Here is a 57671-nt window from a genome sequence, read left to right as displayed (position 1 = left end):
AAGCCGCTGGGCATCATGTCCACCAGCTCCTACCGCGCCGAAGCCGGCACCATCCAAGGCCGCCTGGACATCGCCAAGTACATCACCATGCCCAAGGGCGAGTTGGCCGGCCGCGTGCTGCTGGTCGATGACCTGGCGGATTCCGGCGTGACGCTGAAGGCGGTGGTCGAGCGCTTGCGCGGCATGCCGGCGATCAGCGAGCTGCGCTCCGCGGTGATCTGGACCAAGGGTGTGTCCAGCTACACGCCCGACTACTACGTCGAAATGCTGGAAACCAGCCCCTGGATCCACCAGCCCTTCGAAGAGTATGACGATATGCGCCCCGATGCGCTGGCCAAGAAATTTGTTGTCTGAGCCCTCGCTGCAGGCCATGCAAAAAGCCGGCGACGCTGACCTGATGCAGGTCGGCGTCGGCCGGCTTTTCTCTTTTTTCTCTACCTTCTTTTTCGCGGCATCCGCACTGTCGGATGCGCGCGTCGCACCTGATCTCGAATTTGAATTGGGTGCGCGCAAGAAAAAAGCCGGTATCTTTCGATACCGGCTTTTCATGGATTTGGTGCCCAGGAGAGGACTCGGTCACATGGCCGCGACCCCGCTTCGCTCCTTTGGAGCGAAGCCTTCTCGTCCTCACGCAAAGTCCGCCGGACTTTGCTTTCTGGGCGCGAGAATGACAAAGGCCGATATCTTGCGATATCGGCCTTTGATGGATTTGGTGCCCAGGAGAGGACTCGAACCTCCACGGAGTTACCCGCTAGTACCTGAAACTAGTGCGTCTACCAATTCCGCCACCTGGGCAAGGTTCAAAGCTGAGCTCGATTCCAAGTATCTTTCGATCTGTATCGAGTAAGCCCTGTCGTTTCAGGAAAGCAAGGATTCTATCATCAAAAACTTTAAGAACTCAAGTAGCGCGAATGCGAAAGCAGCCGCGCCTGCCGAAACCCCCGGATTGCTGAGCGAGGTCGAGGGCACGCTGCAAGGCCATCGCGATGGCCACGGTTTCTTGCTGCCCGATGTCGGCACGCAAGACATCTACCTTTCGCAGCAGGAAATGCATGCCGTCATGCACGGCGATCGCCTGCGCGTGCGAATCACGCGTTATGACAAGCGCGGCCGGCCCGAGGGTCGGGTGCTGGAGATCCTTGAGCGCAAGAAGAAGCCCATCATCGGCCGTTTGCTGCTTGAGTCGGGCATCTGGCTGGTGGCGCCCGAGGACAAGCGCATGGGGCAGGACATCCTGATTCCCAAGGCCGGTATTGCCAATGCCGTGGCGGGTCAGGTGGTGGCGGTCGAGTTGATCGAGCCGCCTTCGCTCTATGCCCAGCCGGTGGGTCGTGTTGTTGAAGTGTTGGGTGAGATTGACGATCCCGGCATGGAGATCGAGATCGCCGTGCGCAAGTACGACGTGCCGCATCGCTTCAGCGCCGCCACGCTGGCGCAGGCGGCCAAGCTGCCCGAGAAGCTGCGCGCCGTCGATCTGAAAGGCCGCATCGATCTGCGCGATGTGGCCCTGGTCACCATCGACGGCGAAGACGCGCGCGATTTCGACGATGCCGTCTACTGCGAGCCGCACAAGCAGGGGCGCGGCAAGACGGCCTTCAGCGGCTGGCGTCTGTTGGTGGCCATTGCCGACGTCAGCCATTACGTGAAACCCGGCGACCCGCTCGATGGCGACGCTTACGAGCGTGCCACCTCGGTCTACTTCCCGCGCCGCGTGATCCCCATGCTGCCGGAGAAGCTGTCCAACGGCCTGTGCTCCTTGAACCCCTACGAAGACCGCCTGTCCATGGTTTGCGACATGCTGGTCAACGAAAGTGGCGAAGTCTCGGCCTACCAGTTCTACCCGGCCGTGATCCGCTCCCATGCGCGCTTCACTTACAACGAGGTGGCGGCGATTCTTGGCAACACCCATGGCCCCGAGGCTGCCAAGCGCCGCGATCTGGTGCCGCATCTGCTCAATCTGCATGAGGTCTACCGCGCCTTGCTGGGCGAGCGCCACCGCCGCGGCGCCATCGATTTCGACACGGTGGAAACGCAGATCGTCTGCGACGACAACGGCCGCATCGAGAAAATCATCCCGCGCACCCGCAATGAAGCGCACAAGTTGATCGAGGAAGCCATGCTGGCCGCCAATGTCTGCGCGGCTGATTTCATCGAGCATTCCAAGCACGGCTCGCTGTTCCGCGTGCATGAGGGCCCCACGCCCGAGAAGCGCGTCGCGCTGCAGGCCTATCTGCGCGCCCTGGGCCTGGGTCTTTCGATCGGCGACAACCCCAAGCCCAGCGAGTACCAGGCCATTGCCGCGGCCACCAAGGACCGGGTCGATGCGACCCAGATCCACGCCATGCTGCTGCGCTCCATGCAGCAGGCGCAGTACACGGCCGCGAACGCTGGACACTTCGGTCTCAGCTACCAGGCCTACACCCACTTCACCAGCCCCATCCGGCGTTACCCCGACCTGCTGGTGCATCGCGTCATCAAGGCCATCCTGTCGGACAAGAAGTACCAGCTCGACGCCGGCAAGATGGATGTGCCCATGCCCGCCAAGCGCCCGGGTCGCGCGGCGCCCATCGATCCGGCCAAGGCCGCGACCGAGCTGGAACGCTGGGAGGTGGTGGGCGCGCATTGCAGCGCCAACGAGCGCCGCGCCGACGAGGCCTCGCGCGATGTCGAGGCCTGGCTCAAGTGCCGCTATATGCGCGAGCACCTGGGCGAGGAGTTTGCCGGCACCGTCAGCGCGGTCACCAGCTTTGGCCTGTTCGTGCAGCTCGACGCCTTGTTCGTCGAGGGCCTGATCCACATCACCGAACTCGGTGGCGAGTACTTCAAGTTCGACGAGGTGCGTCAGGAGCTGCGTGGCGAACGCACCGGCATTCGTTACGCGACCGGTGCCAAGGTGCAGGTGCAGGTTGGCCGCGTCGATCTCGATGCACGCAAGATTGATTTCCGGCTGGTGCAGGAGAGCGGCGAGGCCAAGCTGCTGGCCCGTGCGGCTCGCGACAAGGCTGGGCAGGGTGCGCGCGCCGCGGCCCTGGCCTTGCCGGTCACTGCCGAAGAAGAACTGGAGCAATTGCTGAGCCGCGACCGGGAAGTCAAGGCCGTGGCCAAGGCGGCACGTCGCGGCACGGCGGGCCGCAGCCGCAGCGGCGGTGCCAGCAGCCCCGCGGCGCAAGCGCCGCACCCCGTGGAGTTGGCGCGTCAGGTGGCACGCAAGAACCAGGCGTCCAAGGCCAGCAAGTCAGGCAAATCGGCCAAGGCCGGCAAGTCTGCGGCCGCGTCCGCCAAGACGGGTGGCAAGCGACGCTAAGGCTACGGCCTGAGTTGCGGCCTGAGTGCGGGTTCTGACCCGGGCTCAGACCCGGGCTCAGGCCTGCGCTTGCGCATGGAGCGCATGCATGCGCTCCACCAGATCGGCGGCTCGCAAGGGGCCGCCGATTTGCGTTTCAGCCGCCAGGCCATGCCAGTGGCAGGCGGCGTCGGCCACGCTTGCGGGCTGCAGCGTGGGCGTTTGCGCCCACAGCCCGCCCAGCCATCCGGCCAGCACATCGCCGCTGCCCGGTGTGGCGAGGGCCGCATTGCCGCTGGAGTTGATGGCGATTTGCGGTGTGAGGGGCGTGAGGTGTGAGAGGGGTGTGTGGTCCTGGCTCGGTGATGCGATCACGCTGCCGGAGCCTTTCAGCAGCACTGTGCAGTGCAGCTGATCTGCCAGCTTGCGCGCGCTCTGGAGCCTGTCTGCCTGGACCTCGTTCACCGTGCAGCCCAGCAGGCGCGCGGCCTCCAGTGGGTGGGGTGTCAGCACCGTCGCCAGGCCCAGACCCATGCGAGCCGAGAGCAGGGCGCGCAGTCGGGGCTCGCGGGCCACGGCATTGAGTCCATCGGCATCGAGCACCAGGCGCTCGGCATGGCCCAGCACCTCGGCGATAACGCTGCCGACGACCTCGCCGCCCCCGCAACCGCAGACCACGGTGCGCCCATGCCAGGTGCCTCCCTTGCCATCGGATAACGGGGAATTCCAGCGCATCAGCTCGGGGCGCTGCGGGTCCACTTCGGCGTCGACCGTTGAGTCCAGCAGCCAGGCGTAGACCCGGCCGGCGCCCGCGGCCAAGGCGGCGCGGGCGGCCAGGCGTGCGGCGCCGCGCATGCCCGGTGCACCGCCGATCACGAGCACATCCCCTTGGCTGCCCTTGTGCTGCAGGTGTCGATCGCCACCCTGGCCGCGCAGCCAGGGCTGAAGGCTGTCGCGCGCGATCAGCTGGGCCAGCGCGGCGCTGCCGCCGAGGTCCACGCCCAGATCGTCAAACCAGATCCGGCCGCACAAAGCGCGGCCCTGGCCGGTGAACAGGCCGGGCTTCAAGGTCAGCAGGCTCAGGCAATGCTGGGCCTGCACGACGGAGGCAGGGCTGGTGCTGCCGTCGCCCGGGGCGGGCATGCCGGTGTCGGCCATCAGTCCGCTGGGCAGGTCCACGGCCAGCAGGGCACAGCCGGACCCGCGAGCGGGCAGGGCGTTCAAGCCGCGAATCGCCTCCGCCAGCGCGCCGCCGGGTGCGCGCTGCAGGCCCAGCCCCAGCAAGGCGTCGACGGCCAGGCTGCACTTCTCAGGCGCTTGCCAGCCGGCCTGGATCGATACGCCGGCGGCTTGGGCGGCGTTCAGGGCTGCTTGCGCATCGGCAGGCCGCTGGCTGCCGGCGCGGCTGGGGTCCATCAGCCGCACCTGAACAGGCAGGCCGTGCTGATGCAGCAGACGTGCGGCCACCAGGCCGTCGCCGCCGTTGTTGCCGGGCCCGCAGGCGAACAGCACCGGCCCGTCGTCGCGCCGCGGCAAGGCCAGGATCAGGCGCGCCAGCGCCAGGCCGGCCCGCTCCATCAAGGGTGGCGAGGGCGAATGGGCCAGGGCAGCGGCCTCGATGGCGCGGCTTTGTGCCGCGCTGTGCAGGGGCAGCGTGTGGGTGGGGTGTTGGAGGTCGAGCAGCACGGCCTCAGCTTGTCAGGCGGAGCGCGTGATGTCCAGTCCGCGGATATCGGGCAGCTCACTGCCTTGCACTTCATTGGCCGTTTTGCCGCTGATTTGATGCGCCAGCACGGCGGCCGCGCCGCAGGCCAGGGTCCAGCCTGAATGCGCGAGCGATTGCTGGCCCAGATTGAGCCAGATGCCGGGCTGGCCGCTGGCGCCCAGCACCGGTAGGCCGTCATCAAGAACCAGATGGCTGCCTTGCCACTTCTGCACCTGGCCGGCCTGCATGGCGCCAGGGAACCAGTCGTTCAGGGTCTCGTGCAGGGGTGCCAGGGTGCTGGCCTTCAATTCAAGCGCATGTGGCCGCGGCAGGCTGGAGACACGCACGCGCTGGCCGATGCGGGCGATGCCGATCTGGCGTTGCCAGTCCAGCAGGCCGGCCGCCGGGCCCAGATGCGGGTGGGCCTCCAGCACGCGCAGCGGCGCAGTGATCGACAGGGTGTGCAGCTCGCGCCAGCGAGGCTTCAATCCCAGGGCCTTGAGCAGGGGCGCGGCACCGGTGCCGGCGCAGACCAGCACCGCGTCGAAGCGCTCTTCCTGCGGGCCCAGCGGCGCGGGCTGGGTGTCGCCGGCCTCCTGGGGCTCGCTGCGGCGCGGGCTGCTGCCCAGTTGCTCGTCGGTCGGGGTGTACTCATGCACCAGGCGGGCGGGCGCGCCTGCCTCCAGGCTGCGCACCGTGGTGTGGAAGCGAAAGCGCGCGCCCAGGCGCTGCGCTTCGCTGCGCAGCAGGTGGCAGAACTGGCGCGTGTTGCCCACCTCGCCCGTGCCCAGCTGCACGCCTCCATGCAGGGCGATCTCGGGGTTGAGGCCGGGCTCCAGGGCCAGGCATTGCGCGGCATCGAGCAGGCGGTGCGGCAGCTCCAGGCGCTGCAGGCGTTCCAGCCCGGCCTGGATGGCCTTCTGATCCTTGTCCTGGCGCAGCAGCACGAGCTGGCCCTCGGCGCGCTCGTGATCCAGCTGCAGATGGCGGCGCAGTGCTTGCAGGCGCTCAAAGCTGAAGCGGGCGAGTTGCAGCAGGCGGTCTTGCGCCTCTTGCGTGGCGGGCTTGCGCTGCTGGCGCCAGCGCTGCCATTGCCAGCCCAGGGGGCCAGCGCCGGGGCGCGGGAAGGCGGGGGCCAGCCAGGGCAGCATCAGAGCCGGCGCGATATGGCCGCCGGTGGCAAAGCTGCCTTCTGCGGCCACGCTGCCGCGGCGCTCGAAGACGGTGACCTGGTGGCCGGCCGCGGCCAGCTCGTAGGCGCTGCAGACGCCGGCCACGCCGGCGCCGATGATGGCGATGCGCATCTCAGTGCTCCTCGCCGGAGGTGTGCGCGCGCAGGGCCTGCTCGATGTGCAGGCTCAGGCTCAGGACCTGGTCGTCCTGCAGGGCCGGTGCCCACACCATCAGGCCGACCGGCAACTGGCCCGCCGCATGGCAGGGCAGGGACAGGGCACAGCCATCGAGCAGATTGACCACCGAGGGGTTGCGCAGCAGCAGGGCATTGGTGGCGAAGAAGGCCTCGTCGCTCAGCAGCAAAGGTTGCAGCAGGGGGGCGACCACCGGCACGGTGGGGCTGAGCACGGCGTCGAAGCCTTGCAGCTGCGATTCCATCGCCGCGATCCAGCGGCGGCGGGCGTGGATCAGGTCGATGTAGTCGGCGGCGCTGATGGCTTCGCCGCGGCGGATGCGCGTGGCGACACGGGGGTCGTAGGCGCTGTCGCCGTGGGCGTTCATCAGGGGGCGGTGCCAGGCCCAGCTCTCCGCCGCGGCAAAGCCGCCTTGGGCTTGCAACTGGGGCAGGTCCTGCAAGGCGGGCAGCTGGATCTCTTCGATCTGTGCGCCTTGTTGGCGCAGCAGGCGCAGGCTCGCTTCGAAAGCGGTGCTGACCGCGTCGTCCATCCCGTCGAGGAAATGGTTCTTCACCACGGCAAAGCGGCAGGCCTTCAGCGGCCGTGCTTGCAGGTGCACGGTGCGAGCGGCCAGCACCTCGTGCAGCAGCACGGCGTCGCGTACCGAGCGGGTGATGGCGCAGGCGGTGTCCAGGGTGGTGGACAGGGGGATGCAGCCTTCGGTCGGCGTCAGCCGGGCGGTGTTCTTGAAGCCGACCAGGCCTTGCAGGGCGGCCGGGATGCGGATCGAGCCACCGGTGTCCGAGCCCAGGGCGGCCCAGGCGGCGCCTGTGGCCACCGAGACCGCGCCGCCGGAGGTGGAGCCTCCGGGGATGCGCTCGTGGCGATCGAGGGCTTGGGTGACGGGGTTGGCGGGCGTTCCGTGATGCGGGTTGATACCCACGCCCGAGAACGCGAACTCGCTCATGGTGTTGCGCCCCAGCAGGGCGGCGCCGGCCTGGCGCAGTCGGGCCACCGCGGGGCTGTCGCTGCTTGCGGGCGGATGGCCCTGCAGCAGGCGCGAACCGGCGCTGCTGGTGGCGCCGGCCACATCGAACAAGTCCTTGATGCTGATGGCCAGGCCGCCCAGGCGCGGGCGGGGGGCGCCGGCGCGGGCCGCGGCATCGCTGGCCTCGGCGGCGGCTTGCGCGGCGGGCGCCATGCGATCGAGGGAGTCGCCGATGTAGGCGTGACGGCAGGCGTCGGAATGGGCGGCGTGCTGGCTGGACTGCAGGGCATCCAGAGCGTGAAGGCGGCCTTCATGCAGGGCAGCCAAGGCACTGCTCAGGTCGTTGGGCATAGGTCGTGTATACTCTTTGGGTTTTGCCGGACGCCCTAGGCAATTTTTGCCCGGGGTTTGTGCTGGTGAATCAATCGCAAACCGGCCACTGAGAGGTGTTGCTGCTGCAAGTTGTTGCAAGAGGCCAGGCCCCGTTTGGATATGGGGCAGAGGTCACGAAGCAGAGCAATTCGGGCCGGATTTTAGACACAACCTTCGGAGTTAAAAACATGTCCGTTACGATGCGCGAAATGCTGGAAGCCGGCGTCCACTTTGGTCACCAAACCCGCTTCTGGCACCCCAAGATGGCCCCGTATATCTACGGCCACCGCAACAAGATTCACATCATCAACCTCGAAAAGACGCTGCCTGCGTTCGAAGAGGCTCTGAAGTTCATCCGCCAGTTGTCGGCCAAGCGCGGCACCATCATGATGATCGGCACCAAGCGCCAAGCCCGTGAAGTGGTGGCCCTGGAAGCCCAGCGCGCCGGCGTGCCTTACGTTGACCAACGCTGGTTGGGCGGCATGATGACCAACTTTAAGACGGTCAAGGCCTCGCTGAAGAATCTGAAGGACATGCAAGCCCAGGTCGAAGCCGGCACCCAGCCCGCCATCAAGAAGGAAGCCCTGCTGTTCCAACGCGATCTGGCCAAGCTGGAAAAGAACATCGGCGGCATCCAGGACATGAACGGTCTGCCCGACGCCATCTTCGTGATCGACGTGGGCTTCCACAAGATCGCCGTGGCCGAAGCCAAGAAGCTGGGCATCCCCGTGATCGGCGTGGTTGACACCAACCACTCGCCCGAAGGCATCGACTACGTCATCCCCGGCAACGACGACTCCGCCAAGGCTGTGGCACTGTACGCTCGCGCCGTCGCTGACGCCGTGATCGAAGGCCGTGCCAACGCCGGCAACGAAGTCGTGCAAGCCGCTGCCCCGGCCGGCGACGAGTTCGTGGAAGTCGCCGAAGGCGCTTGAGTTTCAAGCGGCCAGGCTGACGCCGAATCAAGGGGCTGTGTTCAGCCCCTTTTTTTCAAAGCAAATTGGTTGAAGTGTCTGCCCGCGTGAAACCGGGCAGGTTCATTGAGTAACGGAGAAACAAATGGCTGCAATTACCGCAAGCATGGTCGCTGAGCTGCGCGCCCGCACCGATGCCCCGATGATGGAATGCAAGAAGGCGCTGACCGAAGCCGAAGGCGATCTGGGTCGTGCCGAAGAAATCCTGCGCGTCAAGCTGGGCAACAAGGCGGGCAAGGCCGCTTCGCGCGTGACCGCTGAAGGTGTGGTCGCCTCGGCCGTGGTCGGCGGCGTGGGCGCCCTGCTGGAAGTGAACTGCGAAACCGACTTCGTGTCGAAGAACGATGCCTTCCTGGCCTTCGTGAATGCCGTCGCTGGCCTGATTGCCACCGAAGGCCCGGCCGATGTGGCCGCCCTGTCGGCGCTGCCGCTGTCACAAGAAGGCTTCGGCCCGACCGTGGAAGACGTGCGCAAGGGTCTGATCGGCAAGATCGGCGAGAACATGTCGATCCGTCGCTTCCAGCGCTATGCATCGGGTACCAAGCTGGCTTCCTACCTGCACGGCACCCGCATCGGCGTGATGGTCGAGTTCGACGGCGACGAAGTGGCCGCCAAGGACGTCGCCATGCACGTGGCCGCCATGAAGCCGGCTGCGCTGTCGGCTGCCGAAGTGTCGGCTGAGCTGGTCGAGAAGGAGCGCAAGATCGCTGCCGAGAAGGCTGCCGAGTCCGGCAAGCCGGCCGACATCGTCGCCAAGATGGTGGACGGCGCCGTGCAGAAGTTCCTGAAGGAAGTCTCGCTGCTGGACCAAGTCTTCGTGAAGGCCGCTGACGGCAAGCAAACCGTCGCCGCCATGCTGAAGGACAAGGCCACCACGGTGAAGAGCTTCACCCTGTACGTGGTGGGCGAAGGCATCGAGAAGAAGGTGGACGACTTCGCCGCCGAAGTGGCCGCGCAAGTGGCCGCCGCCAAGGGCCAGTAAGCCCTGAAGCAAACAAAGGGCGCCTCTGGCGCCCTTTACACTTGTGCCCGTTGAAGTCGGCGGCCCCATCCTTGGGCTGCAAGCCTGCCTACCCGGCGGGCTGCAGACGCGGCACAAGCCCGACATCCCATTCAGCAACAGCAGCCATCAAGAGGTCCTCATGCCCGCGCTCAAACGCATCCTGCTCAAACTTTCCGGTGAAGCCCTGATGGGCGACGACGCTTTCGGCATCAACCGCGCGACCATCGTGCGCATGGTGCAGGAGATCCGCGAGGTCACCGAGCTCGGCGTGGAGGTGGCGGTGGTCATCGGTGGCGGCAATATCTTCCGCGGTGTCGCGGGCGGCTCGGTCGGCATGGACCGCGCCACGGCCGATTACATGGGCATGCTGGCCACGGTGATGAACTCCCTGGCCCTGGCCGACACCATGCGCCAGGAAGGCATCGTCGCTCGCGTGATGTCGGCCATCGGCATCGAGCAGGTGGTGGAGCCCTATGTGCGCCCCAAGGCTCTGCAGTATCTGGAAGAAGGCAAGGTCGTGGTGTTCGCGGCCGGCACGGGCAACCCCTTCTTCACCACCGACACGGCCGCAGCGCTGCGTGGTGCCGAGATCGGCGCAGAGATCGTGCTCAAGGCCACCAAGGTCGATGGTGTCTACACCGCCGATCCCAAGAAGGACCCGAGTGCGACCCGCTACTCGCGCATCAGCTTTGACGAGGCCATCACCAAGAATCTGCAGGTGCTGGACGCCACCGCTTTCGCGCTGTGCCGCGACCAGAAGCTGCCGATCCGCGTGTTCAGCATCCTCAAGGCCGGCGCGCTCAAGCGCGTGGTGATGGGCGAAGACGAAGGCACGCTGGTGCACGTTTGAGAAACAAAGGTTTTCAAGGTCAAGAATCATGAGCATTGCAGACATCAAGCAGAACGCTGAAGCCAAGATGGCCAAGTCGGTCGAGGCGCTGAAGAACGAGTTGCACAAGATCCGCACCGGCCGCGCCCACCCCGGCATCCTCGATCAGGTCAGTGTCGACTACTACGGCTCCATGGTGCCCGTCACCCAGGTGGCCAATGTGACCTTGCTCGATGCCCGCACCATCAGCGTGCAGCCCTGGGAAAAAGGCATGGGCGCCAAGATCGAGAAGGCGATTCGTGAGTCCGATCTGGGCCTGAACCCGGCTTCGCAAGGCGAGCTGATCCGCGTGCCGATGCCGCCGCTCAACGAAGAGCGCCGCCGCGACCTGACCAAGGTGGTGCGCAACGAAGGCGAAGACGCCAAGATCGCCGTGCGCAATCTGCGCCGCGATGCCAATGAGCAAGCCAAGAAGCTGACCAAGGACAAGCTGATCAGCGAAGACGATGAGCGCCGCAGCCTGGACGATGTGCAGAAGCTGACCGATCGCACCATCGCCGAGATCGACAAGCTGGTCGCGGCCAAAGAAGCCGAAATCCTGGCGGTCTGAGCGAGCTCGCGACAGTGACGACCGAGAAGAAGGCGGTGCCCCGCCATGTGGCCATCGTGATGGATGGCAACGGCCGCTGGGCGAAGAAGCGCTTTCTGCCGCGCTTCTTCGGCCACAAGCAGGGCGTCGATGCCCTGGTCAAGATCGTGCAGGCCTGCATCGATCGCGAGATCGAGTACCTGACGGTGTTTGCCTTCTCCTCGGAGAACTGGAAGCGCCCCAGCGATGAAGTCTCGGGCCTGATGGGTCTGGTGCTGGCAGCCGTGTCGCGCTACCTGGCGCGCATGGGGGCCATGGGGGTGCGCATCCGCATCGTCGGTGACCGCGAGGCGGTGTCCGACAAGCTGCGCAATGCTTGGAACGAGGCCGAGAGCAGCACGGCGCACAACAGCAAGCTGACCCTGTCCGTGGCCTTCAACTACGGCGGCCGCTGGGATGTGGTGCAGGCCTGCAAGGCAGCGATGCAGGCGGGCGTGCCGCCGGCCGAGCTGACCGAAGCGCGCCTGTCCGAGTTCATGGCCATGAACTACGCGCCCGACCCCGACCTCTTCATCCGCACCGGCGGTGAAGTGCGCATCAGCAATTTCCTGCTCTGGCAGGTCGCGTACACCGAGTTTGTGTTCTCCGACTGCCTGTGGCCCGAGTTCGGTGAGGCGCAGCTGGACGCGGCCATCGAGTCCTTCCGTGAACGCGATCGCCGCTTTGGCGGCGTCAAAGAGGCGCCGGCACTGGCTGGCGTTTGAACCCCATGCTCAAAGCCCGCATCATCACGGCCTTGGCCTTGCTGGCCGTTTTGTTGCCCGCTCTGTTCGCGGCCTCGCCCTGGCCTTTCGCCCTGCTGACCCTGCTGATGATCGGCGCGGCCGGTTGGGAGTGGTGCCGGCTCAATGCTGGCGGTGGCCTGCCGGCTCTGGCCTTCGGTGCGGCCTTGGCCGCGGCCTGCGCGGGCACGCTCTGGTTCTTCGGTCTGGCGCCGCGCCCGGCCTGGTGCTGGTGGCTGGCGGGCTTGATCTGGGTGCTGGGCGGGGCCTATGCCTTGCGCGGCGGCCCGGCAGCCTGGCCGCAGGCCTCCAAGGCCCTGCGCCTGCTGCTCGGCGCCCTGGCGCTGTGGGCGGCCTGGGGCGCCATGCTGGAGGCCAAGGCCACCGGCATCAACTTCCTGCTCTCCATCTTCTGCCTGGTCTGGATGGCCGACATCGCCGCCTACTTCGGTGGTCGGACCTTCGGCCGGCGCAAGCTGGCCGTGACCATCAGCCCCGGCAAAAGCTGGGAGGGCGTCTGGACCGGCATGGCCGGCGTGCTCGCCCTGGGCCTGTTCTGGACCTTTGTCATCGACCGCCAGTTCGCGGTCGATTCCGCCAGCCTCTACCAGCGCCTGCTGCAAGGGCAGGGCCTGGCCATCGGCCTGCTGGCTCTGGTTTTCCTGGCCAGCATGAGCGTGGTCGGTGACCTGTTCGAATCCCTGATCAAACGTGCGGTCGGCGCCAAGGACAGCAGCCAGTTGCTGCCGGGCCATGGCGGTGTGCTCGATCGCGTCGATGCCTTGCTGCCGGTCTTCCCGCTGGCCCTGGCGCTGAGTTCCCTGAGTTCCTCCCTGCCATGAGTCTTCATACCCGTCCGCAGCGCATCTGCGTGCTCGGCTCCACCGGTTCCATCGGCGTCAACACCCTGGATGTGCTGGGTCGCCATCCCGAGCGTTACGAAGTCTTCGCGCTGAGCGCCATGAGCCGGGTGGATGCCTTGCTGGCCCAGTGCCTGCAGTGGCAGCCGCGTTTTGCCGTCTTGCCCGATGCGAGCCTGGCCGCGCAGCTGCGCAGCCAATTGCGCGAGCAGGGCAGCCGCACCGAGGTGCTGGACGGCGTGGACAGCTTGTCCGCCGTGGCGGCCCATCCCGAGGTGGACATGGTCATGGCCGCCATCGTCGGCGCGGCCGGCCTGGCGCCCTGCCTGGCGGCAGCAAAAGCGGGCAAGCGCCTGCTGCTGGCCAACAAGGAGGCCATCGTCGTCGGTGGCGCCTTGTTCATGCAGGCGGTGGAGCAGGGCGGTGCCACCTTGCTGCCTATCGACAGCGAACACTCGGCGATCTTCCAATGCCTGCCCGAGGACCGCAGCACCTGGGCGCAGCGCATCGATCACATCGTGCTCACCGCCTCGGGCGGCCCCTTCCGCCAGCGCGACCCGGCCACCTTGCACGAGGTGACCCCGGCCCAGGCTGTGGCCCACCCGAATTGGGTGATGGGTCGCAAGATCTCGGTCGATTCGGCCACCATGATGAACAAGGCGCTCGAGGTGATCGAGGCGCGCTGGCTGTTCGCGCTCAAACCCGAGCAGATCAAGGTGCTGATCCATCCGCAGAGCATCATCCATTCGATGGTGGTGTGCCGCGACAACTCGGTGCTGGCCCAGTTGGGCACGCCCGATATGCGCGTGCCCATCGCCTACGGCCTGTCCTTCCCCGAGCGCATCGAGGCCGGCGCCAGCCGGCTCGATCTGCTGACCCAGCCCGCGCTGAGCTTTGAAGAGGCGGACGAGCGCCGCTTCCCCGGCCTGTATCTCTCCTGGCAGGCGCTGCGCGCGGCCGAGGGATCGACGGCCGTGCTCAATGCCGCCAATGAAGAGGCCGTCGCGGCCTTCCTTGACGGCCGCCTGCGCTTCGATCACATCCACCGCGTCAATGCCCAGAGCCTGGAGCAGACCCTGCCGCAGGCCGGTGAGTGCAGCAGCGTGGAAGGCTTGTTGGGTCTGGATCAGCGTGCGCGCCGCCAGGCCCTGGCCCTGATTGCGGAGCTGGGCGCGTGAGCACCGTGCTGGCCTTCATCCTGACCCTGGCGGTGCTGGTGGTCGTGCATGAATACGGGCATTACCGCGTGGCTCGCGCCTGTGGCGTCAAGGTCTTGCGCTTTTCGGTGGGGTTTGGCCGCGTGCTCTGGCGCCATCAGCGCACGCCCGATTCGACCGAGTTCACCCTCTGCGCCTTGCCGCTCGGCGGCTATGTGCGCATGCTTGATGAGCGGGAAGGCCCGGTGCCGGCCGGTCTGCGCGAGCAGGCCTTCAACAATCGGCCGCTGCGCCAGCGCGTGGCCGTGGTGGCGGCTGGCCCGCTGGCCAATTTGTTGCTGGCCGCCTTGCTGTTCGCCGGCGTCAACTGGGTCGGTCAAGAGGAGCCCAAGCCCATTCTGGGCGCGCCCTTGACGGGTTCCATGGCCGAGCGTGCGGGCTTGCGCGCCGGTGACTGGGTGCAGGCCGTGTCCGCCGATGGCCAGCAATGGCGCGAGCTGCAGTCCCTGGCCGAGCTGCGCTGGCAGCTGACCCAGGCCGTGGAGCAGGGCCGCAAACTGCATCTGGAGCTCAGCGATGCCCAGGGCCATGGCCGCCGCAGCGTGGTGCTGGACACCGACAGCCTCGGTGCCCATGAGATCGACGCCCAGGTGGTCAGCAAGCTGGGCCTGGGCCCGGCCTTCAGCGAGCCGGTGCTGGGTCGCCTGACGCCTGGTGGCGCGGGCGAGGCGGCTGGGCTCAAGGAGGGCGATCTGGTACGCCGTGTCGATGGCGTGGCAGTGGCCGATGCCGCCAGCCTGCGCGAGCTGATCCGTCAGGCGGGCCAGAGTGAGCCGGCGCGCAGCATGCAGTGGCAGGTGGAGCGTCACGGCCAGATGGTTGAGCTGGAGGTGCGGCCCAAGGTGATGGTCGATGCCGGCCGCAAGATCGGCCGCATCGAAGCGATGGTGGGCGCAGCGCCTGCCATGGTGCTGGTGCGTTACGGCCTGTGGGATGGCCTGCTTCGGGGCGTCGAACGCACCTGGGATGTTTCGGCCATGACCGTCAAGATGTTCGGCCGTATGCTGGTCGGAGAGGCTTCGCTGAAGAACCTCAGTGGCCCGCTGACGATTGCGGACTACGCAGGTCAGTCAGCGCGGTCGGGTCTGCCGCAGTACCTGGGCTTTCTGGCCTTGGTCAGCGTCAGTTTGGGTGTGCTGAACCTGCTGCCGCTGCCGATGCTCGATGGTGGACACCTGATGTATTATCTTTTCGAGGGTTTGAGCGGCCGCCCCGTCTCGGAGTGGTGGCAAACGCAACTGCAGCGCGCGGGCGCGCTGATCCTGATGCTGATGATGGCTTTGGCCCTTTCCAACGACGTGGCCCGCTTGACGGGCCTGCATTGACTCTACTTGCATGTCCTCATTCTTTAGAACGGGAGCGCCCCTGCGCCCCTCCATCCTGACCTTGGCCATTGCGGCCACACTGCAGTCAGGCGCCGCCTGGGCGGTGGATCCCTTTGTTCTCAAGGACATCCGTGTTGAGGGTCTGAAGCGTACCGACCCCGGTACCGTCTTTGCGTCCCTGCCCTTCCGTGTCGGCGACAGCTACAACGACGACAAGGGCGCTGCCGCCTTGCGCGCCCTGTTTGCCACCGGCCTGTTCAAGGACGTGCGCATCAATATCGATGGCAACGATGTGGTCATCACCATCGAAGAGCGCCCCATCATCGCCAATGTGAGCTTTGTGGGCCTCAAGGAGTTCGACACCGAGGCGCTGAGCAAGTCGCTGAAGGATGTGGGCATCGGCGAGGGCAAGCCCTTCGACCGCGCTCTGGCCGACCGCGCCGAGCAGGAACTCAAGCGCCAGTACCTGACGCGCAGCCTCTACGGTGCCGAAGTCACCACCACCATCACGCCGCTGGAGCGCAACCGCGTCAACGTCAGCTTCAACGTGACCGAGGGCGAGCCGGCCAAGATCGCCGAAGTGCGCATCCTGGGCAGCAAGGTGTTCTCGGAAAGCACCTTGCTGGGCCTGCTGGAGCAGACCAGCAGTGGTTGGCTGACCTGGTACACCAAGACCGACCGCTACTCGCGCACCAAGCTCAATGCTGACCTGGAGACCCTGCGCTCCTACTACATGAATCGCGGCTATCTGGAGTTTGCCGTCACCTCGACCCAGGTGACCATCTCGCCAGACAAGCAGAGCATCAGCATCGCCATCACGGTCAATGAAGGCCAGCCCTATACCGTCACCGGCGTCAAGCTGGAAGGCGAGTTCCTGGGTCGTGAAGACGATTTCCGCCGTTTGGTGCTGCTGCGCCCCGGTCAGCCCTACCAGGGCGAGGCCGTGGCCCAGACCACGCGTGCGTTCACCGATCTGTACGGCAGCTTCGGCTACGCCTTTGCTCGCGTCGACAGCCGCCCCGAGATCGATCGCGCCACTGGCCAGGTGGTCGTGACCTTTGTGGCCGAGCCGGCTCGCCGCGTCTATGTGCGCCGCGTGCTGATCGCCGGCAACAACCGCACCCGCGATGAAGTGATCCGCCGCGAGTTCCGTCAGTTCGAATCGGCCTGGTACGACGGTCGCCGCATCAAGGCTTCGCGCGACCGCGTGGAGCGCCTCGGTTACTTCAAGGAAGTGACCATCGACACCAATGAGGTGGCGGGCGCACAGGACCAGGTCGATGTGATCCTGACCGTGGAAGAGCGCCCGACCGGCAACATCCAGGTTGGTGCCGGCTATTCCAGCCAGCAAAAGCTGTCCTTCAGCGGTGCCATCAAGCAGGAGAACGTCTTCGGCTCGGGCAATTACCTGGGCGTGGAAGTCAACACCTCCTCGGTCGGCCGCGCCCTGGTGGTGTCGACCGTGGACCCGTACTTCACCGTCGATGGCGTCTCGCGCGCGCTCGATGTGTTCTACCGCACGCAGAAGCCGATCAACACCCTGGGTGAGCAGTTCGAGCTGGTCACGCACGGCGGCTCGATCCGTTTCGGCGTGCCTTTCTCCGAGCAGGACACCGTGTTCTTCGGTGCCGGCTACGAGCGCACCAAGCTGACCACCAACCAGGGCCTGCCCCTGAGTTACTTGCTCTACGGGCGCGCTTTCGGCAACAACAGCCTGTCCTTGCCGCTGACCATCGGCTGGCAGCGTGACAGCCGTGATAGCATCATCTCGCCCATGATCGGCAAGTACCAGCGCATCAACCTGGAAATGAGCCCGGCCGGCGATGCCCGCTATGTGCGCGCCAACCTGCAGTACCAGCACTACATCCCCATCACCAACAAGATCACCTTGGGCTTGAACAGCGAGCTGGGTTGGGGCGCCGGTATCGGCGGCAAGCCGTACCCGATCTTCAAGAACTTCTACGCCGGTGGCCTGGGTTCGGTGCGGGTGTTCGAGGCCGGCTCGCTCGGTCCGGTGGATGTGACCGGCTCCTACTCGGGTGGCAATCGTCGCATCAACTTCAATGCTGAGTTGTACCTGCCTGTGCCGGGCAGCGGCAATGACAAGACCTTCCGTCTGTTTGGCTTCGTTGACGCCGGCAACGTCTGGGCCGAGCATGAAAAGATCAATCTCGATACCCTCAAGAACGGCACCTCCATGTTGCGTGCCTCGGCAGGTTTCGGTTTGAGCTGGGTGTCTCCGATGGGCCCGCTGCGCCTGAGCTATGGCGTGCCTTTGCGTAAACATCCAACGGATAGAATCGAGAAATTCCAATTCCAGATCGGGACTGCATTCTGATGAAGAGCAAGCTTTTTAAGGCGGTGGCTGTGGCTGCCATGATGTCTGTGTCGACGCTGGGCGTGCAGGCGCAGGAATTGAAGATTGGCTACGTCAACAGCGATCGCGTGCTGCGTGAGGCCAATGTCGGCAAGGCTGCGACCCAGAAGCTCGAGATCGAATTCGGCAAGCGCGAAAAAGAGCTGAAGGACATCGAGACCAAGCTGCGCAGCTCGGCCGAGAAGCTGGAAAAAGACGCGCCGACCCTGTCGGAAGCCGAACGCAACCGCCGCCAGCGCGACCTGATGGAACTGGACCGCGACCTGCAGCGCAAGCGCCGCGAGTGGCAGGAAGACCTGACCCAGCGCAAGAACGAAGAGCTGCAAGCCGTCGTCGACCGCGCCAACAAGGTCATCAAGCAGATCTTCGATGCTGAAAAGTACGACCTGATCTTGCAAGACGCCATCCACTTCAGTGCCCGCGTGGACATCACCAAGAAGGTGATCGACGCGCTCAACGCCCAGAAGTAATCGGTGGGCGCAGTCTCACTGGCTGATGTGATCGCCGCCTTGGGCGGCGATCTTCATGGTGCGTCCGAAACGCAGATCACGCGCATCGGGCCGCTCGAGGGCGCCGACGCCGGCACCCTGAGCTTTCTGTCCAACCCGCGCTACCAGGCGCAGCTGGCTGGCAGTACCGCCGCTTGCGTGATCGTGGCGCCGGCCTTTGCCGAAGCGGCCGCGGCCCGCGGCGCGGCCATCGTCACGCCTGATCCTTACCTGTACTTCGCGCGGCTCACCCAGTGGTGGGCGGCGCGGGTGCGTCCGCGCCCGGTGGCCGGCATCCATCCCAGCGCTGTGATTGACCCCAGCGCGGTGATCGGCGCGGATGTCAGCATCAGCGCCCTGGCGGTGATCGAGGCTGGCGTGAACATCGGCGATGGCGCGCAGATCGGTCCGCACTGTGTGGTCGAGCGCAATGCTCGCATCGGTGCCGGCAGTCGTCTGTCCGCCCGCGTGACCCTGGGCTTCGATTGCCAGATCGGCGAGCGCTGCATCGTGCACGCCGGGGTGGTCATCGGTGCCGATGGCTTCGGCTTCGCGCCGAATCAGGGTCAGTGGGAAAAGATTGAACAGCTCGGCGCCGTGCGTATCGGCAACGATGTGGAGATCGGCGCCAACACCTGCATCGACCGTGGTGCGCTCGAGGACACCGTGCTTGAAGACGGCGTCAAGCTCGACAACTTGATCCAGATCGGCCATAACGTCCATGTCGGTGCCCACACGGCCATGGCCGGTTGCGCCGGTGTGGCGGGCAGCGCGCGCATCGGCGCGCATTGCACGGTTGGAGGCGGTGCCATCGTGCTGGGGCATTTGAGCTTGGCCGACCACGTGCATGTGTCGGCCGCCACCGTGGTCAGCCGCAGCATCAAGCAGCCCGGCCAATACAGCGGCGTCTTCCCCTTCGACGACAATGCCAGCTGGGAAAAGAATGCGGCGACCTTGCGTCAGCTGCATACTTTGCGAGAGCGCCTCAGGGCGCTAGAAAAAAGAGGCGCTTGACCTAGGTCGAGCGCCGCCTCGCGCGAACGCATCCGCGCACTCGAGAAGAAGAATTCAACATGATGGACATCCACGAGATCCTGAAGAAGCTCCCCCACCGTTATCCGCTGCTGCTGGTGGATCGTGTGCTGGAGATCGAGAAGGGCAAGCGCATCCAGGCGATCAAGAACGTCAGCATCAACGAGCCGTATTTCGTCGGCCATTTCCCGCACCGTCCGGTCATGCCTGGCGTGCTGATGCTGGAAGCCATGGCTCAGGCCGCCACCTTGCTGGCCCTGGACAGCAATGGCACGGTGCTGGATGAGAACACGGTGGTGTACTTCGCCGGCATCGACAACGCGCGCTTCAAGCGCCCGGTCGAGCCCGGTGACCAGCTGCTGCTGGACGTGACCCTGGACCGCGCCAAGGCCGGCATCTACAAGTTCAGCGGCAAGGTGATGGTGGGCGAGGAGCTGGCCTGCGAGGCGCAGCTGATCTGCACCATGCGCCGCATCGACGCCTGAGGCCTGACGCGCCATGACGAGCAGGATTCACCCGACGGCCATCATCGACCCCGCAGCCGAGCTGGACAGCTCGGTCACGGTCGGTGCCTACACGCTGATCGGCCCGCAGGTGAAGATCGGCGCGGGCACCCGCATCGGCCCGCACTGCGTGATCGAGGGGCGCACCACCATCGGCGCCGACAACCAGTTCTACCAGTTCAGCTCCATCGGCGCGATGCCGCAGGACATGAGCCATGGCGGTGAGGTGACCGAGCTGGTGATCGGGGACCGCAACACGGTGCGCGAGTTCTGCACGCTCAACACCGGCACCTTCAAGGAAGAGGGCGTCACCCGGGTCGGCTCCGACAACTGGATCATGGCCTATGTGCATCTGGCCCATGATGTGCAGCTGGGCAACCACTGCGTGCTGGCCAACAACGCCACGCTGGCGGGCCATGTCCATGTCGGTGACTGGGCGGTGATCGGCGGCCTGACCGGCGTGCACCAGTTCGTCAAGATCGGCGCCCACGCCATGATCGGCTTCCAGGGCCATGTGTCCCAGGATGTCGCGCCCTTCATGACGGTGGACGGCAACCCGCTGGCCGTGCGCGCCGTCAATCTGACGGGCTTGCGCCGCCGTGGCTTCAGCAATGAGCGCATCGCTGTGATCCGCCAGCTGCACAAGCTGATCTTCCGCAGCGGCCTGACGCTGGAGCAGTCGGTCGAGCAGATCACCGCGCTGCGGGACGAGCAGGCCCAGGATGCCCAGGTCGATGTGCAGCTGATGCTGGATTTCATCGCCGGCGCCAAGCGCGGTCTGGTGCGCTGATCCCATGGCTGAGCCTTCGCTGAGCCTAGCCCTGGTGGCCGGCGAGGCCTCCGGAGACCTGCTCGCCAGTTTGCTGATCCAGGGCCTGAAAGCGCGCTGGCCCGAACTCCAGACCCAGGGCATCGGCGGCCCGCGCATGGCCGCCCAGGGCTTCGAGGCCTGGTGGCCTTCGAGCAAGCTCTCGGTCTTCGGCTATGTCGATGCCCTGCTCAATATCCGTGAGCTGCTGGCGATTCGCCGCCAGCTGGGCGACCGGCTGCTGGCCCAGCCACCGGCGGCCTTCATCGGTGTGGATGCGCCCGATTTCAATTTCGGCCTGGAGCAGCGACTGCGCGAAGCGGGCGTGAAGACCGTGCATTTCGTCTGCCCCTCGATCTGGGCTTGGCGTGCCGAGCGGGTCGAGAAGATCAAGCGCTCGGCCGACCATGTGCTGTGTCTGTTCCCCTTCGAGCCTGCGCTTTTGCAGGCCCATGGCATCGGCGCCAGCTATGTGGGCCACCCCCTGGCCGATGCGATTCCGCTGCAGCCGCCGCAGGCTCAGGCCCGCTCAGCTCTGAAGTTAGGCGAAGCCGACACCGTGGTCGCCTTGCTGCCCGGCAGCCGCCGCAGCGAGATCCGCTACATTGCTGAGCCCCTGTTGCGCGCCGCTGTGTTGATGCAGCGGGCGCGGCCCGGGCTGCGCTTTGTGATGCCGGTGGCACCGGGCCTGCGCGCCCTGATCGACCCCTTGGTGGCTCAGCACGCCCCGGGCCTGCAACTCGATCTGCTGGATGGCCGTTCTCACGAAGCTTTGGCGGCCTGCGACATCACCCTGGTGGCCAGCGGTACGGCCACGCTGGAGGCGGCGTTGTTCAAGCGGCCCATGGTGATCGCCTACCGCATGCATGCGCTCAATTGGTGGCGCATGAAGGGCAAGAACTACCAGCCCTGGGTGGGCCTGCCCAATGTGCTGGCGCGCGACTTCATCGTGCCCGAGCTGATTCAGGATCAATGCACGCCCGAGGCCCTGGCCCGCGAGGGCCTGGCCTGGTTGGATGACGGCGCGCGCTGCGAGCGGGTGCGGGGCATTTTTCAGCAACAACACGAGCTGCTGCGCTGCAATACCGCGCAAAAGGCCTGCGATGCGATCGCGCAAGTCCTGCAAGCCTGAGCTGCGTGTGCCCGAGCAGCTGGGCCTGAGCTGGGATGGCCTGGGCCTGGTGGCCGGCGTGGACGAGGCCGGCCGCGGCCCGCTGGCCGGCCCGGTGCTGGCTGCAGCCGTCATCCTCGACGATGCCAACCCGATCGCCGGGCTGGCGGATTCCAAGGCCTTGACCGAGAAAAAGCGCGAACGCCTGTTCGACGAGATCCGCGCCAAGGCCTTGTGCTGCTGCATTGCCGAGGCCAGCGTGGAAGAGATCGACCGGCTCAACATCCTGCAGGCCACCCTGCTGGCCATGAAGCGAGCCGTGGAAGGCTTGCGCCTCAAGCCGGCCAAGGTGCTGGTCGATGGCAACCGCCTGCCGGTGCTCAAGATCCCGGCCGAGGCCATCGTCAAGGGCGACGCCAAGGTGCAGGCGATCTCCGCCGCCTCCATCCTGGCCAAGGTGGCGCGCGATCGCCAGTGCCTGGCCATGCACGACAGCCACCCCGAGTACGGCTTTGCCGGCCACAAGGGCTACCCGACCGCCGAACACCTGGCCGCCTTGCGCGCCCATGGCGTGACGGCCTGGCACCGGCGCAGTTTCGGCCCGGTGCGCGACATCCTCGAGAACGCATGAGCCCCAGCAGCCCGATTCTTCACATCACCTCGCGTGACAACCCGGCCCTGCAGCGCCTTCGCAAGCTGAGTCAGGACGGCAGCGCCTACCGCAAGCTGGGCAGCGTCTGGCTGGAGGGCGACCACCTCGTGCGCGCCTGCCTGCAGCGCGGCCATCCCGTGCTGCAGGCGGTGCTGACCGAGGCCGCGGCGGCCGATCCGGTGCTGCGCGCCCTGGCCGATGCGGCGCCGCGTCAGCTGGTCGTGCCGCTGGCGCTGTTCAAGCAGATCAGTGGCCTGGAGTCGCCGGCTCAGATCGGCTTCGAGGTGCCGCTGGACGCGGGGCAAGACCTGGCCCCGGAGGCGGACACCGTGGTGCTGGATCGCCTGCAGGACGCCGGCAATGTCGGCACGATTCTGCGCAGCGCGGCGGCCATGGGCTTTCGCCAGGTCTTGGCGCTCAAGGGCACGGCGGCGTTGTGGTCGCCCAAGGTGCTGCGCGCCGGCATGGGGGCGCATTTCGGCCTGCGCCTGATTGAAGGTCTGTCGCCGGAAGACTTGGGCCGCCTGCGTGTGCCCCTGGTGGCCACCAGCTCCTATGCCGAGGCGCAGCTGCACCAGATCGCGTTGCCCAGCCCTTGCGCCTGGGTCATGGGCCACGAAGGGCAGGGCGTGCAGCCCGGGTTGATGGCGCGCTGCTCCTTGACGGTGGGCATTCCGCAGCCGGGCGGTGAGGAATCGCTCAATGTGGGCAGTGCGGCGTCCATCTGTCTGTACGAGTCGGCGCGCCAGCGCCTGCTGGCGCTGCGTTGAGTCCGCGCGTCTGCTGGCGCAGCGCTGAGCCCACGCGCCAGCGGGCGCGTCAGTAGATCAACCGGTCCGGCCGGATGTCGCGCAGGATGGTGGTGGCGATTTCTTCGATGGACTTGTGGGTCGAGGACAGCCAGGAGATGCCATTGCGCTTCATCATGGCCTCCGCCTCGTTGACCTCGTAGCGGCAGTTCATCAGGTCGGCGTATTTGCTGCCGGGGCGGCGCTCGTTGCGGATTTGTGAGAGCCGCTCGGGATCGATGGTCAGGCCAAAGCATTTGCGCTTGTGAGGCTCGAGCATCGAGGGGATCTTGCTGCGCTCGAAGTCTTCCGGGATCAGTGGGTAGTTGGCCGCCTTGATGCCGTGCTGCATGGCCAGGTAGAGCGAGGTGGGCGTCTTGCCGCTGCGCGACACGCCGACCAGGATCACATCGGCCGATTCCAGGTTCTTGGCCGATTGGCCGTCGTCATGGGCCAGCGAGAAGTTGATGGCCTCGATGCGGTCGTGGTACTCCTGGCTGCGCGCCACATCCGAGAAGCGGCCGACCCGGTGGTTGCTCTTGACCTGGAACTCTTCCTCCAGCGGCTCGATGAAGGTGTTGAACATGTCCAGCACCAAGGCCTTGCAATGCTCGCGCACCACCTGCAGCACCTCGCGATTGACCAGGGTCGCGAAGACGATGGCGCGCCGGCCTTCCGCTTCGCTGGTCTGGTTGATCTCGTGCACCACCTGGTGGGCTTTCTCGGCCGTGTCCACAAATGGGCGGCGCACATGGCGCGGCTTGCCCGGGAACTGGGCCAGGATGGAGTTACCAAAGGTCTCGGCAGTGATGCCGGTACCGTCCGAGACAAAGTACACGGTGCGATTGGGCATGGTCAGCAGGCTCTAGAGTCTTTCTTCATCATAAGTCGGGCGAGCCCGTAGAATCGTCTGAAATGTCCTGCCTTTGCGCCATGACCATCCCCTCCTCACAAACAGAATCAAGAATCGGCCGGGATGCCGTGTGGCTGCATTTCATGGGGGGCGCCGCGGGCGCCCCGGCGGGACTCCGGAATTTTCAACATCACGGAGTTTTCCCATGTCTGCACGCTTTGAGCCGACCGCCCTGGTCGTCCCCTTTGAGAATTTGAGGATGAGCGACGTCGAGGTCGTTGGCGGAAAGAACGCCAGCCTCGGCGAGATGATTTCGGAGCTGTCCTCCTCGGGCGTCCGTGTGCCGGGTGGCTTTGCCACCACGGCCCATGCCTTCCGCGAGTTCCTCAAGCATGAGGGCCTGGACAAGCGCATTGAAGCGCGCCTGGCGACCTTGAACACCGACGATGTGCGCGCCCTGGCTGAGGCCGGTGCGGAAATCCGCGGCTGGCTGGAAGCGCAGCCCTTCCCGGCCGATCTGGAAGCGCAGATCCGCAGCTCCTTCGCCAAGCTCACGGCCGACCACCCGGACGTGTCCTTCGCCGTGCGCTCCTCCGCCACGGCCGAAGACCTGCCGGATGCGTCCTTCGCCGGCCAGCAGGAAACCTTCCTGAACGTGGTGGGCATCGAAGAGGTGCTGCACAAGATGAAGGAGGTGTTTGCCTCCCTCTACAACGACCGAGCCATCAGCTACCGCGTGCACAAGGGCTTTGCCCATGCCGACGTGGCCCTGTCGGCCGGCGTGCAGCGCATGGTGCGCTCCGACCTCGGCTCGGCCGGTGTGATGTTCACCATCGACACCGAGAGCGGCTTCAAGGATGTGGTCTTCATCACTTCTAGCTACGGCCTGGGCGAAACCGTGGTGCAGGGCGCCGTGAACCCGGACGAGTTCTATGTTCACAAGCCGGCCCTGGCGCGCGGCAAGCTGCCCATCATCCGACGTAACCTCGGATCCAAGCTGATCCGCATGGAGTTCACTTCGGCCGAGGAAAAGGCTGCCAGCGGCAAGCTGGTCAAGACCGTGGACACCCTGCCCGAGGCGCGCAACCGCTACTCGCTGAACGACGCGGAAGTGATCGAGCTGTCCAAGTACGCGCTCATCATCGAGCAGCATTACCAGCGTCCCATGGACATCGAGTGGGGCCGTGACGGTGTCGATGGCCAGCTCTACATCCTGCAGGCCCGCCCGGAGACGGTGAAGAGCCAGGCCGAAGGCCAGGTCGAGTACAGCTACAAGCTCAAGGGCCACAGCGCCGTGCTGGCCGAAGGCCGTGCCATCGGCCAGAAGATCGGCACCGGCCCGGTGCGTCTGGTCGAGAGCGTGGCCGAGATGGAGCGCGTGCAGCCCGGCGATGTGCTGGTCACCGACATGACCGACCCGAACTGGGAGCCGGTGATGAAGCGGGCCAGCGCCATCGTCACCAATCGCGGTGGCCGCACCTGCCACGCCGCCATCATCGCGCGCGAGCTGGGCATTCCGGCCGTGGTCGGTTGCGGCAATGCGACCGAAACGCTCAAGGATGGCCAGCTGGTCACCGTGGCTTGCTCGGAAGGCGACACCGGCTATATCTACGACGGCTTGCTGGAAACAGAAGTCAGCGAGGTGCACCGCGGCGAGCTGCCTTACTGCCCGATCAAGATCATGATGAACGTCGGCAACCCGCAGCTGGCCTTCAACTTCGCGCAGATGCCCAGCGCCGGCGTCGGCCTGGCTCGCCTCGAGTTCATCATCAACAACAACATCGGTGTCCACCCCAAGGCCATCCTGGACTATCCGAACATCGATGCTGATCTGAAGAAGGCGGTGGAGTCGGTGGCCCGAGGCCATGCCTCGCCGCGCGCCTTCTATGTCGACAAGCTGGTGGAGGGCATTGCCACCATCGCGGCGGCCTTCTACCCGCGCCCGGTGATCGTGCGCCTGTCCGACTTCAAGAGCAATGAGTACCGCAAGCTGATCGGTGGCTCGCGCTACGAGCCCGATGAAGAGAACCCGATGCTGGGTTTCCGCGGCGCCTCGCGCTACATCAGCGGTGAGTTCTCGGATGCCTTTGCCATGGAGTGCGAGGCGCTCAAGCGCGTGCGCATCGACATGGGCCTGAGCAATGTCGAGATCATGGTGCCCTTTGTGCGCACGGTGCGCCAGGCCGAGCGGGTGGTCAGTATGCTGGCCGAGCGTGGCCTCAAGCGTGCGGCCGACGGCGGTAGCGACGGCCTGCGCGTCATCATGATGTGCGAAGTGCCCAGCAACGCCATCCTGGCCGAGCAGTTCCTGGAGCACTTCGATGGCATGTCCATCGGCTCCAACGACCTGACCCAGCTGACCCTGGGCCTGGACCGCGATTCGGGCCTGGAGCAACTGGCCGGTGATTTCGACGAGCGCGACCCGGCCGTCAAGGCCATGATCTCGCGCGCCATCGCCGCTTGCCGCGCCACGGGCAAGTACGTGGGCATCTGCGGCCAGGGCCCCAGCGACCACCCCGATTTCGCCGACTGGTTGGCCAGCGAGGGCATCGTGTCCATCTCCCTGAACCCGGACACAGTGATCGAAACCTGGCAGCGCCTGGCCAAGCGTTGATGGCCACGGGCCGGTGCTTGGGCGCCGGTTCGATGGATTGAGACCGAACGGCCCGCTTGACGTGGGCCGTTTTTGTTTTTTGCGAGGGCGTCTGGGCGTCCACCGGACCTCGGGGCGGCAAGCCTCGGGTTTTCGGTATCGACAGCAGGGGGCCGGGGCTCGCATGATGGGGGCAGGCTACCGGCCCTGGCGCATCCCTCGCTGCCACTTCTTTCGTGTTCTCGTCGCCCAGACCTGCAGACCCACCGTGGCTTTTGTTCGCTCCCGCTCCTTTGCCCCCCGGCCACCGCTGCCTCTGGCGGCACGCATGAAGCGCATCTACCTGGGCTTCACCCTGGGTTTTCTGTTCTTCCTGCTGTGCCTGGCGGTGCTGGAGCGGCTGGGTCTGTCCAAGAGCGCGATTGGCATCAGTTTTCTGGCCGCCACCGTGGTGGTCTACGCCTGCATCGGCCTGTTCAGTCGCACCACCGATGCCGACGAGTACTACGTGGCCGGCCGTCGCGTGCCGGCCATTTTCAATGGCATGGCGGCCGGTGCTGATTGGATGAGCGCGGCCAGCTTCATCGGCCTGGCCGGCACGCTCTACCTCAGTGGATATGGCGGCTTGGCCTATGTGCTGGGTTGGACGGGCGGCTTTTGTCTGGTGGCTTTGTGCCTGGCGCCGTATCTGCGCCAGTTCGGGCAGTACACCATCCCGGACTTTCTCGGTGCCCGCTACGGCGGCATGGCACCGCGTCTGCTGGGCGCATTGGCGGCCATGCTGGTGTCCTTCATCTATGTGGTGGCGCAGATTTACGGGGTGGGCCTGATCACGGCGCGCCTGACGGGCTTCAGTTTCGAGATTGGGGTGTTTCTCGGTCTGGGCGGCGTTCTGGTCTGCTCATTTCTGGGGGGCATGCGGGCCGTGACCTGGACCCAGGTGGCGCAGTACATCGTGCTCTTGCTGGCCTATCTGGTGCCGGTGATCTGGATGAGTGTCAAACAGACAGGCATGCCGTTGCCCCAGCTCAGCTACGGCCAGCAACTGCAGCAGATCAGCGTGACCGAGCAGCGATTGCTGCGCGACCCGGCCGAGTTGCAGGTGCGAGCCGCCTTCGCCGAGCGGGCAGCCGGTTTTGAGCGCAAGTTGCAAGAGGTGCCCGAGGCGCTGGCGGCCGAGCGTGCTGAGGCGGCCCGGCAGGTGGCGGAACTCAAGGCGCAGGATGCCCCGTTGGCAGCCATTCAGGCGGCCGAGAAGCGCCAGGCGGCCTTGCCTCGCACGCCCCATGAAGCGGCCGAGCAATGGCAACGAGGCCGTGCTTACAACGAGGCGCGGGCGCAACCGCTGGGCGGCATGCCGGAGCATGCGCTGGCCTACGCGGGCCATCTGCAGGGCAGTGCGCCGGAGCAGCACAAGTTCGAGGAGTCGCGGCGCAACTTCCTGGCCCTGGTGTTCTGCCTGGTGGTGGGTACGGCCGGCCTGCCGCACTTGTTGACGCGCTTCTACACCACGCCCACGGTGCGCGAGGCGCGCAGTTCGGTGGCCTGGTCCCTGCTCTTCATTTCGCTGCTCTACATCACCGCGCCAGCCCTGGCTGTGATGGTCAAGTACGAGGTCTTCACCCATCTGGTGGGCACGCCCTTCGAGCAATTGCCCGGCTGGATCATGCAGTGGACCCGGGTCGATCCCGGCTTGCTGGCGGTCAGCGACGTCAATGGCGACGGCATCCTGCAGCTCGGTGAGCTGCGCATCAGCGGCGACATCATCCTGCTGATGGCGCCCGAGCTGATGGGTCTGCCCTTTGTCATCTCGGCCCTGGTGGCGGCCGGTGGCCTGGCGGCGGCGCTGTCGACGGCCGATGGCTTGTTGCTGACCATCTCGGCCGCCTTGTCCAACGATGTCTACTACCGGCTCTTCAACCCGCAGGCCTCGATGACGCGCCGCGTCACCCTGTCCAAGGCCTTGCTGCTGGCCACGGCTTTGGCGGCCGCCGCCGTGGCGGCGCAAAAGCCGGCGGACATCCTGCTGCTGGTGTCAGCGGCGTTCTCCATCGCCGGCGCCACTTTCTTCCCCGCGCTGGTGCTGGGCATTTTCTGGCGCCGTGCCAATGGTTGGGGTGCACTGGCCGGCATGCTGACCGGTCTGGCGGTGACGGTGTACTACATGGTGGCGGCCAGCCCCAGCTTGCGCCTGGCCTTGGGCGTGCCGGGGCCGGCCCAGCTGATCGGCGGCATCGCGCCCGTCTCGGCTGGGGTGTTTGGTGTACCGGCCGGTTTCCTGGCCATTGTGCTGGTCAGCTGGCTGACGCCGCGGCCCTCGGCGGCGCAGGCCCATATGCTGGATCAGTTGCGCAGCCCGCCGCGCCCGCAGCCGCCATCGACACAGTCCTGAGCTCGAACCTGCGGCTTTGCGTGCACGCAAACCTTGGTGGAAATCGAGAAACTGCGCTACAATCGCGGGTTCCCCCTTGCCGTGACCACGTGAATTGACGCTGTGGCACGGCTTCCACAGGCGAAAGCAGGGCGGCCCACTGTCGGGCGTCGGCCGGCTCAGCCTGGAATCCACAAGGAGTATTTATGCGTCACTATGAAATCGTTCTGCTGATCCATCCGGATCAAAGCGAACAAGTTCCGGCCATGCTGGAGCGCTACAAGACCCTGATCACCAGCAATGGCGGCGCTGTGCACCGCGTTGAAGACTGGGGCCGTCGTCAGATGGCTTACCTGATTCAAAAGCTGGCCAAGGCTCACTACCTGTGCGTCAACATCGAATGCAGCAAGGAAACCCTGGCTGAGCTCGAAACCGGCTTCCGCTTCAACGACGCCATCCTGCGCCACCTGACCGTGGTGAAGGCCAAGGCTGAAACCACGCCTTCGGTGATGATGAAGACCGTGGAACGCGAAGACGCTCGCAAGGCGCCCCAAGTCGCAACGGCCTGATCAGGCTTAGCTCCGTGTTCATGAAGGTTGCCAGCGAACTGGCCACCAGCGTGCCTTTCAAGACCCGACTGCGTTCTCTTTCACTTTGAACCAACTGGTTTTGCAAGCACAGCTGCTGGAGCTGGGACTTGTCAGATACACACCGGCCGGACTGATGGCCCTGGATGCGATGCTCAAGCACGAATCCCAGGTCCAGGAAGCTGGCAAGCCGCGCAAGGTTTCCATGGAAATCAAGGCGGTCGCAATCGGTGAGATCGGCAAGCGCCTGCAGTCGCTGGGAGTGGGAGGAAATGCACTGTTCACAGGCTTCCTCAGCGCTCAGAAGAACGGCCGTGGAACCATCTTCCACATCACCGCTCTGACACCCAACTGAATACCGAATTGTTCGAATCCGGATTAAATTAAAGAGGTCATACGATGGCACCACCACGTGGCAAGGGTCGCTTCTCCAAAGACAAGAAGCCCAAGCGCAACACCCAATCCCTGCTGTTCCGCCGCAAGCGTTTCTGCCGCTTCACCGTCACCGGTGTTGAGCAGATCGATTACAAGGACATCGACACCCTGCGCGATTTCATCGGCGAAAACGGCAAGATCACGCCCGCCCGCCTGACTGGCACGCGCGCATTCTTCCAGCGTCAGCTGACGGTCGCCATCAAGCGCGCTCGTTTCCTGGCCATGCTGCCCTACAGCGACCAGCACAAGGTCTGAGGAGTAACCCAACATGCAAATCATTCTGCTTGAAAAGGTCGCGAACCTCGGCAACCTGGGCGACGTCGTCAAGGTCAAGGACGGCTACGCACGCAACTTCCTGATCCCGACCCGCCAGGCACGTCGTGCCACGGCCACCGCGATCGCCGAGTTCGAAGCCAAGCGCGCCGAACTGGAAAAGGCCGCTGCTGAAAAGCTGGCCGCTGCACAAGCCGTGGGCGAAGCCCTGGCCGGCAAGACCGTGCGCATCAGCCAAAAGGCTGGCGTTGACGGCCGTCTGTTCGGCTCGGTGACCAACGCCGACGTGGCCGAAGGCCTGGTGAAGCTGGGCTTCTCCATCGCCAAGGCGCAAGTGCGCATGCCCAATGGCCCGCTGAAGGCTGTCGGTGAGTTCACCGTCGCTGTCGCCGCCCACACCGATGTGGTCGTCGAAATCAGCGTGCAAGTGGTGCGCGACGCCGAGTAAACTCCGGTGTCACTGACCGTCAGCGGTCAGACAGTCGAAAAGCCGATGCTGTCCGCAGTGTCGGCTTTTTGCGTTTTTGGGCGGCGGTTTATACAGCGCTGCCCCCAGGCTATCCACAGGCTTGTCCACAGGGCAGGCCTGTGGACAGCCCGGTCTTGATTGCCTTGCCCTGTTCAGCCCGCCCGAACTGCGACCCCTCCTGCCATCCATGAGCGCCACTTTCTCTCCCACTCCCTTGCCCGGATCCTCAGGTTCCTTGCCAGGCGGCAGCGCCGGCCGCGATGACGATGTGGCCCGCCTGCGCGTGCCGCCGCACTCGATCGAGGCGGAGCAGAGCGTGCTGGGCGGCCTCCTGATCGACAACAGCGCCTGGGACCGCGCCGGCGATCTGCTGAGCGAATCGGATTTCTACCGCTTCGAGCACAAGCACATCTACCTGGCCCTGGGCAAGCTGATCAATGCCGCCAAACCGGCCGATGTGGTGACCGTGTTCGAGGAGCTGACCTCGGTCGGCAAGGCCGAGGAATGCGGCGGCCTGGCGTATCTGAATGCCCTGGCGCAAAGCGTGCCGAGTGCCGCCAATATGCGGCGTTATGCCGAGATCGTGCGTGAGCGGGCCGTGCTGCGCAAGCTGGTCTCGGCCAGCGATGAAATCGCCAGCGCCGCCATGAACCCGCAGGGCCGTGCGGTCAAGGAAATCGTCGACGAGGCCGAGGGCAAGATCTTTCGCATCAACGAGGAAGGCAATCGCAGCGGCCAGGGTTTCCAGAGTATGGACAACCTGGTGGTGGACCTGATCGACCGGGTCAACGAGCTGGCCGAGAACGGCGCCGAGGACGTCACCGGCGTGCGCACCGGCTTCTACGACCTCGACAAGCAAACCGCCGGCCTGCAGCCGGGCGACCTGATCATCCTGGCCGCGCGCCCCTCCATGGGCAAGACGGCCTTCGTGGTCAATATCGGCGAGAACGTGGCCATCAACGAAGGCCTGCCCGTCGTCATCTACTCCATGGAAATGGGCGCCGCCCAGCTGGCATTGCGGATGGTGGGTTCGGTGGGCCGCATCGACCAGAGCCGTCTGCGCCTCGGGCGCTTGAATGACGACGAATGGGGTCGCCTGTCCGAGGCGGTGGACAAGCTCGGCAAGGCCCATATCTACATCGATGAAAGCCCGGGCCTGAGCCCGTCCGAAGTGCGCGCGCGTGCGCGCCGCCAGGCCCGCATCAGCGGCCAGCTCGGCCTCATCATCATCGACTACCTGCAGCTGATGAGTGGCAATGGCGGCGGCAATGAAGAAAACCGCGCCACCGTCATCGGCGAAATCTCGCGCGGCCTGAAAGCCCTGGCCAAGGAGCTGAAATGCCCGGTGATCGCGCTCTCGCAGCTGAATCGCTCGGTGGAGCAGCGGCCTGACAAGCGCCCCATGATGTCCGACCTGCGCGAATCGGGCGCCATCGAGCAGGATGCCGACATCATCATGTTCATCTACCGCGACGAGTACTACACCAAGGAAGAGTGCAAGGAACCGGGCGTGGCCGAGATCATCATCGCCAAGCAGCGGAATGGCCCGGTCGGCACCATCAAGCTGGCCTTCCAGCGCATGCACACCAAGTTCGAGAACCTGTCGCCGGACTATGTCAGCCCGGTCGGTGACGAGTACTGAGCCGCGGCCGGTGAGCGCTTCAGACACCGGTGCGGCGCCGGGCGCCGAGCCACCCGCCCATTTGGCCAATCCTGCCGAAGCATCGATCACGGAGCAGCCCGAAGCCCTGTTCGTGCCCGAGCATTTCGCGCCGACCGAGGAGCAGCAGCGCATCCAGGCCACGCGCGCCCGCCATGTGCTGATCGAGGCCAATGCCGGCGCCGCCAAGACCACCAGCCTGGCATTGCGCATCGCCCAGGCCCTGATGCGGGGCGCCGATCCGGCCATGATCCTGGCCCTGACCTACACCGCTCCGGCCGTGCTCGCCTTGCGCGCGCAGCTGCGCTGGGTGGGCTTGCCGGCCGAGCTGGTCGAGGCGATCCGCGTGCAGAGCTTCGAGGCCTTCAGTCTTGAGGTGCTGGAGCGCATCGAGGGCGGGCGAGCCTTGTCGCTGCAGCGCCTGGAGCAGGTCAAACCCTACCTGCTGCGCGCGGTCGAGAGGGCGCAGACCCTGCCGGGTGAGCGACACCCCGAGGAGCTCAGCATCGATGGCTCGCCAGCGGCGCTGGCCGAGGGCTTGCTGCAGACCTTTGCCGTGCTCAAGGGCCGCATGCTGATCGAGCAGCTCGATGAGGATGAGGCCATGAGCCCGGCCTTGGCCGAGGACCTGGGCTTTGACTACCTGAGCCTGCGCGTGCGCTCGGCCTATGAGTTCATCCGCCGCGGCGGCCACCCGGATCGGCCGGAGTTCCGCTGCGAGGGCGACGCCTGCTACGACCTGGCCCGCGCCTTGCTGCGCGATGAGATCCCGCGCGAGGGCTCGCCCCTGGCCCAGGGCCTGGCCTTGATCGTGGTGGACGAGATGCACGACACCAACCGGGCCATGTTCACCGTGCTCAAAGCGGTGCTGGAGGCCAACCGCCGCGCTGCTTTCGTCGGCGTGGGTGACCGCGATCAGGTGATTCACTCGCAGGCCGGCGCCGAGGCTGCTTTCATGCACCAGAGCTTCGAGCAGGAGATCGGCCGGCCGGTGCGCCTGCCGCTGACGGCCAGCCACCGCTTCGGCCCCGAGCTGGCGCTGATGGCCGGCCGCCTGGCCCACAACAAGGCTTATGCCGCGGCCGCACATTGCGCCACCGAGATCGAGCTGCTGCCTTGTGAATCGGCGCGGGTGATGGCGCAGCAGGTGGCACGTCTGGCCCAAGCCCATCTGCGCCAGGCCGAGCGTCATGAGCTGCGCATCCTGCTGCGCCGCTCGGCCCAGTCCATCCTGCTGGAGCGCGAGCTGCTCAAGCTGGGGGTGGACTACCGCGTCGATGGCTTTGAGTCCTTCCTGCGCCGGCCCGAGGTGCTGCTGGTGCGCGCGCTCCAAGCCTTTGCGCGCGACGATTTCAGCGGCTTTGTCAGCCGCCCTCTGCGCGAGCAGACCTTGGCCGCGCTGATGCTGTTCGCGGGCGCTTTGATCGAAAGCCCGGAGCTGCGCCATCTCGACGCGGTCACTGCGCAGCGCCGCGCGATTGCCGATGCGGCCTCGCACATCGACGGCATGCGGCCGTTCATCGAGGGTCAGGTCTTGCGCAATGCCTCGCCGCGGGCCTTGGCGCGTCTGCGCGCGGCCTTGGCGGTGTTGAAGGCCGAGGATCTGCAGGTCTTTGGCGAAGGCTTTGTGCGCGCGCTCGACCCCAGCGGCCTGGCAGCCTCGGTGCTGGTGCGCAAGGAAGACATCCAACAGGTGCGCGACAACATTGCCCAGCTGGTGCAGATGATCGTGGCCGAAGGCGAGGGGCTGGAGCAGGCTTTCCGCCTGCTGCATCTGCTGGAAGCCGGCCAGGCGCGCATGCGCGCCGATCCGCGGGTCAGCCTGTCCAGCATCGAGGCCGCCAAGGGTCTGGAGTTCGACCATGTGCTGATCCCGCATCTGTCGCGCGGCGAGTTTGTTGGCGAGGTCAGCGCCGCCGAAAACCGCAACCTGCTGTATGTGGCCATGACGCGCGCACGACAGCGCCTGAGTCTGGCTTACAACCCTGCCTCACCCTCGCGTTTCTTGATCGAGGCCGGGGTGCTGAGCGCCTGAGTGAGGGGTGACAGCGGCGGGGGTGAACTGTGCGAACGGGATGTGCGAAATGCTGTATAAACGTACAGTATGCCATCCCTCCCACCAAACCGCCCCAAGCGCCCGCTGCCGCCGGTGCCGACGGACCAGCCGCTCTACATCGCCGCCGACACCCTGAAAGGGCGGGGCACGGCCTGGGCGCTGGCGCACCGTTTCCAGAGCGAACAGCGCGAGCAGTTCGATGATGGCTGGGGCTCGCTGGCCCAGAGCTTCGATCCCGAGGCCTTGCCGCCCAGCACCCAGATCATCGAAGAGCGCACCCAGCGCATCCTCTCGGGCAACCAGTCGCCCGACATTCCCTTTGACCAGTCCATCAATCCCTACCGGGGTTGTGAGCATGGCTGTGTCTACTGCTTTGCCCGGCCGACGCACAGCTATCTCAACCTCTCGCCCGGGCTGGATTTCGAGACCCGCATCATTGCCAAGGTCAACGCCGCCGAGCGCCTGCAGGCCAGCTTCGCCAGCCCGCGCTATGTGCCGCGTCTGACCTGCCTGGGCACGGCCACTGACGCCTACCAGCCCATCGAGCGCAAGCTGGGCATCACGCGGGCCTTGATCGAGGTGCTGCAGGCCCATCGCCACCCCTTCTCGGTGGTGACCAAGTCTTCGGGCATCGAGCGTGATCTGGATCTGCTCCAGCCCATGGCCGAGCAGCAGCTGGTGTCCTGCTACATCTCCATCACCACCCTGGACCCGGCCCTGGCCCGCATCCTGGAGCCGCGTGCTGCCTCACCGCAGCGGCGCCTGCGCAGCTTGCAGACCCTGGCCGAGGCCGGGGTGCCCGTGGGGGTGAGCGTCTCGCCCCTGATCCCCTTTCTCAACGAGCCGGAGCTGGAGCAGATCCTGGAAGCGGCCGCGGCGCTGGGCGCGCGCTCGGCCTTTTGCATCCCGCTGCGCCTGCCCTGGGAGGTGAACCCGCTGTTCCAGGACTGGCTGCAGCGCCATGTGCCCGAGCGGGCCGCGCGCATCATGGCCCGGGTGCGGGAGATGCGTGGCGGCCGTGACAACGACCCGAACTTTGGCAGCCGCATGCGCGGCGAGGGCATCTGGGCCCAGCTGCTGTCGCAGCGCCTGCACAAGGCCTGTGCCCGCCTGGGCCTGTCGCGTGAGCGCTATCCGCTCGACCTGACGCGCTTTCAGCGGCCAGCAACTCAGCGCCCGGCATCGTCGGCAACCGAGCCCTCCAGCCAGGGCAGCCTGTTCTGATCCGTTTGAGGGCGCTCAGCTCGGGGCGCCGGTGCGCAAGGCCAGGCCGCCGGCGGCGCGGTTGCGATTGTTCAGCGAGGCGATGGGGATGACGTAGCGCGCCTGCAGCTCGCTGATGCGCTCGGCCAGTTGTTCAGCGTCGTCGATCTTCTCGGCATGGCGCTTGAGCACCAGGCTGGCCATGTCGATGAGTTTGGCGTTGCGGGTGCTTTCGCCTTGCTGGATCAGCAACTCCACGCCGGTGCGGGCCGAGCCGCGCATGGAATGGCGCATGGCCGTTTCGGCCACCCCGAAAATGCGGGTGTGGCAGCTGCGGAACTCGTTGGCCACTGCCTCGTTGTCCTCGCTGACCGAGACCAGCAGCTCCGAGCTGGCCTTGGAGGTGCAAAAGCGCAGGCCCAGCTGGGACATGACCGGCCCCATCTCGTCCAGTTGGATGGCCAGCTTGGACAGGCGGATCCACAGGCCCACCAGCAGGCTGGCGGCTTCGAGGTCGAAATCTTCGCCGTCCGCCTCAGCGCTGAGCTGGCGGGCCAGCTCCAGGGCATTGCCGACCTTGTGATCGGCCAGATGGCGCAGGCCGCGGAACACGGCCTCGAATCGCTGCAGGCGCTTGGACTGCGGCCGCCGCTCCAGCTCCTGCACCATGGCGTCGTGCGCGTACTTCAGGCCCTTGGTGTCCTTGTTGTCAAAGCGCATGAAGCCGATCAGCACCAGGCTCAGCATGTCAAAGAGCTTGGAGCGCAGGCCCTGGGCCATGGTGCGCTCCATCATCTTCAGGGCCTCTTCGCGCTGGCCGGCGTAAAAGGCCAGGCTGCCGCAGCGCTGCTGGCGCAGCAGGCAGCCGGGGGTGAGCTTGGCGGCGGTGCGGTAGGTCTCCAGGGCGGCTTCCAACTCGCCCTGTTCCATCTGCACCCGGCCCATCACATCGTAGGAATCCGCGTGGTCGGGGATGTCGCCGATCAGGGTTTCCAGCGTGCGCCGCGCCGCCACCAGATTGCCAGCGGCCAGCTCGGAGCGCGCCACACCCAGGCGGGCCCAGGGCACGGTCTTTGCTTCGATGATGGCGTCGTAGAGCTTGTGGGCTTCTTCGTGGCGGTTCAGGCGCAGCAAGAGCTCGGCTCCGATGCGGGCGGCGTAGAGCCAGAACTCGGCGCGCGCATTGAAGCGCTTCATGCAGTGCGCGGCGGCGGCTTCAAATTCCTGTTTTTCGATCGCCTCGAAGATGTCCTTGAGCACACGCTTGCGGTGGCGCGCATGGGCCAGGCGGTCGGCCAGCGAGGCGCTGGTGTAGGGCTTGATCAGGTAGGCGTCGAGCGCCGCCTCGGCGGCCTCGGCCACCTTGGCATAGGACGCTTCGCCGGTGACCATGACGAAGACGGTGGAGTAGGGCAGCAGGTGCTCGCGGCGCAACTCGTCCAGCAGATCCTGGCCGGACATCTCGGTGCCGTCGAAGTGGTAGTCGCAGAGCACGATGTCGTAGGTCTTGTGCTCCAGGATGACGCGGGCGTCGCTGACGCGCGAGGCCTGGCGCACCTGCTGCACGCCCAGATCGCGCAGCTGGGCCGAGAGCAGGCTGCGCGAGGTCGAGTTGCTGTCGATGATCAGCGCGCTGGCGTTCTGGATCTCGCGGTCCATCAAGGCCATGGGGCCTCCCGGCGCAAGCAGGTCGCGGCGCGGCCGCCGCGGTCAGGGCGGGCGGGGCGTGGGGCGGTGGGCATCGGGCTTCTCACACCGGGAGTATCGGCGCGCCAGCCGGCCGACTTGAGTGCCCCCAAGGCCACAACAGCCCGGTGTTTGCCCGGCATTTCTGCGGCCAGCGCATGCCGAGGCGGGCAAGAAAAAGCGCCCGGATCAGGCCCGGTGGGGCCTGATGGCGGGCGCTGGGGGAGGGGCCGGAGGGCCCACCCGAGGGCTTACTTGAAGATGTCCTTGACCCGGTCGGTCCAGCTCTTGGCATTGGGCGAGTGCTTCTCGCCGCCTTCGCGGAAGCTCTTGTCCAGCTCCTTCATCAGCTTGCGCTGGTACTCGGTCAGCTTGACCGGGGTTTCCACGCTGATGTGGCAATACAGATCGCCGGGGTAGCTCGAGCGCACGCCCTTGATGCCCTTGCCGCGCAGGCGGAAGGTCTTGCCATGCTGGGTGCCTTCGGGCAGCTCGATTTCGGCCTTGCCGCCCAAGGTGGGCACTTCGATCGTGCCGCCCAGGGTGGCCGTGGTCAGGCCCACCGGCATGGTGCAGTGCAGGTCATCCCCGTCGCGCTCGAAGATCTCGTGTTGCTTGATGCGGATCTCGATGTAGAGGTCGCCCGAGGGGCCGCCGTTGACACCGGGTTCGCCATTGCCAGCCGAGCGGATGCGCATGCCTTCGTTGATGCCGGCCGGGATCTTGACTTCCAGCGTCTTGCTTTTCTTAACCTTGCCCTGGCCGTTGCAGGCGGTGCAGGGGTCCGGAATGATCTTGCCGGTGCCGTGGCAGTGCGGGCAGGTCTGCTGCACCGAGAAAAAGCCTTGGCGCATGTGCACCGTGCCTGAGCCATTGCAGGCGCCGCAGCTCTTGGCGCTGGTGCCGGGCTTGGCGCCGGTGCCGCTGCAGGTCTCGCAGTTGTCCCAGCTGGGGATGCGGATCTGCGATTCCTTGCCGCGGGCCGCTTCTTCCAGCGTGATCTCCATGGCGTAGGACAGGTCGCTGCCGCGGTAGACCTGCTGGCCGCCGCCGCGCCGGCCACCGCCGCCGTTGAAGATGTCGCCAAAGATGTCGCCAAAGGCTTCAGCGAAGCCGCCAAAGCCTTCGGCACCCGGGCCGCCGCGGCCACCCATATTCGGGTCGACGCCGGCATGGCCGTATTGGTCATAGGCCGCGCGCTTTTGCGCGTCGGACAGCATCTCGTAGGCCTCTTTGGCCTCCTTGAACTGTTCTTCGGCCTTCTTCGCACCCTCGCCCTGGTTGCGGTCGGGGTGGTACTTCATGGCCAGCTTGCGGTAGGCCTTCTTGATCTCTTCTTCGGTTGCCGTTTTGGCGAGGCCGAGGATCTCGTAATAGTCACGCTTTGCCATGGGCGGGGTCCGTGCGGTTCAAAACAACAGCGCCGCGTCGAGCGGGGGAGGCATCAAACCTCCTTGGCTGCGGCGCGGCGGCGAAGACGGCCGGTTTCTCATTGGAGACCGGCGCGCCCAAGGTCTTTCTTACTTCGAGTCCTTGACTTCCTTGAACTCGGCGTCGACCACATTGTCGTCGGCCGGCTTGGCGGAAGCTTGCTGAGCCTGCGGCTGCTCGCCACCGGCGGCACCGGCTGCCGCAGCCTGCGCAGCTTGCGCGCCTTGTGCGTCGGCGTAGATCTTCTCGCCCAGCTTCTGGCTGGCGGTCATCAGGGCTTCGGTCTTGGCTTCGATGTCGGCCTTGTCGTCGGACTTGATCGATTCTTCGGCGGCCTTGATGGCTTCCTCGATCTTTTCCTTCTCACCGGCTTCCAGCTTGTCGCCATGCTCGGCCAGCGACTTGCGCACGCTGTGCACCAGACCATCGGCCTGGTTGCGGGCCTGCACCAGCTCGACCTTCTTCTTGTCCTCGCCGGCGTTGGCTTCGGCGTCCTTGACCATCTTTTCGATCTCGGCTTCGGACAGGCCGGAGTTGGCCTTGATGGTGATCTTGTTTTCCTTGCCGGTGCCCTTGTCCTTGGCGCCGACGTGCAGGATGCCGTTGGCGTCGATGTCGAAGGACACTTCGATCTGCGGCGTGCCGCGCGGTGCCGGCGGGATGCCTTCGAGGTTGAACTCACCCAGGCTCTTGTTGCCCGAGGCCAGCTCGCGCTCGCCTTGGTAGACCTTGATGGTCACGGCCGGCTGGTTGTCGTCGGCGGTGGAGAAGGTCTGGCTGAACTTGGTCGGGATGGTCGTGTTCTTGGCGATCATCTTGGTCATCACGCCACCCAGGGTTTCGATGCCCAGGGACAGCGGGGTCACGTCCAGCAGCAGCACGTCCTTGCGGTCGCCGCCCAGCACCTGGCCTTGAATCGCAGCCCCCACGGCCACGGCTTCGTCCGGGTTCACGTCACGGCGCGGTTCCTTGCCGAAGAACTCCTTGACCTTCTCTTGCACCTTGGGCATGCGGGTCATGCCGCCGACCAGGATCACGTCGTCGATGGCACCCACGGCCACGCCCGCGTCCTTGATGGCGGTGCGGCAGGGGGCGATGGTGCGCTCGATCAGCTCGTCCACCAGCGACTCCAGCTTGGCGCGGGTCAGCTTGACGTTCAGGTGCTTGGGGCCGGTCGCGTCGGCGGTGATGTAGGGCAGGTTGACGTCGGTTTGCGAGCTGTTGGACAGCTCGATCTTGGCCTTTTCTGCGGCTTCCTTCAGGCGCTGCAGGGCCAGCACGTCCTTGGTCAGGTCGACGCCTTGCTCTTTCTTGAACTCGGTGACGATGTAGTCAATGATGCGTTGGTCAAAGTCTTCGCCGCCCAGGAAGGTGTCGCCGTTGGTCGACAGCACTTCGAACTGCATTTCGCCGTCCACATCGGCGATTTCGATGATGGACACGTCAAAGGTGCCGCCGCCCAGGTCATACACCGCGATCTTGCGGTCGCCCTTGCCATGCTTGTCCAGGCCGAAGGCCAGGGCCGCGGCGGTGGGCTCGTTGATGATGCGCTTGACGTCGAGGCCGGCGATGCGGCCGGCGTCCTTGGTGGCTTGGCGCTGGGCGTCGTTGAAGTAGGCCGGCACCGTGATCACGGCTTCGGTCACTTCTTCACCGAGGTAGTCCTCGGCGGTCTTCTTCATCTTGCGCAGCACTTCGGCGCTGATTTGCGGCGGGGCCAGCTTCTTGCCGCGCACTTCCACCCAGGCGTCGCCGTTGTCGGCGGCTGCGATGGCGTAAGGCATCAGCTCGATGTCCTTTTGCACTTCCTTCTCGGTGAATTTGCGGCCGATCAGGCGCTTCACCGCGTACAGGGTGTTCTTGGGGTTGGTCACGGCCTGGCGTTTGGCCGAGGCGCCGACCAGGATCTCGCCATCTTCTTGGTAGGCAATGATGGACGGGGTGGTGCGAGCGCCTTCGGCGTTCTCGATCACGCGGGTCGTGTTGCCTTCCATGACGGCCACGCACGAGTTCGTGGTGCCCAAGTCAATGCCAATGATCTTTCCCATGGTCTTACTCCTGAAGAATTTTGATGCGTTGCAGGCGGCGCGCTGATGGCTGGTGGAAGCGCTGGCGCGGCGGCCGGATGGTTCTTAGCTGCGGCTGGCGGTCGGGCTTTCAAGCCCGGCCGACCGAGCATTTCGTGCAGTTTTGTCTTTATTTCGGGGCGGTGACGGTCACCAGGGCCGGGCGCAGCACGCGCTCGGCGATGGAGTAGCCCTTTTGCAGGACCATGACCACCGTGTTGGGCTCTTGCTCGGCCGGCACGACCGAGATGGCCTGGTGCTGGTGCGGGTCGAACTTGGTGCCGGCGCTGGGGTTGATCTCCAGCACCTTGTTGCGCTCCAGGGCCGAGGCCAGCTGGCGGCGGGTGGCGTGCACGCCTTCCAGCACCGTCTCGACCTTGGCGTCGGGCAGGGCGATGGCGGCGTCCATGCTGTCCATCACGGGCAGCATGGATTCGGCGAAGGATTCCACGGCGAACTTGCGGGCCTTGGACATTTCTTCTTCCGAGCGGCGGCGGATGTTCTCCACCTCGGCCTTGGCGCGCAGGTAGGCGTCCGACATCTCGGCCAGGCGGGCTTCCACCTCGGCCAGCTTGGTCGCAGCGCTGTCCGCGCCGGTCTCGGCGGCAGAGGTCTCGGGGATCGGCTCTTGGGGGGTGGGAGTGTCTGTGGTCATGATGCAAAAAGAAGCAATGGGGCGCATATGGGCCCCATGCCCTCGATTTCAAGAGGGCTTTTCGAAGGAAATAGGCCGGGTTAACCCGCTATTTTCTCATTCTGAGTCAGCGCTGGCCGACCAGCGGTCCCAGTCGCTGAGACGGCGGCGGTCCAGCTTGGTGGGGCGGCCCTGGGTGATGGTGGCGGCCGGCTCGGGCGCCAGGCGGCGGCGCTCGGCCGCCAGCTCGCGGCGCCGGATGCTCTCGGGCGTCTCTTCATACATGCCCTGCGCCTGACTGGCCGGGCCGCGCTGCGGGCTAAGGCCCAGCACGCGCACCTCGCGGTCCACCACGCCCTGGCGGAAATGCAGCAGGTCACCGAGCTTGAGCTCACGTGAGGCCTTGGCCACCTGCTCATTGACCTGCACCCGGCCCTTGCCAATTTCCTCGGCGGCCAGCGAGCGGGTCTTGAAGAAACGCGCGGCCCAGAGCCATTTGTCCAGGCGCACGCCGGTCTCAGCGGGGTCGTGTTCTTCCTTGCCCTTGTTTTTCATGCCGGCGATTTTCGCTCAGGCTTTCGCTCAGGTGCCGGCCCGGGGCAGTTCCACCACCGCATCCAGCCCGCCCACCTGTCCCTCCGCTCCGAGGCGATTGCTGAGCGTGATGCGGCCGTTCAGTGACATCACCAGGGCGTGGCAGATGGCCAGGCCCAGGCCTGAGCCGGAGGGGTTGTCGCCGCTGGCAAAGGGCAGGAAGAGGCGCGCCTGCTGCGCCGGCGAGAGGCCCGGGCCGCTGTCGGCAATGGTCAGCCGTGCCAGCTCGTCCAGGCCGCGCAGCTCGATCGTCAGCCGCCCGCCAGCGGGCGTGTGCAGGATGGCGTTGTGCAGCAGATTGCGGGTCAGCTCGCGCAAGGCCCATTCGTGGCTGGCGATGGGGGCGGGCTCGGTGCTGATGTCGAAATCCAGGCCGCGCTGCACGATCAGCGGCGCCAGGTCCAGGGCCACGGCGCGTGTCACCTCGGCCCAGTCCTGGCGCGGCATGGCGGCATGGGGTTGGTCGCCCTGCTGGCGCATCTGCTCGGCCTTGGCCAGGGCCAGCATCTGGTTGGCGACCTGGGTGGCGCGGGCCACGGTGGTATCAATCTCGGCCAGGGCCTGCATGGGCTCGACATCGCCTTGCCGGGCCGATTGCACCTGCACCTTGAGCACGGCCAGCGGCGTGCGCAGCTGGTGCGAGGCATCGCGCACAAAGCGCTTCTGGTGCTCCAACAGCCGGGCCTGGCGGGTCAGGGCCTCGTTGGTGGCCGCGATCAGCGGCTGCAGCTCGGCCGGCAGGCCGCTCGGAGCGCTGGGCAGCGGGCGCAGGTCATCGGCCTCGCGCGACTGGATCAGCTCGCTGAGCGCGCGCACCGGCCGCGTTGAGCGCTGCACCACCAGCCAGACCACACCGGCAATCACCGCCAGCATGGTGGCCTGGCGCCAGAGCGTGTCCAGCAGCACCTGGCGGGCCAGGGCGTGGCGCAGGTCCAGGGTTTCGGCCACCTGGATGGTGGCCTGGCCAATGCCGGCCTGGCCGGCCACCGGCTGCAGCAGCACGGCCATGCGCACCGGCTCGCCGCGGTAGAAGCCATCGTAAAAATCCACCAGGGCGGCGTACTTGCTGCGTTGGGGCAGGGGGCCCTTCCAGGCCGGCAGGTCTTCATAGCCCGCCAGCATCTCGCCCTGGAAGCCGCTGACCTTGAAATACAGCCGTGTGCTGTTGCCCGACTCGAAGGCCTCCAGCGCCGAATAGGGCACGCTGGCGCGCAGGCGTGGACCCTGCGGCGTGCCTTCGACGCTGAGCAGCTCACCGATGGCCTTGGCCGAGGCCAGCAGGGTGCGGTCGTAGGCCGTGTCGACTGCGTTCAGAGCCTCGCGGTAGAGACTGACCGTGTTGATCGCCACCAGCAGGCCCACCGGCAGCAAGATGCCCAGTAGCAGGCGGCTGCGCATGGACAGCCGGCTCCAGCGTGAGCTCGCTTCGCTGGAAACGCTTGAAGACTCAGGCATCGCCCGCTTCGGCCTGCAGCAGATAACCCAGGCCGCGCAAGGTGGCCAGGCGGGCGCTGCTGCCGCTGGCGGCCAGCTTCTTGCGCAGGCGATAGGCCACCACCTCGATGGCATCGGGCAGCGCCTCGCTGGCACCGGCAAACACCAGATCGAACAAGCGCTCCTTGGCCACCGCCTGGCCGGGCTTGGCCAGCAGGGCGCGCAGCAGGGCGGCCTCGCGCGGCGCCAGGTCCAGAGGCTGGCCGCGCAGGTAGACGGCACCGCTGTCGGGGTCGGCGCGCAGGCCGCAGAACTCGGGCGCCAGGGGGCGATCGTCCGCGCCGTGGTTGCCTCCGCCTTGCTGGCCGCGCCGGCGCACCAGGGCGCGCACGCGGGCTTCCAGCTCGTCCAGATCGAAGGGTTTCGGCAAGTAGTCGTCGGCACCGATGTTGAGGCCGAGGATGCGGTCACCCAAGGTTCCGCGCGCGGTGATGATGATGACGGGGGTGTCCAGGCCTTCGGCACGCGCTTCACTGAGCACATCGAGGCCATCGCGGCCGGGCATGGACAGGTCCAGCAGCACGACATCGGGCAGGCTGGCGCGCCAGCGCGAGAGGGCGCGCTCGCCATCGTCGCAGGTGCTGACGCGAAAACCGCGGCGCTCGAAGGAGCGCTGCAGCGTGGTTTGCATCGCCAGGTTGTCCTCGATCACCAAGAGTTTCATGCGGGCAACGATAGCAGAGCGCCCCCGCGCAGCCGGGCCCCGGCCGCCTCGGGTTTTGCCCCAGGGCTTTGGACAGGCATTTGACAGCCTGGCTCAGCACCATGGCGGTGCACGCTGGGCGAGCCGCCCCGCCTGCGTCCAAACCAAACCCAAAAATGACGGAGACAAGACCTATGAAGACGAAGCGTGGATCTCAAGTCCTGGGCCGCGGCCTGGCTGTTGCCCTGCTGTGCAGCAGCGCCGGCCTGGCCGCTGCGCAGAGCTCGGTGACGATTTTCGGCGTGATGGACGTGGGCGTGCAGCGCCTGTCCAACGGCGGCAAGAGCCTGTCCCTGGTCAGCATCGACGGCATGCAGACCAGCCGCATCGGCTTTCGCGGCACCGAGGATCTGGGCAATGGATTGAGCGCCAGCTTCCACCTCGAAGGCGCGGTGGGCCCCGATGTGGGTTCGGGCGGTGACTGGCGCCGCCGCGCGACCGTCAGCGTCAGCGACAAGGCGGCCGGTGAGGTGCGCCTGGGCCGCGACTATGTGCCCACCTTCTGGAACATCAGCCGCTTCAATGCCTTTGGCACCAACGGTGTCGGCGCGGCCAGCAATCTGGTCTATGGCTTCGACGGCGCCTCGTCCACGGCCAAGACGGTGATCCGCTCGGACAACTCGGTCGGCTACTTCCTGCCCTCGAATCTGGGCGGCATCTACGGCCAGGCCATGATGGCCGCGGGCGAGGGCTCGACCGGCAAATACGTGGGCGGCCGCCTGGGCTATGCGGAAGGGGCACTCGATGTGGCCGGCGCCTGGTCGGAGACCACCAACACCGCGGCCGGCACCAAGTTCAAGGTGGGCAATCTGGGCGGCAGCTACACGGTCGATGCCTTCAAGCTGCTGGGTCTGTACCACGTCAGCAAGCAGGCCTCGCGCGAGCAGACCAACTGGGTGCTGGGCGGCACCTACACCCAGGGTGCCCATGTGCTGCGTTTCAGCCATGTGCGCTCCAAGAACCGCGACAGCGCCAACGGCAGCGACTACAGTGGCAAGCTGCTGGCCCTGGGGTATGTCCACAACCTGTCCAAGCGCAGCTCGATCTACGCCACCACCTCGCGGGTGCAGAACAGCGCGACCGGCAAGTTCCTGATCCCTGGCGGCTCGGCCGTGCTGGCAGGGCAGAGCTCGACCGGCACGGAATTGGGCATCTATCACTCGTTCTGATCGGGCTCAGGCCGCGGCAGCCCACGGCCGCCACGGCGCCGAGACGATCCACAAGACAGCAAAAGCACAGGAGACAAGCACCATGCGTCGCGACACCTTTCTGAAATCCCTGGCCGCCCTGGCTGCCGCCGGCGCCCTGCCGGAGCTGGCCAGCGCCAGCGCCAACATCAAGATGATGATCCCCGCCAACCCCGGTGGCGGCTGGGACACCACCGGTCGTGCCCTGGGCAAGGCCTTGCAGGACGCGGGCATGGCGGCCTCGGTGCAGTACGAGAACAAGGGCGGAGCGGCCGGTGCCATCGGCCTGGCCCAGTTCGTCAACGCCAGCAAGGGCGATGGCAATGCGCTGATGGTGATGGGCGCGGTCATGCTGGGCGGCATCATCACCGGCAAGCCGCCGGTCAACCTCAGCCAGGCCACCCCGATCGCGCGCCTGACCAGCGAGTACAACGTCTTTGTGCTGCCGGCCAACTCGCCGCTCAAGACCATGAAGGACGTGGTCGAGCAGATGAAGAAGGACCCCGGCAGTGTGAAATGGGGCGGCGGCTCGCGCGGCTCGACCGAGCATGTGGCAGCGGCCATGATCGCCCGCGATGTCGGTGTGGACGCGGCCAAGATCAACTACGTGCCTTTCCGCGGCGGTGGCGAGGCCACGGCGGCCATCCTGGGTGGCAATGTCACCGTCGGTGGCAGCGGTTACAGCGAATTCGCCCAGTACATCGAGAGCGGCAAGATGCGCCCCATCGCCGTGACCGCGCCGACCCGGCTCAAGGGCCTGAACGTGCCGACGCTGCGCGAGCTGGGCATCAATGTCGAGATCGGCAACTGGCGCGGCGTCTACGCGCCCCCGGGCATCAGCATGGAACAGCAAAAAGCGCTGACCGACATGATGACCCTGGTGTTCCGCAACAAGAGCTGGATCGAGGCACTGGAAAAGAACGGCTGGACCCCGGCACTGCTGACCGGCAAGGCCTTTGCCGACTTCGTGGACCAGGAGTTCGCCATGCTGCGGGCCGTGATGGTCAAGTCCGGAATGATCTGAGCGATCACGCGCCGGCAAGGCGTGGCACGCGCATCCGGCCGGGCGGGAGCTAGGCGGGATGGCGCTGAGTTCATCTGTTAGCGAGGGTCCTATGGCGACCGAGACTTCTTCTTCCTCCGTGCTGCACCAGAGCCTGGTCGGCGGTGGCGCGCTGCTGATCGGTGCGCTGATGGCGTACGGCGCCACCTTCATTCCTTCCGATGCCGGCTACGCCGGTGTCGGCCCCAATGCCTTGCCCTGGCTGGTCTCGGTGGTGCTGATGATCTGCGGCGCCTGGCTGATCTGGGAGGCGCGCAGCGGCGGTTACCGCGCCATGGAGACGCCTTCGGGCGCGGCCCAGGGCGACTGGAAGGCGGTGGCCTGGGTGGTGGCCGGTGTGCTCGCCAATGCCGGCCTGATCACCGTGGTCGGCTTTATTCTGGCCTGCGCCCTGTGCTTCACCCTGGCGGTGCGTGGCCTGCGCATGTCGGAAGGCCGCCCCGGCGGCGATCTGCGCCAGACCGTGATTGACGGCGTCAGCGGTGTGCTGATTGCCGCGCCGGTCTTCTGGCTCTTCACCAAACTGCTGGCCATCCAGCTGCCCGGCCTGACGGCCAGCGGCTGGCTCTGAGGACGACAACGCCATGGAACTCTGGAATCAGCTGCTCGGCGGCTTCATGACGGCCGGCACGCCGGTCAACCTGCTTTGGGCCTTTCTGGGTTGTGTGATCGGTACGGCCATCGGCGTGCTGCCGGGTCTCGGCCCGGCGGTGACGGTGGCCATGTTGCTGCCCATCACGGCCCAGGTCGAGCCCACGGCCTCGATGATCTTCTTCGCCGGCATTTACTACGGGGCCATGTATGGCGGCTCCACCACCTCCATCCTGCTCAACACGCCCGGTGAGACCGGCACCATGGTGACGGCATTGGAGGGCTTCAAGATGGCCAAGAGCGGCCGCGCCGGTGCGGCCCTGGCCACCTCGGCCATCGGCTCCTTTGTGGCCGGCACGATCGCCACCGTGCTGGTGACGCTGTTCGCGCCGGTCATGGCCGAGTTCGCCGTGACCCTCGGCCCGCCGGAATACTTCTGCCTGATGCTGCTGGCCTTCACCACCGTCAGCGCGGTTCTGGGCAAGAGCACGCTGCGCGGCATGACGGCCTTGTTCATCGGCCTGGCCATGGGCCTGGTCGGCCTGGACCAGATCACCGGTCAGGTGCGCTACACCGGCGGTGTGCCCGAGTTCATGGACGGCATCGAGACCGTGCTGGTGGCGGTGGGCTTGTTTGCGGTCGGCGAGACCTTGTACAACGCGCTCTACGAGGGCCGCAGCACCCAAGAGATCAACAAGATGAGCAGCGTGCACATGACCGGCAGCGAGTGGCGCCGCTCCTGGCCGGCCTGGCTGCGCGGCACGGTGATCGGGTTTCCCTTCGGCACCATCCCGGCCGGCGGCTCGGAGATCCCGACCTTTCTAAGTTATGCGGCTGAGCGCAAGCTGAGCAAGCACCCCGAGGAGTTCGGCACCGTCGGCGCCATCGAAGGCGTGGCCGGCCCCGAGGCCGCCAACAATGCTGCGGTGACCGCCACGCTGGTGCCGCTGCTGACCCTGGGCATCCCGACCTCGGTGACCGCGGCCATCATGCTCTCGGCCCTGCAGAACTACGGCATTCAGGCCGGGCCGCAGCTGTTCCAGACCTCGTCCACCCTGGTCTGGGCCCTGATCGCCTCGCTCTACATCGGCAATGTGATGCTGCTGGTGCTGAACCTGCCTTTGGTGGGCTTATGGGTCAAGCTGCTCAAGATCCCCAAGCCGCAGCTCTACGCGGGTATCCTGATCTTCGCGACCGTGGGGGTCTACGGCATGCGCCAGAGTGCCTTCGACCTGGTCGTCATGCTGGCCATCGGCCTGCTGGGCGTGGTGATGCGCCGCTTTGACTTCCCGACCGCACCGGTGGTGGTGGGCATGATTCTGGGCCCGATTGCCGAGGCGCAGATGCGCAATGCCCTGTCCATCGGCGAGGGCCGCTGGAGCGTGTTCCTGCAGCGGCCGATGTCGGCCGGCCTGCTGGCGCTGGTGGTGCTGGTGCTGGTCTTGCCGCGGCTGTGGCCGCGGGTAGTGCGCTGGCGTGAGGTCAGGCTGGCGGCGCAGCGCAATGCCGCGCACACCGGCTGATCTTCGATCAGTCTTCTGATCAGTCCTTGGCGCCCAGGGCCAGCGCGCGTTCGCGCTGTGCCCCGAGGGCGGAGGCATCGGCCGCCTCGCGCGTGGGCCAGCCTTGCAGATGCTGTTCGGCCAGGTCGGCGAGGGCGCGCATGCCGGCCGGGTCGTCGTTCAGGCAGGGCACATAGCTGAAGCCTTGGCCGCCCGCGTGCAGAAAGGCTTCGCGCGCTTCCTGGTTGATTTCTTCCAGCGTCTCCAGGCAGTCGGCGCTGAATCCGGGGCAGATCAGGGTGACGCTCTTCAGGCCCTCCTGGGCCAGCTTGATCAGGCTGGGTTCGGTGTAGGGCTCCAGCCATTTGGCCTTGCCGAAGCGGCTCTGGAAGGTCACCAGCCATTGCTCGCGACTGAGCCCCAGGGCTTCGGCCAGCAAGCGGCCGGTCTTCAGGCATTCGCAGTGGTAGGGGTCGCCCAGGGCCAGGGTGCGGGCCGGCATGCCGTGGAAACTCATCACCAGCTTGTCGCTGCGGCCGTGTTCGGCCCAGTGGCGGCGCACGCTGTCCGCCAGGGCGGCGATGTGCTGGGGCTGGTCGTGATAGCGGTTGATGAAGCGCAGCTCGGGCAGGTGGCGGGTCTGCAAGCTCCAGCGCGCCACATCGTCGATCACGCTGGCGGTGGTGGCTCCCGAGTACTGCGGGTAGGCCGGCAGGACCAGCACGCGGGTGGCGCCTTCGGCACGCAGGGCATCAAGCTGGGCAGCGATGGACGGCTGACCGTAGCGCATGGCATAGCGCACGCTGAGGCGGTGGCCACGCTCGCCCAGCAGGCCTTGCAAGAGCTTGGACTGGCGCTCGGTCCAGACCTTGAGCGGAGAGCCTTCCGGCAGCCAGACGGTGGCGTACTTGGCCGCTGACTTGGCCGGGCGCACGCGCAGGATGATGCCGTGCAGGATCAGCATCCAGATCAAGCGCGGGATCTCAACCACCCGCGGGTCGCTCAGGAACTGAGCGAGGTAGGTGCGCAGCGCAGCGGCCGTGGGCGCCTCGGGGGTGCCGAGGTTGCAGAAGAGGAGGGCGGTCTTGGGGGCGCTACCGTGGCGGTAGGCGGGTTCAGGCTTCATCATGCTCATCCGGGCATGATAGGGCTTGGTCTGAGTGCCTGCAGCTGTGGGGCTGCAGGCAAGGGGGCGAGCTCAGTGTTGGCTGGCGTTGCTGCCGGGTTTGCTGCTGGCGCTGCCCAGCTGCAGCGGCTCGGTATCGGCGAAGTGCAGCACTTCGAAGCGCACGGTCGGCGAGGTCGGGTCCACCGGCGGGCTGCCCAGGCCGATTGCACCGCTGCCGTGCAGGGTGCAGCTGCCGCGCTTGAGGCTGACGATCTCGCCGTCCAGGCCGAAACGCACGAAGGTGCCGTTGTAGCTGAGGTCGGTGATGGAAAAACTGCCGCCATGCCAGTCGATGCGGGCATGCGAGCGCGACACCCGGCCATCGGTGATGCAGTAGGTGGCCTGCACGCTGCGGCCCAGCACGATGGGCATGCTGTCGATGTCGAAGACGCGGTCCAGATCCATCCACACCAGGCGGATGCCGTCGGGCTCTACCGCATGGACCACCTCGCCAAACTGCGTGGCCGCCATATCGCTCTGGTTGGGTTGGTCCAGCACATGGACATGCACCGGCTCGGCCCGGCCGCGCAGGGCGATCAGATCCAGGCTGCGAAAGCGCAGCTTTTGCGTGCTGGGCAGGCCGGCGAGCACCTCGGCGGTGATCAGGGTTTCGTTGTCACCGGCGTGGTCGAGCAGGCGGGCGGCCACATTGACGGCATCGCCGAAGCAGTCACCGTTGAGCTCCACCACCTCGCCGCGCGCCAGGGCCACTTGCATGCGCAGGGCGCGCAGGCTGGCCGAGCCTTGCTGCTTGCCGCGCGCCACCAGGTGCTCCAGAAACTCGTGCATGCGGATGGCGGACTTGACGCCATCGCGCGGCACCTCGAACACCGCCATCAGCCCGTCGCCCAGGGTCTTGATCAGGCGGCCATTGCACTCGTCGACCGCACGCGCGATCAGGTTCACGGTGTGGGTGACCAGGGCCGAGGCTTCGGCATTGCCCAGGGTCTCGAACAGTGCTGTGCTGCCGCGCAAATCGGCAAACAAAACAGTGCGTTCCCGGATGTCGGCCATGTCAGATCAGAAGGGGCGAAAGTGCGTGAAGTTCTTGGCAGTGTAGCCGCCCCATATGGCGGCGGCTCGTCGGTGCGTTGGGCAGCGTTTCGTGCGTGCGCCAGCCTCGAATCCATGTTCCTGCTGCGCGCACAAAAAAAGGGCTGGATCGCTCCAGCCCTTGGTGCTTCGGACCCACCCGATTACAGGTTGTCCAGATACGTGCGCAGCTTGTGCCTGCGGCGCAAGCCGCGTTGCCGCTGCGCGGCAGCCCGCTGTAGCGGGCCACGCATCTGGCCAAGCTTACAGGTTGTCCAGATACGTGCGCAGCTTGTCACTGCGGCTCGGGTGCTTGAGCTTGCGGATGGCCTTGGCTTCGATCTGGCGGATGCGTTCGCGGGTGACGTCGAACTGCTTGCCCACTTCTTCCAGCGTGTGGTCCGTGCTCATCTCGATGCCGAAGCGCATGCGCAGCACCTTGGCTTCGCGCGGGGTCAGGCTGTCGAGGATGTCCTTCACCACATCGCGCAGGCCGGCTTGCATCGCTGCTTCGATCGGCGCGGTGTTGTTGGTGTCCTCGATGAAGTCGCCCAGGTGACTGTCGTCGTCGTCACCGATCGGCGTTTCCATGGAGATCGGCTCCTTGGCGATCTTCATGATCTTGCGGATCTTGTCCTCGGGGATCTCCATCTTCTCGGCCAGGGTCGGCGCATCCGGCTCAAAGCCGAATTCCTGCAGATGCTGACGCGAGATGCGGTTCATCTTGTTGATCGTTTCGATCATGTGCACCGGGATACGGATGGTGCGGGCCTGATCGGCGATCGAACGGGTGATGGCCTGACGGATCCACCAAGTGGCGTAGGTCGAGAACTTGTAGCCGCGACGGTATTCGAACTTGTCCACTGCCTTCATCAGGCCGATATTGCCTTCCTGGATCAGGTCCAGGAACTGCAGGCCGCGGTTGGTGTACTTCTTGGCGATGGAGATCACGAGACGCAGATTGGCCTCGATCATTTCCTTCTTGGCGTCGCGCGAGGCCTTTTCGCCCTCGTTCATCTTCTTGTTGATGTCCTTGAGGTCATCAATCGGCACGACGGCCTTGCTCTGGATGTCGATCAGCTTTTGCTGCAGTTCCTGCACCGGCGGCAGGTTGCGGGCCAGCACGGCGGAGTAGGGCTTGCCGGCGGCGACTTCCTTCTCGGCCCAGGCGCGGTTCAGCGCATTGGGCGGGAAGTTCTTGATGAAGTACTCCTGCGGCATGCCGCACTTGTCGACCACGATCTTGCGCAGCTCGCGTTCGTAGCGGCGCACATCGTCCACCTGCGAGCGCAGCAGATCGCAGAGCTTCTCAATCGTCTTGACGGTGAAGCGGATGGTCATCAGCTCGGCGCTGATGGCTTGCTGGGCCTTGTTGTAGGTCGGTGACTTGTAGCCGTCCTTCTCAAAGGCCTTGCGCATCTTGTCGAAGTTGACGGCCAGCGAATCCAGCTTGACCAGGGCGGCGTTCTTCAGCTCTTCCAGCTTCTTGGTCAGGGCCTTGGAGCCGCCGTTGCCGTCGTCATCGTCTTCTTCGTCGAACTCGTCGAAGTCTTCTTCGGCCACATAGTCGTCGGCCTCATCGGCAGCGACGAAGCCGTCCACCACTTCCGAGATGGTCTTCTCGCCGGCGCGGATCTTGTCGGCCAGGTCCAGGATGTGGGCGATGGTGGTGGGCGAGGCCGAGATGGCCAGCATCATGGCCTGCAGGCCGCCTTCGATGCGCTTGGCGATTTCGATTTCGCCTTCGCGGGTCAGCAGCTCGACCGTGCCCATTTCGCGCATATACATGCGCACCGGGTCGGTGGTGCGGCCGAATTCCGAGTCCACGGTGGACAGGGCGGCCTCGGCCGCTTCTTCGGCTTCTTCCTCGGTCGAGGTGGCGGTGGCGCTGCCCTGGATCAGCAGGGTGGCGGCATCTGGAGCCTGCTCGTAGACCGCGATGCCCATGTCGTTCAACATGGAGATGATGGCCTCGAGGATTTCCTCGTTGACCAGCTTTTCGGGCAAGTGGTCGTTGATTTCCTGGTGCGTCAGGAAACCACGCGTCTTGCCCATCTTGATCAGGGTCTTCAGCTCGTGGCGGCGCTTGGCGGCTTCTTCTTCCGTCAGTGCCGTTTCTTCCAGGCCGAACTCACGCATCAGCGCGCGCTCCTTGGCGCGCGAGACCTTCATGCGCAGGGGCTTGGCCTTGGGCTTGTCCTCGGCAGCTTCGGCCACCTCGGCTTCGGCTTCCGGCTCGCCTTCCAGATCGGCTTCGAGGTCCGAGAAGTCTTCGTCCTCGACCTCGGCGGCCTTCTTGCCCGCGGCCTTCTTGGTCTCGGTGGCTGCCTTGGGCTTGCGGCCGCGCTTGGGCTTGTCCTCGCCCTCTGCCGTGGCCGCTGCGGCCTTGGGCGCCTTCACGGCCTTGGCCGGCTTCTCGGCTTTTTCGGCAGTGGCTGCGTCGGCCTTCACGGCCTTGACCACCCGCACGGCCTTGGCGGCGGGCTTTTTGGTTTCTTCGGCGTCGGGTGCGGTGGGCGCGGTCTTCTTGGCAGTCATGCAGATCCTCGGGTGGATGGTGGGCGGGCGGGCCGAAAAGCTAGGGAAAGCGGGAAACTGAAATATTTTTTCGCTGAAACCGGTGCGCTGCAGTGTGCCGGACATGCAGCAGCCACCTGGGGGCGTTCACTGCGCTTTTCAAGGCGGAGTTCGACCCAGGTGGCATTCAGACGCTGCTTTCCTCGCTGAGCCTTTGTGTCAGCGTTGTCAGCAACGTGGCGCGACCAAGCTAGCGTGTACGTTTGTCAATGCAAGGCTTGGCGGATACAGGTGGCCTTGATACCGCTGTGGGTGCCCAGTGTCGCTGGGTGGCCGGGTCCGGAAGCACATGCCGTCACTCTTGAGACGCGCGCGAAAACCCCACATTATCGCCCAAAGCCGAGGCGGCTACAAAAATCACCGTGAAAGGTGGGCCGTACCGCCACCGGAGCGCGCGGCCGGCGGGGCCGCTCAGGCCGTGCTTTCCTGGCTGAGCGGGGTGTCCTTGAGCTGCTTGATCTGGGTGCGGATCTGTGTGAATCGGCGCAGGTCCTCGCTGCTGGGCGTGCCTTGCACCAGTTTCTGGGCCTCGCCCTCCAGCCGGGCGATCCAGAGTTGGCGCAGGGCCAGCTGGAAGACTTCGAACTGCGGCTCGTCCTCGGTGAACAGGTCGACCAGCAAGCCACGGGCCGAATCGAGCACGCCGTCCTCCGACATGCTGGCCTCCAGTGCCGACCAGGGTCCCGCGCCGTGGTGCACCAGATAGCGCTCCAGCCAGGTCACCAGTTCGCCGTGCACGCCGGGCAGCTGGTGCAGCAGCTGGTGGTCCTCGGCGCTCAGCCGCTCCCACCAGGCGCTGTTGAGCAGCAGCATGCGCAGGGCGTTGTCCATGGGGGAGCTGGGGGCGCGGCGCGGCAGCTGCGGGGCTTCATCTTCGCCGCGGCGTTTCCAGCTGCCTTTGCCTTTCCAGTCTTTCTTGTCCTTCCAGTCGCCGCTGGGCTTCCATTCCTTCTTGCCCTGCCAGGGCTTGCGCTCCCCGGCCGAGGGTCCGCTGCCCGCGGCAGCACCGCCGAGGCCTGGGTCGGGATGGAAATCGCCGTAGTCGGCGGGCTCGTAGTCGGCCGGGCCGTAGTCGGGCGGCGGTTCGTCGCCGTCTTCGAAGCTGCTGCGTGGCGAGTGGCTGCTGGGCGCCGGGTTGCGCGGTGGGCGCTGCTCGCTGCGGCCGCCGCCACGGCTGCCTTCGGCCTGCACCTGCCAGGCGCTCATCAAGTCCTGGTCGCTGAGCTGCGCGCGCTTGGCCAGCTCGCCCAGCAGCGCACGCTTGAGCAGACCCTGGGGCAAGGCCTGCCAGAGCGGCCGGGCATTGGACAGCATGCGGGCGCGGCCTTCCACGCTGCCCAGATCGCAGCCCTCGGCTGCGGCCTCCATCAGCTGGCGTGAGAGCGGGATCGCCTCCTGCACACAGCGCTCAAAGGCCTCGGCGCCGAGCTCGCGCACGTAGGAGTCGGGGTCGTGTTCGGCCGGCAGGAACAAAAACTTGACGCTGCGGGTATCGGTGGCATGGGGCAGGGCGGCTTCCAGCGCCCGGCCGGCAGCGCGGCGTCCTGCCGCGTCACCGTCGAAGCTGAAGACCACCGATTCGGTGAAGCGAAACAGCTTGTGCACATGCTCGGCCGTGCAGGCCGTGCCGAGCGTGGCCACGGCATTGTTGAAGCCGCTCTGCGCCAGGGCCACCACGTCCATATAGCCTTCCACCACCAGGGCGTAGCCGCGCTGGCGCAAGCCGGCTCGGGCCTCGAACAGGCCATAGAGCTCGCGGCCCTTGCTGAAGACCGGGGTTTCCGGTGAGTTCAGATACTTGGGTTCGCCCTTGTCCAGCACCCGGCCGCCGAAGCCGATGGTGTCGCCCTGGACATTTCGGATCGGGAACATGATGCGATCCCGGAATCTGTCGTAGCGCTTTTGTTCTTCGCCTTCTTCGCCGGAGACGATCACCATGCCAGCCTCGGCCAGCAGCGGGTCGTCGTAGGCCGGAAACGCGCTGGCCAGGGCGCGCCAACCTTCGGGTGCGTAGCCGAGGGCGAAATGGGCGGCGATCTGGCCGGTCAGGCCGCGCTTCTTGAGGTAGTCGATGGCGCGCGGTGATTTCTTCAGCTGGCCGCGGTAATGGTCGCTGGCGCGCAGCAGCACATCGGTCAGCGTGGCCTGGCGCTTTTTCTGCGCGGCGGCGCGTTCGCGTTCCTCGGCCGAGCGTTCGTCCTGTGGCACTTGCATGCCGGCCTGCTGGGCCAGCTCCTGCACCGCCTCGACAAAGCCCAGGCCGCTGTGCTCCATCAGGAAGCCCACGGCATTGCCGTGTACGCCGCAGCCGAAGCAGTGGTAGGTCTGCCGGGTCGGGCTGACGATGAAGCTGGGCGATTTTTCGCCGTGGAAAGGGCACAGGCCCTTGTGGTTGATGCCGGCTTTTTTGAGCTCGACATGGCGGCCCACGACCTCGACGATGTCGGTGCGGGAGAGAAGGTCTTGGATAAAGCCAGGTGGGATCACGCGGCGAGTCTAAGGCAAGCCTCGGGCCGCGCCCGGGGTGACTGTGGCCCCTGCCGCCTCGCGCGCCCGCAGCGCCTGCATCCACCCGGACTGCGGGAAGGCGCGCACCCAGGCCGCCACCTCGGTGGCCGGCATGGCTTCGGCGATGCCATTGCCCTGGCCCTGGATGCAGCCCAGGCGCAGCAGGGCGCGGGCATGGGCGGCGGTTTCCACGCCTTCGGCCACCACGCTGCAGCCGAAGTTGTGGGCCAGGCCGATCACGCCCTCGACCAGGGCGCTGTCCTGGCTGTTGATCAGCATGTTCTGCACAAAGGAGCGGTCGATCTTGAGCGCATCGACCGGCAGGCGTTGCAGATAGGTCAGGGTGGAGTAGCCGGTGCCGAAGTCATCGAGCGCGAAGCTCACACCGTAGCCGCGGCAGCGCTTGATCAGGGCTTGCGTGGCGTTGATGTCGGCGAGGGCGGCGGATTCCAGCACCTCCAGGCTCAGGTGGCGCGCCACCGGCTCGCTGTGCCGCTGCAGCAGCTCCTGCAGGCGCTGGGCAAACTCGGGCATCTGCAGCTGGCGGGCGGTGACGTTGACGCTGATGTTCAGGCCCAGGCCCTCGGCCAGCCATTGCTCGCTGTGCTTGAGCGCTTGTTCCATCACCCAGTCGCCGACCTGCACGCCCAGGCCGGTGGGCTCGATCAGTGGCAGGAAATGGGCCGGGCCCAGCAGGCCGCGTTCGGGGTGCTGCCAGCGCAGCAGGGCTTCCATGCCCAGCACCTGGCCGGTCTGCATATCGATCTTGGGCTGGAAGTAGAGCTGCAGCTCGCTGGCATCCAGGGCCTGCTGCACGCGCGCCAGCGCGATCAGGCTGGCTTCGTTGCGCAGGCGCTTGGCGGTGTCGAACAGCCGGTAACCGTTGCGCCCGGTGTGCTTGACGCGGTAGAGCGCATGGCCGGCATGGCGCATCAGGGTCTCGGCGTCGCTGTCGTCTTGCGGGTAGAGCGTGGCGCCCATGCTGGCGCTGAGGTCGAGGATCAAGGTGTCGGCCAGGCCCGGCTGGCCGGCGGCCAGCTTGTAGGGTTGGGCCACCACGGCCAGCAGCCGCTCCAGCGCCTGCTCGGCCTCGTCCTGGTTTTTGGCCCGCAGCAGCAGGGCAAACTCGTCGCCGCCCAGGCGCGCCACCACATCCGACCATTGCGCGCTGCTGCGCAAAGCGCCTTGCAAGCGCTCGGCCACTTGCAGCAGCAGCAGGTCGGCCCGTTCGGGGCCATGCTCGGCATTGATGCGCTTGAACTGGTCCAGGTCGAGGCGGCAGATGCTGAGGTGGAAGCCGTCGCGCTCGCTGGCCTCCAGGCCGCCTTGCAGCAGGCGCATGAACTCGTCGTGGTTGGGCAGGCCGGTCAGGGGGTCGAAGCGCGACTGCCGGTCCAGCCGGTCCTGCTGCTGCAGGGCCAGGGTCAGGTCGGACATGGTCAGCACCCGGTAGCGCAGCGGGCCGTCAGGCTCGGGAATGGTGGACACCGTCAGCTGCAGATGACAAGGGCTGCCGTCGGCTCGCTGGGCATGCACGCGGCCTTGCCAGAAGCCCTCGCTCTGCAAGGCCAGGTGCAGCTGTTCCGGGCTGTGGCCCGATTGGCGCAGCACCTGGATCTGCAGTGGTGGCGCGGTCTGGCCGACCAGGGCTTCGCGGTTGTGGCCCAGCATGCGGCAAAAGCTCGGGTTGGCGTCCAGCAGCCGGTCTTCGGTGTCGGTGACGGCCAGGCCTTCGTGCAGATGCTGGAACAAGGCCACGCTCATGCGCTGGCGCTCCTCGGCCTGGTGTTGCCAGTTGATGTCGCGAAGCAGGGTCAGCAGGCGTAGGGCATGGCCTTGCGGGTCGCGCGCCTGCACGCTGCCCTTGAGCTCGTACCAGTGCCAGAGCCCCGGCTCGCCG

At 66.1% G+C, this 57671-nt stretch carries 47 protein-coding genes and 1 tRNA gene (2 of these 48 running past the window's edge); 31 read left to right on the top strand and 17 right to left on the bottom strand.

All coding sequences use genetic code 11. The features are described from left to right. Positions 1–354, top strand: partial view of a phosphoribosyltransferase gene (locus tag AC1Q6P_RS01435; RefSeq protein ID WP_102767424.1) — the 3' portion only. 168 nt of this gene lie to the left of the window's left edge; only the last 354 of its 522 coding nucleotides appear in the window; its start codon lies off the left edge, out of view; its stop codon occupies positions 352–354. Positions 355–710: 356 nt separating this feature from the next. Here AC1Q6P_RS01435 and AC1Q6P_RS01430 read toward each other — a convergent pair. Then, positions 711–795, bottom strand: a tRNA-Leu gene (locus tag AC1Q6P_RS01430). Between the two features lie 154 nt (positions 796–949). On the opposite strand from AC1Q6P_RS01430, the gene rnr reads away from it, so the two are divergent. Then, positions 950–3304: a ribonuclease R gene (gene rnr / locus AC1Q6P_RS01425; RefSeq protein ID WP_492664292.1), complete on the top strand. Its 2355-nt coding sequence runs from the start codon at positions 950–952 to the stop codon at positions 3302–3304. Between the two features lie 57 nt (positions 3305–3361). Here rnr and AC1Q6P_RS01420 read toward each other — a convergent pair whose 3' ends face one another. The 3 genes from AC1Q6P_RS01420 to AC1Q6P_RS01410 are packed head-to-tail and all read right to left on the bottom strand — an operon-like array spanning position 3362 to position 7676. Then, positions 3362–4969, bottom strand: a complete 1608-nt coding sequence (locus AC1Q6P_RS01420) for an NAD(P)H-hydrate dehydratase (protein ID WP_492664233.1) — start codon at positions 4967–4969, stop codon at positions 3362–3364. 12 nt (positions 4970–4981) lie between these two features. Continuing rightward, the gene (locus AC1Q6P_RS01415) at positions 4982–6292 is read right to left on the bottom strand and encodes an FAD-dependent oxidoreductase (protein ID WP_492664234.1); all 1311 of its coding nucleotides are present in this window, start codon (positions 6290–6292) and stop codon (positions 4982–4984) included. A gap of 1 nt (position 6293) precedes the next feature. Beyond that, positions 6294–7676: an amidase gene (locus AC1Q6P_RS01410; protein ID WP_492664235.1), complete on the bottom strand. Its 1383-nt coding sequence runs from the start codon at positions 7674–7676 to the stop codon at positions 6294–6296. A gap of 209 nt (positions 7677–7885) precedes the next feature. On the opposite strand from AC1Q6P_RS01410, the gene rpsB reads away from it, so the two are divergent. From rpsB to AC1Q6P_RS01330, 16 genes are all read left to right on the top strand, one after another. After that, entirely contained in the window at positions 7886–8632 is a 747-nt protein-coding gene (gene rpsB, locus AC1Q6P_RS01405) for a 30S ribosomal protein S2 (RefSeq protein WP_102767420.1), read from the top strand. A 124-nt stretch (positions 8633–8756) separates the two neighbouring features. After that, positions 8757–9653, top strand: a complete 897-nt coding sequence (tsf, locus tag AC1Q6P_RS01400) for a translation elongation factor Ts (protein WP_102767419.1) — start codon at positions 8757–8759, stop codon at positions 9651–9653. 160 nt (positions 9654–9813) lie between these two features. Continuing rightward, on the top strand, positions 9814–10524 hold the full coding sequence (gene pyrH / locus AC1Q6P_RS01395) for a UMP kinase (protein WP_102767418.1): 711 nt from the start codon (positions 9814–9816) through the stop codon (positions 10522–10524). A gap of 28 nt (positions 10525–10552) precedes the next feature. Beyond that, on the top strand, positions 10553–11113 hold the full coding sequence (gene frr / locus AC1Q6P_RS01390; protein ID WP_102767417.1) for a ribosome recycling factor: 561 nt from the start codon (positions 10553–10555) through the stop codon (positions 11111–11113). Between the two features lie 14 nt (positions 11114–11127). Then, positions 11128–11856: a polyprenyl diphosphate synthase gene (gene uppS, locus AC1Q6P_RS01385; RefSeq protein ID WP_102767416.1), complete on the top strand. Its 729-nt coding sequence runs from the start codon at positions 11128–11130 to the stop codon at positions 11854–11856. Positions 11857–11861: 5 nt separating this feature from the next. After that, complete coding sequence (locus AC1Q6P_RS01380; RefSeq protein WP_102767415.1) at positions 11862–12716, top strand: phosphatidate cytidylyltransferase; 855 nt, start codon at positions 11862–11864, stop codon at positions 12714–12716. Next, positions 12713–13912, top strand: a complete 1200-nt coding sequence (locus AC1Q6P_RS01375; RefSeq protein WP_492664236.1) for a 1-deoxy-D-xylulose-5-phosphate reductoisomerase — start codon at positions 12713–12715, stop codon at positions 13910–13912. Before AC1Q6P_RS01380 ends, AC1Q6P_RS01375 begins: the two co-directional genes overlap by 4 nt. Continuing rightward, positions 13909–15276 (top strand): RIP metalloprotease RseP, encoded by a 1368-nt coding sequence (gene rseP, locus AC1Q6P_RS01370; protein ID WP_271009935.1) that lies wholly within the window; start codon positions 13909–13911, stop codon positions 15274–15276. Before AC1Q6P_RS01375 ends, rseP begins: the two co-directional genes overlap by 4 nt. A gap of 10 nt (positions 15277–15286) precedes the next feature. After that, positions 15287–17614: an outer membrane protein assembly factor BamA gene (bamA, locus tag AC1Q6P_RS01365; RefSeq protein WP_492664237.1), complete on the top strand. Its 2328-nt coding sequence runs from the start codon at positions 15287–15289 to the stop codon at positions 17612–17614. Next, positions 17614–18123, top strand: a complete 510-nt coding sequence (locus AC1Q6P_RS01360) for an OmpH/Skp family outer membrane protein (protein WP_102767411.1) — start codon at positions 17614–17616, stop codon at positions 18121–18123. The genes bamA and AC1Q6P_RS01360 overlap by 1 nt, the downstream gene beginning before the upstream one ends. Positions 18124–18126: 3 nt before the next feature. Continuing rightward, positions 18127–19155, top strand: coding sequence for a UDP-3-O-(3-hydroxymyristoyl)glucosamine N-acyltransferase (gene lpxD / locus AC1Q6P_RS01355; RefSeq protein WP_492664238.1), 1029 nt, complete (start codon positions 18127–18129; stop codon positions 19153–19155). A 59-nt stretch (positions 19156–19214) separates the two neighbouring features. Beyond that, positions 19215–19658: a 3-hydroxyacyl-ACP dehydratase FabZ gene (gene fabZ / locus AC1Q6P_RS01350; protein ID WP_171825820.1), complete on the top strand. Its 444-nt coding sequence runs from the start codon at positions 19215–19217 to the stop codon at positions 19656–19658. A 13-nt stretch (positions 19659–19671) separates the two neighbouring features. After that, entirely contained in the window at positions 19672–20466 is a 795-nt protein-coding gene (gene lpxA / locus AC1Q6P_RS01345; protein ID WP_492664239.1) for an acyl-ACP--UDP-N-acetylglucosamine O-acyltransferase, read from the top strand. A 4-nt stretch (positions 20467–20470) separates the two neighbouring features. Next, a complete protein-coding gene (gene lpxB / locus AC1Q6P_RS01340; protein ID WP_492664240.1) occupies positions 20471–21616 on the top strand; it encodes a lipid-A-disaccharide synthase in 1146 nt (381 codons plus the stop codon). Continuing rightward, a complete protein-coding gene (gene rnhB, locus AC1Q6P_RS01335) occupies positions 21588–22226 on the top strand; it encodes a ribonuclease HII (RefSeq protein ID WP_102767406.1) in 639 nt (212 codons plus the stop codon). The genes lpxB and rnhB overlap by 29 nt, the downstream gene beginning before the upstream one ends. Further along, entirely contained in the window at positions 22223–23017 is a 795-nt protein-coding gene (locus AC1Q6P_RS01330) for a TrmH family RNA methyltransferase (RefSeq protein WP_492664241.1), read from the top strand. Before rnhB ends, AC1Q6P_RS01330 begins: the two co-directional genes overlap by 4 nt. Positions 23018–23066: 49 nt before the next feature. Here AC1Q6P_RS01330 and ppsR read toward each other — a convergent pair whose 3' ends face one another. Then, positions 23067–23888, bottom strand: coding sequence for a posphoenolpyruvate synthetase regulatory kinase/phosphorylase PpsR (ppsR, locus tag AC1Q6P_RS01325; RefSeq protein WP_102767404.1), 822 nt, complete (start codon positions 23886–23888; stop codon positions 23067–23069). Positions 23889–24093: 205 nt separating this feature from the next. Between ppsR and ppsA the strand changes: the two genes are divergently transcribed. The 9 genes from ppsA (at position 24094) to AC1Q6P_RS01280 (ending at position 35556) form a co-directional block, all read left to right on the top strand. Next, entirely contained in the window at positions 24094–26502 is a 2409-nt protein-coding gene (ppsA, locus tag AC1Q6P_RS01320) for a phosphoenolpyruvate synthase (protein ID WP_492664242.1), read from the top strand. Positions 26503–26809: 307 nt separating this feature from the next. Beyond that, positions 26810–28873: a sodium:solute symporter family protein gene (locus AC1Q6P_RS01315; protein ID WP_492664243.1), complete on the top strand. Its 2064-nt coding sequence runs from the start codon at positions 26810–26812 to the stop codon at positions 28871–28873. A 185-nt stretch (positions 28874–29058) separates the two neighbouring features. Beyond that, a complete protein-coding gene (rpsF, locus tag AC1Q6P_RS01310) occupies positions 29059–29421 on the top strand; it encodes a 30S ribosomal protein S6 (RefSeq protein ID WP_102767402.1) in 363 nt (120 codons plus the stop codon). 85 nt (positions 29422–29506) lie between these two features. Further along, entirely contained in the window at positions 29507–29794 is a 288-nt protein-coding gene (priB, locus tag AC1Q6P_RS01305) for a primosomal replication protein N (protein ID WP_102767401.1), read from the top strand. Positions 29795–29838: 44 nt separating this feature from the next. Then, a complete protein-coding gene (gene rpsR, locus AC1Q6P_RS01300) occupies positions 29839–30129 on the top strand; it encodes a 30S ribosomal protein S18 (RefSeq protein ID WP_102767400.1) in 291 nt (96 codons plus the stop codon). A 13-nt stretch (positions 30130–30142) separates the two neighbouring features. Further along, complete coding sequence (gene rplI, locus AC1Q6P_RS01295) at positions 30143–30595, top strand: 50S ribosomal protein L9 (protein ID WP_102767399.1); 453 nt, start codon at positions 30143–30145, stop codon at positions 30593–30595. A gap of 208 nt (positions 30596–30803) precedes the next feature. Beyond that, complete coding sequence (dnaB, locus tag AC1Q6P_RS01290) at positions 30804–32258, top strand: replicative DNA helicase (RefSeq protein WP_102767398.1); 1455 nt, start codon at positions 30804–30806, stop codon at positions 32256–32258. 10 nt (positions 32259–32268) lie between these two features. Continuing rightward, the gene (locus tag AC1Q6P_RS01285; RefSeq protein ID WP_492664244.1) at positions 32269–34311 is read left to right on the top strand and encodes a 3'-5' exonuclease; all 2043 of its coding nucleotides are present in this window, start codon (positions 32269–32271) and stop codon (positions 34309–34311) included. Positions 34312–34380: 69 nt separating this feature from the next. Continuing rightward, positions 34381–35556, top strand: a complete 1176-nt coding sequence (locus AC1Q6P_RS01280) for a PA0069 family radical SAM protein (RefSeq protein WP_492664245.1) — start codon at positions 34381–34383, stop codon at positions 35554–35556. Between the two features lie 15 nt (positions 35557–35571). Here AC1Q6P_RS01280 and AC1Q6P_RS01275 read toward each other — a convergent pair whose 3' ends face one another. The 7 genes from AC1Q6P_RS01275 to AC1Q6P_RS01245 all read right to left on the bottom strand — a co-directional run bounded on the left by AC1Q6P_RS01275 (position 35572) and on the right by AC1Q6P_RS01245 (position 44104). Further along, a complete protein-coding gene (locus AC1Q6P_RS01275) occupies positions 35572–37203 on the bottom strand; it encodes a response regulator (protein WP_271009928.1) in 1632 nt (543 codons plus the stop codon). 269 nt (positions 37204–37472) lie between these two features. Continuing rightward, positions 37473–38612, bottom strand: a complete 1140-nt coding sequence (gene dnaJ / locus AC1Q6P_RS01270; RefSeq protein ID WP_492664246.1) for a molecular chaperone DnaJ — start codon at positions 38610–38612, stop codon at positions 37473–37475. Between the two features lie 129 nt (positions 38613–38741). Further along, the gene (dnaK, locus tag AC1Q6P_RS01265) at positions 38742–40700 is read right to left on the bottom strand and encodes a molecular chaperone DnaK (protein WP_492664247.1); all 1959 of its coding nucleotides are present in this window, start codon (positions 40698–40700) and stop codon (positions 38742–38744) included. Between the two features lie 148 nt (positions 40701–40848). Beyond that, positions 40849–41373: a nucleotide exchange factor GrpE gene (grpE, locus tag AC1Q6P_RS01260; protein ID WP_102769540.1), complete on the bottom strand. Its 525-nt coding sequence runs from the start codon at positions 41371–41373 to the stop codon at positions 40849–40851. Between the two features lie 96 nt (positions 41374–41469). Next, positions 41470–41907 (bottom strand): RNA-binding S4 domain-containing protein, encoded by a 438-nt coding sequence (locus AC1Q6P_RS01255; RefSeq protein WP_492664248.1) that lies wholly within the window; start codon positions 41905–41907, stop codon positions 41470–41472. A 27-nt stretch (positions 41908–41934) separates the two neighbouring features. Next, positions 41935–43401, bottom strand: coding sequence for a sensor histidine kinase (locus tag AC1Q6P_RS01250; protein ID WP_492664249.1), 1467 nt, complete (start codon positions 43399–43401; stop codon positions 41935–41937). Then, positions 43394–44104: a response regulator transcription factor gene (locus AC1Q6P_RS01245; protein ID WP_492664250.1), complete on the bottom strand. Its 711-nt coding sequence runs from the start codon at positions 44102–44104 to the stop codon at positions 43394–43396. The genes AC1Q6P_RS01250 and AC1Q6P_RS01245 overlap by 8 nt, the downstream gene beginning before the upstream one ends. Before the next feature lie 173 nt (positions 44105–44277). Between AC1Q6P_RS01245 and AC1Q6P_RS01240 the strand changes: the two genes are divergently transcribed. From AC1Q6P_RS01240 to AC1Q6P_RS01225, 4 genes are all read left to right on the top strand, one after another. Further along, positions 44278–45312, top strand: a complete 1035-nt coding sequence (locus AC1Q6P_RS01240) for a porin (RefSeq protein WP_492664251.1) — start codon at positions 44278–44280, stop codon at positions 45310–45312. A gap of 82 nt (positions 45313–45394) precedes the next feature. Then, entirely contained in the window at positions 45395–46354 is a 960-nt protein-coding gene (locus AC1Q6P_RS01235) for a Bug family tripartite tricarboxylate transporter substrate binding protein (RefSeq protein WP_492664252.1), read from the top strand. A 91-nt stretch (positions 46355–46445) separates the two neighbouring features. Beyond that, complete coding sequence (locus AC1Q6P_RS01230) at positions 46446–46964, top strand: tripartite tricarboxylate transporter TctB family protein (protein WP_271009924.1); 519 nt, start codon at positions 46446–46448, stop codon at positions 46962–46964. A 13-nt stretch (positions 46965–46977) separates the two neighbouring features. Next, positions 46978–48507 (top strand): tripartite tricarboxylate transporter permease, encoded by a 1530-nt coding sequence (locus AC1Q6P_RS01225; protein WP_492664253.1) that lies wholly within the window; start codon positions 46978–46980, stop codon positions 48505–48507. Between the two features lie 19 nt (positions 48508–48526). Here the strand turns inward: AC1Q6P_RS01225 and hemH are convergent, their stop codons facing one another. From hemH to AC1Q6P_RS01200, 5 genes are all read right to left on the bottom strand, one after another. After that, the gene (hemH, locus tag AC1Q6P_RS01220; protein WP_492664254.1) at positions 48527–49612 is read right to left on the bottom strand and encodes a ferrochelatase; all 1086 of its coding nucleotides are present in this window, start codon (positions 49610–49612) and stop codon (positions 48527–48529) included. Positions 49613–49684: 72 nt separating this feature from the next. Beyond that, positions 49685–50668 (bottom strand): adenylate/guanylate cyclase domain-containing protein, encoded by a 984-nt coding sequence (locus tag AC1Q6P_RS01215; protein WP_102767385.1) that lies wholly within the window; start codon positions 50666–50668, stop codon positions 49685–49687. A 282-nt stretch (positions 50669–50950) separates the two neighbouring features. Next, positions 50951–53224, bottom strand: coding sequence for an RNA polymerase sigma factor RpoD (rpoD, locus tag AC1Q6P_RS01210; RefSeq protein ID WP_171825836.1), 2274 nt, complete (start codon positions 53222–53224; stop codon positions 50951–50953). A gap of 450 nt (positions 53225–53674) precedes the next feature. Beyond that, positions 53675–55750 (bottom strand): DNA primase, encoded by a 2076-nt coding sequence (dnaG, locus tag AC1Q6P_RS01205; RefSeq protein WP_492664255.1) that lies wholly within the window; start codon positions 55748–55750, stop codon positions 53675–53677. Between the two features lie 9 nt (positions 55751–55759). Then, on the bottom strand, positions 55760–57671 hold the 3' portion of the coding sequence (locus AC1Q6P_RS01200) for a putative bifunctional diguanylate cyclase/phosphodiesterase (RefSeq protein WP_492664256.1). Its footprint extends 1262 nt past the window's final position; only the last 1912 of its 3174 coding nucleotides appear in the window; its start codon lies beyond the right edge, outside the window; it ends in the stop codon at positions 55760–55762.

Source organism: Roseateles sp. GW835-FHT13E02 (assembly GCF_058794035.1).
Note: the sequence above shows the minus strand (reverse complement) of the source record. Positions and strands in the feature narration are given on the sequence as shown.

Coding starts and splice junctions, on each gene's coding strand:
- tsf (WP_102767419.1), top strand. CDS start 8,757: ATGGCTGCAATTACCGCAAGCATGGTCGCTGAGCTGCGCGCCCGCACC.
- AC1Q6P_RS01240 (WP_492664251.1), top strand. CDS start 44,278: ATGAAGACGAAGCGTGGATCTCAAGTCCTGGGCCGCGGCCTGGCTGTT.
- AC1Q6P_RS01415 (WP_492664234.1), bottom strand. CDS start 6,292: ATGCGCATCGCCATCATCGGCGCCGGCGTGGCCGGCGTCTGCAGCGCC.
- AC1Q6P_RS01380 (WP_102767415.1), top strand. CDS start 11,862: ATGCTCAAAGCCCGCATCATCACGGCCTTGGCCTTGCTGGCCGTTTTG.
- dnaJ (WP_492664246.1), bottom strand. CDS start 38,612: ATGGCAAAGCGTGACTATTACGAGATCCTCGGCCTCGCCAAAACGGCA.
- AC1Q6P_RS01215 (WP_102767385.1), bottom strand. CDS start 50,668: ATGGCCGACATCCGGGAACGCACTGTTTTGTTTGCCGATTTGCGCGGC.
- ppsA (WP_492664242.1), top strand. CDS start 24,094: ATGTCTGCACGCTTTGAGCCGACCGCCCTGGTCGTCCCCTTTGAGAAT.
- AC1Q6P_RS01255 (WP_492664248.1), bottom strand. CDS start 41,907: ATGAAAAACAAGGGCAAGGAAGAACACGACCCCGCTGAGACCGGCGTG.
- AC1Q6P_RS01360 (WP_102767411.1), top strand. CDS start 17,614: ATGAAGAGCAAGCTTTTTAAGGCGGTGGCTGTGGCTGCCATGATGTCT.
- rpsF (WP_102767402.1), top strand. CDS start 29,059: ATGCGTCACTATGAAATCGTTCTGCTGATCCATCCGGATCAAAGCGAA.
- hemH (WP_492664254.1), bottom strand. CDS start 49,612: ATGAAGCCTGAACCCGCCTACCGCCACGGTAGCGCCCCCAAGACCGCC.
- lpxB (WP_492664240.1), top strand. CDS start 20,471: ATGGCTGAGCCTTCGCTGAGCCTAGCCCTGGTGGCCGGCGAGGCCTCC.
- AC1Q6P_RS01275 (WP_271009928.1), bottom strand. CDS start 37,203: ATGGCCTTGATGGACCGCGAGATCCAGAACGCCAGCGCGCTGATCATC.
- rpoD (WP_171825836.1), bottom strand. CDS start 53,224: ATGACTGCCAAGAAGACCGCGCCCACCGCACCCGACGCCGAAGAAACC.
- pyrH (WP_102767418.1), top strand. CDS start 9,814: ATGCCCGCGCTCAAACGCATCCTGCTCAAACTTTCCGGTGAAGCCCTG.
- dnaK (WP_492664247.1), bottom strand. CDS start 40,700: ATGGGAAAGATCATTGGCATTGACTTGGGCACCACGAACTCGTGCGTG.
- rnhB (WP_102767406.1), top strand. CDS start 21,588: ATGCGATCGCGCAAGTCCTGCAAGCCTGAGCTGCGTGTGCCCGAGCAG.
- AC1Q6P_RS01225 (WP_492664253.1), top strand. CDS start 46,978: ATGGAACTCTGGAATCAGCTGCTCGGCGGCTTCATGACGGCCGGCACG.
- bamA (WP_492664237.1), top strand. CDS start 15,287: ATGTCCTCATTCTTTAGAACGGGAGCGCCCCTGCGCCCCTCCATCCTG.
- AC1Q6P_RS01245 (WP_492664250.1), bottom strand. CDS start 44,104: ATGAAACTCTTGGTGATCGAGGACAACCTGGCGATGCAAACCACGCTG.
- AC1Q6P_RS01375 (WP_492664236.1), top strand. CDS start 12,713: ATGAGTCTTCATACCCGTCCGCAGCGCATCTGCGTGCTCGGCTCCACC.
- AC1Q6P_RS01410 (WP_492664235.1), bottom strand. CDS start 7,676: ATGCCCAACGACCTGAGCAGTGCCTTGGCTGCCCTGCATGAAGGCCGC.
- rpsR (WP_102767400.1), top strand. CDS start 29,839: ATGGCACCACCACGTGGCAAGGGTCGCTTCTCCAAAGACAAGAAGCCC.
- dnaB (WP_102767398.1), top strand. CDS start 30,804: ATGAGCGCCACTTTCTCTCCCACTCCCTTGCCCGGATCCTCAGGTTCC.
- AC1Q6P_RS01230 (WP_271009924.1), top strand. CDS start 46,446: ATGGCGACCGAGACTTCTTCTTCCTCCGTGCTGCACCAGAGCCTGGTC.
- rpsB (WP_102767420.1), top strand. CDS start 7,886: ATGTCCGTTACGATGCGCGAAATGCTGGAAGCCGGCGTCCACTTTGGT.
- grpE (WP_102769540.1), bottom strand. CDS start 41,373: ATGACCACAGACACTCCCACCCCCCAAGAGCCGATCCCCGAGACCTCT.
- AC1Q6P_RS01250 (WP_492664249.1), bottom strand. CDS start 43,401: ATGCCTGAGTCTTCAAGCGTTTCCAGCGAAGCGAGCTCACGCTGGAGC.
- AC1Q6P_RS01235 (WP_492664252.1), top strand. CDS start 45,395: ATGCGTCGCGACACCTTTCTGAAATCCCTGGCCGCCCTGGCTGCCGCC.
- AC1Q6P_RS01280 (WP_492664245.1), top strand. CDS start 34,381: ATGCCATCCCTCCCACCAAACCGCCCCAAGCGCCCGCTGCCGCCGGTG.
- fabZ (WP_171825820.1), top strand. CDS start 19,215: ATGATGGACATCCACGAGATCCTGAAGAAGCTCCCCCACCGTTATCCG.
- frr (WP_102767417.1), top strand. CDS start 10,553: ATGAGCATTGCAGACATCAAGCAGAACGCTGAAGCCAAGATGGCCAAG.
- ppsR (WP_102767404.1), bottom strand. CDS start 23,888: ATGCCCAATCGCACCGTGTACTTTGTCTCGGACGGTACCGGCATCACT.
- rplI (WP_102767399.1), top strand. CDS start 30,143: ATGCAAATCATTCTGCTTGAAAAGGTCGCGAACCTCGGCAACCTGGGC.
- AC1Q6P_RS01330 (WP_492664241.1), top strand. CDS start 22,223: ATGAGCCCCAGCAGCCCGATTCTTCACATCACCTCGCGTGACAACCCG.
- AC1Q6P_RS01315 (WP_492664243.1), top strand. CDS start 26,810: ATGAAGCGCATCTACCTGGGCTTCACCCTGGGTTTTCTGTTCTTCCTG.
- lpxA (WP_492664239.1), top strand. CDS start 19,672: ATGACGAGCAGGATTCACCCGACGGCCATCATCGACCCCGCAGCCGAG.